The organism is Flavobacterium sp. ASW18X, assembly GCF_005144745.1.
Taxonomy (GTDB): Bacteria; Bacteroidota; Bacteroidia; order Flavobacteriales; family Flavobacteriaceae; genus Croceivirga.
Genome location: NZ_SWKK01000014.1, coordinates 1 through 57,671 on the forward strand (window position 1 = coordinate 1; position 57,671 = coordinate 57,671).

Annotated in this window: 50 protein-coding genes, 1 other RNA gene and 1 pseudogene (1 of these 52 running past the window's edge); 22 read left to right on the top strand and 30 right to left on the bottom strand. The window is 36.9% G+C overall.

Annotation, left to right across the window (positions count from 1 at the left end; genetic code table 11):
- Window positions 1-61: 61 nt before the first annotated feature.
- On the bottom strand, window positions 62-1,537 hold the full coding sequence (proS, locus tag FBT53_RS10365; RefSeq protein WP_136951119.1) for a proline--tRNA ligase: 1,476 nt from the start codon (window positions 1,535-1,537) through the stop codon (window positions 62-64).
- A gap of 98 nt (window positions 1,538-1,635) precedes the next feature.
- Here proS and FBT53_RS10370 point away from each other — a divergent pair, with 98 nt between their 5' ends.
- Both FBT53_RS10370 and FBT53_RS10375 read left to right on the top strand, forming a co-directional pair.
- Window positions 1,636-2,931, top strand: a complete 1,296-nt coding sequence (locus tag FBT53_RS10370; protein WP_136951120.1) for a hypothetical protein — start codon at window positions 1,636-1,638, stop codon at window positions 2,929-2,931.
- Between the two features lie 34 nt (window positions 2,932-2,965).
- The gene (locus tag FBT53_RS10375; protein WP_136951121.1) at window positions 2,966-4,474 is read left to right on the top strand and encodes an OmpP1/FadL family transporter; all 1,509 of its coding nucleotides are present in this window, start codon (window positions 2,966-2,968) and stop codon (window positions 4,472-4,474) included.
- Between the two features lie 58 nt (window positions 4,475-4,532).
- On the opposite strand, the gene FBT53_RS10380 is transcribed toward FBT53_RS10375, so the two are convergent.
- The gene (locus tag FBT53_RS10380; protein WP_136951122.1) at window positions 4,533-5,984 is read right to left on the bottom strand and encodes a T9SS type B sorting domain-containing protein; all 1,452 of its coding nucleotides are present in this window, start codon (window positions 5,982-5,984) and stop codon (window positions 4,533-4,535) included.
- A 108-nt stretch (window positions 5,985-6,092) separates the two neighbouring features.
- On the bottom strand, window positions 6,093-7,895 hold the full coding sequence (locus FBT53_RS10385; RefSeq protein WP_136951123.1) for a T9SS type B sorting domain-containing protein: 1,803 nt from the start codon (window positions 7,893-7,895) through the stop codon (window positions 6,093-6,095).
- A gap of 134 nt (window positions 7,896-8,029) precedes the next feature.
- Here FBT53_RS10385 and folE point away from each other — a divergent pair, with 134 nt between their 5' ends.
- From folE to FBT53_RS10420, 7 genes are all read left to right on the top strand, one after another.
- The gene (gene folE / locus FBT53_RS10390) at window positions 8,030-8,710 is read left to right on the top strand and encodes a GTP cyclohydrolase I FolE (RefSeq protein ID WP_136951124.1); all 681 of its coding nucleotides are present in this window, start codon (window positions 8,030-8,032) and stop codon (window positions 8,708-8,710) included.
- Complete coding sequence (cysS, locus tag FBT53_RS10395) at window positions 8,710-10,194, top strand: cysteine--tRNA ligase (RefSeq protein WP_136951125.1); 1,485 nt, start codon at window positions 8,710-8,712, stop codon at window positions 10,192-10,194. The genes folE and cysS overlap by 1 nt, the downstream gene beginning before the upstream one ends.
- Window positions 10,169-10,417, top strand: a complete 249-nt coding sequence (gene yidD / locus FBT53_RS10400) for a membrane protein insertion efficiency factor YidD (protein WP_136951126.1) — start codon at window positions 10,169-10,171, stop codon at window positions 10,415-10,417. Before cysS ends, yidD begins: the two co-directional genes overlap by 26 nt.
- Window positions 10,418-10,505: 88 nt before the next feature.
- Window positions 10,506-11,486 (top strand): prolipoprotein diacylglyceryl transferase, encoded by a 981-nt coding sequence (gene lgt / locus FBT53_RS10405; RefSeq protein WP_136951127.1) that lies wholly within the window; start codon window positions 10,506-10,508, stop codon window positions 11,484-11,486.
- A gap of 2 nt (window positions 11,487-11,488) precedes the next feature.
- Window positions 11,489-11,962: a DUF192 domain-containing protein gene (locus FBT53_RS10410; protein ID WP_136951128.1), complete on the top strand. Its 474-nt coding sequence runs from the start codon at window positions 11,489-11,491 to the stop codon at window positions 11,960-11,962.
- A 3-nt stretch (window positions 11,963-11,965) separates the two neighbouring features.
- On the top strand, window positions 11,966-12,493 hold the full coding sequence (locus tag FBT53_RS10415; protein ID WP_136951129.1) for a GNAT family N-acetyltransferase: 528 nt from the start codon (window positions 11,966-11,968) through the stop codon (window positions 12,491-12,493).
- A 9-nt stretch (window positions 12,494-12,502) separates the two neighbouring features.
- Window positions 12,503-13,717 carry an ATP-binding cassette domain-containing protein gene (locus FBT53_RS10420; protein WP_136951130.1) on the top strand — a complete coding sequence of 405 codons (1,215 nt, stop codon included), beginning with the start codon at window positions 12,503-12,505 and terminating at the stop codon, window positions 13,715-13,717.
- Between the two features lie 51 nt (window positions 13,718-13,768).
- Here FBT53_RS10420 and secDF read toward each other — a convergent pair whose 3' ends face one another.
- The 3 genes from secDF to mdh form a co-directional block, all read right to left on the bottom strand.
- The gene (secDF, locus tag FBT53_RS10425) at window positions 13,769-16,750 is read right to left on the bottom strand and encodes a protein translocase subunit SecDF (protein ID WP_136951131.1); all 2,982 of its coding nucleotides are present in this window, start codon (window positions 16,748-16,750) and stop codon (window positions 13,769-13,771) included.
- A gap of 124 nt (window positions 16,751-16,874) precedes the next feature.
- Entirely contained in the window at window positions 16,875-17,474 is a 600-nt protein-coding gene (locus FBT53_RS10430; RefSeq protein WP_136951132.1) for a hypothetical protein, read from the bottom strand.
- Window positions 17,475-17,612: 138 nt separating this feature from the next.
- Window positions 17,613-18,539, bottom strand: a complete 927-nt coding sequence (gene mdh, locus FBT53_RS10435) for a malate dehydrogenase (RefSeq protein ID WP_136951133.1) — start codon at window positions 18,537-18,539, stop codon at window positions 17,613-17,615.
- A 222-nt stretch (window positions 18,540-18,761) separates the two neighbouring features.
- On the opposite strand from mdh, the gene FBT53_RS10440 reads away from it, so the two are divergent.
- On the top strand, window positions 18,762-19,124 hold the full coding sequence (locus tag FBT53_RS10440) for a lipocalin family protein (protein WP_136951134.1): 363 nt from the start codon (window positions 18,762-18,764) through the stop codon (window positions 19,122-19,124).
- Between the two features lie 74 nt (window positions 19,125-19,198).
- On the opposite strand, the gene FBT53_RS10445 is transcribed toward FBT53_RS10440, so the two are convergent.
- The 3 genes from FBT53_RS10445 to asnB all read right to left on the bottom strand — a co-directional run bounded on the left by FBT53_RS10445 (window position 19,199) and on the right by asnB (window position 24,162).
- Window positions 19,199-20,206 (bottom strand): DUF6588 family protein, encoded by a 1,008-nt coding sequence (locus FBT53_RS10445; RefSeq protein WP_136951135.1) that lies wholly within the window; start codon window positions 20,204-20,206, stop codon window positions 19,199-19,201.
- Window positions 20,207-20,289: 83 nt separating this feature from the next.
- Window positions 20,290-22,230, bottom strand: a complete 1,941-nt coding sequence (gene gyrB, locus FBT53_RS10450; RefSeq protein ID WP_136951136.1) for a DNA topoisomerase (ATP-hydrolyzing) subunit B — start codon at window positions 22,228-22,230, stop codon at window positions 20,290-20,292.
- Window positions 22,231-22,491: 261 nt separating this feature from the next.
- Window positions 22,492-24,162: an asparagine synthase B gene (asnB, locus tag FBT53_RS10455; RefSeq protein ID WP_136951137.1), complete on the bottom strand. Its 1,671-nt coding sequence runs from the start codon at window positions 24,160-24,162 to the stop codon at window positions 22,492-22,494.
- Window positions 24,163-24,420: 258 nt separating this feature from the next.
- Here asnB and FBT53_RS10460 point away from each other — a divergent pair, with 258 nt between their 5' ends.
- A complete protein-coding gene (locus tag FBT53_RS10460) occupies window positions 24,421-24,960 on the top strand; it encodes a DUF2911 domain-containing protein (RefSeq protein ID WP_136951138.1) in 540 nt (179 codons plus the stop codon).
- 59 nt (window positions 24,961-25,019) lie between these two features.
- Here the strand turns inward: FBT53_RS10460 and FBT53_RS10465 are convergent, their stop codons facing one another.
- Both FBT53_RS10465 and FBT53_RS10470 read right to left on the bottom strand, forming a co-directional pair.
- Window positions 25,020-26,642, bottom strand: coding sequence for an amidohydrolase (locus tag FBT53_RS10465; RefSeq protein WP_136951139.1), 1,623 nt, complete (start codon window positions 26,640-26,642; stop codon window positions 25,020-25,022).
- Between the two features lie 43 nt (window positions 26,643-26,685).
- Window positions 26,686-27,768: an OmpA family protein gene (locus tag FBT53_RS10470; protein WP_136951140.1), complete on the bottom strand. Its 1,083-nt coding sequence runs from the start codon at window positions 27,766-27,768 to the stop codon at window positions 26,686-26,688.
- 160 nt (window positions 27,769-27,928) lie between these two features.
- Between FBT53_RS10470 and FBT53_RS10475 the strand changes: the two genes are divergently transcribed.
- Complete coding sequence (locus FBT53_RS10475) at window positions 27,929-28,258, top strand: carboxypeptidase-like regulatory domain-containing protein (RefSeq protein ID WP_136951141.1); 330 nt, start codon at window positions 27,929-27,931, stop codon at window positions 28,256-28,258.
- A 14-nt stretch (window positions 28,259-28,272) separates the two neighbouring features.
- On the opposite strand, the gene FBT53_RS10480 is transcribed toward FBT53_RS10475, so the two are convergent.
- From FBT53_RS10480 to FBT53_RS10490, 3 genes are all read right to left on the bottom strand, one after another.
- Window positions 28,273-29,379 (bottom strand): OmpA family protein, encoded by a 1,107-nt coding sequence (locus tag FBT53_RS10480; RefSeq protein WP_136951142.1) that lies wholly within the window; start codon window positions 29,377-29,379, stop codon window positions 28,273-28,275.
- A 135-nt stretch (window positions 29,380-29,514) separates the two neighbouring features.
- A complete protein-coding gene (locus FBT53_RS10485; RefSeq protein ID WP_240729817.1) occupies window positions 29,515-31,266 on the bottom strand; it encodes a TonB-dependent receptor in 1,752 nt (583 codons plus the stop codon).
- Between the two features lie 14 nt (window positions 31,267-31,280).
- Window positions 31,281-34,292 (bottom strand): tetratricopeptide repeat protein, encoded by a 3,012-nt coding sequence (locus FBT53_RS10490; protein ID WP_136951143.1) that lies wholly within the window; start codon window positions 34,290-34,292, stop codon window positions 31,281-31,283.
- Between the two features lie 145 nt (window positions 34,293-34,437).
- Here FBT53_RS10490 and FBT53_RS10495 point away from each other — a divergent pair, with 145 nt between their 5' ends.
- Both FBT53_RS10495 and ppgK read left to right on the top strand, forming a co-directional pair.
- Window positions 34,438-35,121 carry a cell division ATP-binding protein FtsE gene (locus FBT53_RS10495; RefSeq protein ID WP_136951144.1) on the top strand — a complete coding sequence of 228 codons (684 nt, stop codon included), beginning with the start codon at window positions 34,438-34,440 and terminating at the stop codon, window positions 35,119-35,121.
- Between the two features lie 74 nt (window positions 35,122-35,195).
- Entirely contained in the window at window positions 35,196-35,957 is a 762-nt protein-coding gene (ppgK, locus tag FBT53_RS10500; RefSeq protein WP_136951145.1) for a polyphosphate--glucose phosphotransferase, read from the top strand.
- 70 nt (window positions 35,958-36,027) lie between these two features.
- Here ppgK and FBT53_RS10505 read toward each other — a convergent pair whose 3' ends face one another.
- From FBT53_RS10505 to FBT53_RS10520, 4 genes are all read right to left on the bottom strand, one after another.
- Window positions 36,028-36,927, bottom strand: coding sequence for a hypothetical protein (locus FBT53_RS10505; RefSeq protein WP_136951146.1), 900 nt, complete (start codon window positions 36,925-36,927; stop codon window positions 36,028-36,030).
- An 82-nt stretch (window positions 36,928-37,009) separates the two neighbouring features.
- Entirely contained in the window at window positions 37,010-38,806 is a 1,797-nt protein-coding gene (gene typA, locus FBT53_RS10510; RefSeq protein WP_136951147.1) for a translational GTPase TypA, read from the bottom strand.
- A gap of 133 nt (window positions 38,807-38,939) precedes the next feature.
- Window positions 38,940-39,530: a hypothetical protein gene (locus FBT53_RS10515; RefSeq protein WP_136951148.1), complete on the bottom strand. Its 591-nt coding sequence runs from the start codon at window positions 39,528-39,530 to the stop codon at window positions 38,940-38,942.
- Window positions 39,531-39,613: 83 nt separating this feature from the next.
- Complete coding sequence (locus FBT53_RS10520; RefSeq protein WP_136951149.1) at window positions 39,614-40,156, bottom strand: hypothetical protein; 543 nt, start codon at window positions 40,154-40,156, stop codon at window positions 39,614-39,616.
- A gap of 70 nt (window positions 40,157-40,226) precedes the next feature.
- Here FBT53_RS10520 and kdsA point away from each other — a divergent pair, with 70 nt between their 5' ends.
- Window positions 40,227-41,045, top strand: coding sequence for a 3-deoxy-8-phosphooctulonate synthase (gene kdsA, locus FBT53_RS10525; RefSeq protein WP_136951150.1), 819 nt, complete (start codon window positions 40,227-40,229; stop codon window positions 41,043-41,045).
- A gap of 25 nt (window positions 41,046-41,070) precedes the next feature.
- On the opposite strand, the gene FBT53_RS10530 is transcribed toward kdsA, so the two are convergent.
- The 4 genes from FBT53_RS10530 to FBT53_RS10545 form a co-directional block, all read right to left on the bottom strand.
- Window positions 41,071-41,439, bottom strand: coding sequence for a DUF1801 domain-containing protein (locus FBT53_RS10530; protein ID WP_136951151.1), 369 nt, complete (start codon window positions 41,437-41,439; stop codon window positions 41,071-41,073).
- Window positions 41,440-41,464: 25 nt separating this feature from the next.
- Complete coding sequence (locus tag FBT53_RS10535) at window positions 41,465-41,746, bottom strand: hypothetical protein (RefSeq protein WP_136951152.1); 282 nt, start codon at window positions 41,744-41,746, stop codon at window positions 41,465-41,467.
- Window positions 41,747-41,859: 113 nt separating this feature from the next.
- Window positions 41,860-42,129 carry a hypothetical protein gene (locus FBT53_RS10540; protein ID WP_136951153.1) on the bottom strand — a complete coding sequence of 90 codons (270 nt, stop codon included), beginning with the start codon at window positions 42,127-42,129 and terminating at the stop codon, window positions 41,860-41,862.
- Window positions 42,130-42,203: 74 nt separating this feature from the next.
- Window positions 42,204-43,403 carry an NAD(P)-dependent oxidoreductase gene (locus FBT53_RS10545; RefSeq protein WP_136951154.1) on the bottom strand — a complete coding sequence of 400 codons (1,200 nt, stop codon included), beginning with the start codon at window positions 43,401-43,403 and terminating at the stop codon, window positions 42,204-42,206.
- Window positions 43,404-43,673: 270 nt separating this feature from the next.
- Between FBT53_RS10545 and ssrA the strand changes: the two genes are divergently transcribed.
- Window positions 43,674-44,074, top strand: a transfer-messenger RNA (tmRNA) gene (ssrA, locus tag FBT53_RS10550).
- A 233-nt stretch (window positions 44,075-44,307) separates the two neighbouring features.
- On the opposite strand, the gene FBT53_RS10555 is transcribed toward ssrA, so the two are convergent.
- Window positions 44,308-44,958, bottom strand: coding sequence for a bifunctional 4-hydroxy-2-oxoglutarate aldolase/2-dehydro-3-deoxy-phosphogluconate aldolase (locus tag FBT53_RS10555; RefSeq protein WP_136951155.1), 651 nt, complete (start codon window positions 44,956-44,958; stop codon window positions 44,308-44,310).
- Window positions 44,959-45,205: 247 nt separating this feature from the next.
- A complete protein-coding gene (locus FBT53_RS10560; RefSeq protein WP_136951156.1) occupies window positions 45,206-45,391 on the bottom strand; it encodes a DUF3137 domain-containing protein in 186 nt (61 codons plus the stop codon).
- Window positions 45,392-45,399: 8 nt separating this feature from the next.
- Between FBT53_RS10560 and FBT53_RS16295 the strand changes: the two are divergent.
- Window positions 45,400-45,594, top strand: a pseudogene (locus FBT53_RS16295) (IS110 family transposase); the annotation flags it as partial.
- A gap of 39 nt (window positions 45,595-45,633) precedes the next feature.
- Here FBT53_RS16295 and FBT53_RS10570 read toward each other — a convergent pair.
- The 3 genes from FBT53_RS10570 to FBT53_RS10580 all read right to left on the bottom strand — a co-directional run bounded on the left by FBT53_RS10570 (window position 45,634) and on the right by FBT53_RS10580 (window position 48,445).
- Window positions 45,634-46,185: a DUF4276 family protein gene (locus FBT53_RS10570; RefSeq protein ID WP_136951157.1), complete on the bottom strand. Its 552-nt coding sequence runs from the start codon at window positions 46,183-46,185 to the stop codon at window positions 45,634-45,636.
- The gene (locus FBT53_RS10575; RefSeq protein WP_136951158.1) at window positions 46,178-47,530 is read right to left on the bottom strand and encodes an AAA family ATPase; all 1,353 of its coding nucleotides are present in this window, start codon (window positions 47,528-47,530) and stop codon (window positions 46,178-46,180) included. The genes FBT53_RS10570 and FBT53_RS10575 overlap by 8 nt, the downstream gene beginning before the upstream one ends.
- 153 nt (window positions 47,531-47,683) lie before the next feature.
- The gene (locus tag FBT53_RS10580) at window positions 47,684-48,445 is read right to left on the bottom strand and encodes a hypothetical protein (protein ID WP_136951159.1); all 762 of its coding nucleotides are present in this window, start codon (window positions 48,443-48,445) and stop codon (window positions 47,684-47,686) included.
- Between the two features lie 296 nt (window positions 48,446-48,741).
- Between FBT53_RS10580 and FBT53_RS10585 the strand changes: the two genes are divergently transcribed.
- The 4 genes from FBT53_RS10585 to FBT53_RS10600 all read left to right on the top strand — a co-directional run bounded on the left by FBT53_RS10585 (window position 48,742) and on the right by FBT53_RS10600 (window position 53,620).
- Window positions 48,742-50,091: an IPT/TIG domain-containing protein gene (locus FBT53_RS10585; RefSeq protein WP_136951160.1), complete on the top strand. Its 1,350-nt coding sequence runs from the start codon at window positions 48,742-48,744 to the stop codon at window positions 50,089-50,091.
- A gap of 155 nt (window positions 50,092-50,246) precedes the next feature.
- A complete protein-coding gene (locus FBT53_RS10590; protein WP_136951161.1) occupies window positions 50,247-51,620 on the top strand; it encodes an exonuclease domain-containing protein in 1,374 nt (457 codons plus the stop codon).
- Window positions 51,621-51,645: 25 nt separating this feature from the next.
- Entirely contained in the window at window positions 51,646-52,710 is a 1,065-nt protein-coding gene (locus tag FBT53_RS10595; protein ID WP_136951162.1) for a sensor histidine kinase, read from the top strand.
- Window positions 52,711-52,843: 133 nt separating this feature from the next.
- Window positions 52,844-53,620: a LytTR family DNA-binding domain-containing protein gene (locus FBT53_RS10600; RefSeq protein ID WP_136951163.1), complete on the top strand. Its 777-nt coding sequence runs from the start codon at window positions 52,844-52,846 to the stop codon at window positions 53,618-53,620.
- Between the two features lie 98 nt (window positions 53,621-53,718).
- Here the strand turns inward: FBT53_RS10600 and FBT53_RS10605 are convergent, their stop codons facing one another.
- From FBT53_RS10605 to aceB, 3 genes are all read right to left on the bottom strand, one after another.
- Window positions 53,719-53,901, bottom strand: coding sequence for a hypothetical protein (locus FBT53_RS10605; RefSeq protein ID WP_136951164.1), 183 nt, complete (start codon window positions 53,899-53,901; stop codon window positions 53,719-53,721).
- Window positions 53,902-54,043: 142 nt separating this feature from the next.
- A complete protein-coding gene (gene aceA / locus FBT53_RS10610; protein ID WP_205729042.1) occupies window positions 54,044-55,324 on the bottom strand; it encodes an isocitrate lyase in 1,281 nt (426 codons plus the stop codon).
- Window positions 55,325-55,391: 67 nt separating this feature from the next.
- On the bottom strand, window positions 55,392-56,993 hold the full coding sequence (gene aceB / locus FBT53_RS10615) for a malate synthase A (RefSeq protein ID WP_136951166.1): 1,602 nt from the start codon (window positions 56,991-56,993) through the stop codon (window positions 55,392-55,394).
- A gap of 128 nt (window positions 56,994-57,121) precedes the next feature.
- On the opposite strand from aceB, the gene FBT53_RS10620 reads away from it, so the two are divergent.
- Window positions 57,122-57,671 carry the 5' end (the start) of a helix-turn-helix domain-containing protein gene (locus FBT53_RS10620; protein WP_136951167.1) on the top strand. 926 nt of this gene lie beyond the right edge of the window, so only the first 550 of its 1,476 coding nucleotides appear in the window; it begins with the start codon at window positions 57,122-57,124; its stop codon lies beyond the right edge, outside the window.

Sequence of the window (57,671 nt, forward strand, 5' to 3'; positions counted from 1 at the left end):
CGGACGCAAAAATACAACTATTTTTAAGTATTGCAATACCTAAACCATTTTTTTTTAATTCTTAGTATGCTTTTGCAAAAAGCACCCTATAATTTGCTGGTTTTCCTGTTACCATACAAGCCCCATTTTCTTGTTTAACCCCAATAGGAATGCAGCGTATGGTTGCTTTGGTATCTTGCTTTACTTTTTCTTCTGTTTCTTTGGTACCATCCCAAAAAGCAGAGATAAATCCGCCTTTTTCTTCTAAAACTTGTTTAAATTCATCGTAAGAGTTTACTTCTGTGATGTTTTCTTGCTGAAACGATTTAGCTTTATTGTAAATGTTTTCTTGTATTTCTGTCAGCAAACCTTCTACTTTTTCAACAACCTCTTCTAATGCTACAGAAGTTTTTTCCAAGGTATCTCTCCTAGCCAATTCTACGGTACCGTTTTCTAAATCGCGTTTCCCCATTGCTAAACGCACAGGCACACCTTTTAATTCGTATTCATTGAATTTAAATCCAGGTTTATGCGTATCACGGTCATCAAACTTAACAGAGATATTCTTTTCTCGCAACGCGGTTACTAATGGATTGATTTTTTCTCTAAGCGCGTCTAATTGTTCTTCGCCTTTGTAAATAGGTACAATAACTACCTGTATTGGCGCCAAATTAGGAGGCAAAACAAGTCCATTATCATCGCTATGCGTCATAATTAAAGCCCCCATTAAACGCGTAGACACGCCCCAAGATGTAGCCCAAACATGTTCTTGCCCGCCTTCTTTAGTAGCATATTTTACGTCAAACGCCTTTGCAAAATTCTGACCTAGAAAGTGAGAAGTTCCTGCCTGCAAAGCTTTACCATCTTGCATTAGTGCCTCTATACAATACGTTTCTACAGCACCTGCAAAACGCTCACTTTCTGTTTTAACGCCTTTTATCACTGGCACCCCCATAAATTGCTCTACAAAATCAGCATACACTTTTAAGATAAGCTCTGCTTCTTCTATAGCTTCTTTTTCGGTAGCATGAGCCGTATGCCCTTCTTGCCATAAAAATTCTGCCGTACGTAAAAACAAGCGCGTACGCATTTCCCAACGTACTACATTTGCCCATTGATTTAACTTTAAGGGTAAATCTCTGTAGGACTGTATCCATTTTCTATAAGTATCCCAAATGATGGTTTCAGAAGTAGGCCTTACAATTAACTCTTCTTCCAATTTTGCATCTTCATCCACTACAATACCGCTACCGTCTTCAGCATTTTTTAATCGGTAATGTGTAACTACAGCACATTCTTTGGCAAAGCCTTCTACGTGACTAGCCTCTTTACTTAAATAAGATTTTGGGATAAAAAGTGGAAAGTAGGCGTTCTCATGACCCGTTTCTTTAAACATTTTATCTAATGCAGCCTGCATTTTTTCCCATATGGCAAAACCGTAAGGCTTTATAACCATACATCCACGTACTCCTGAATTTTCTGCCAAATCTGCTTTGACTACCAATTCGTTATACCATTTAGAATAATCCTCTGCCCTGCTCGTTAAGTTTTTTCCCATCCAATTTAGTTTGGCACAAATCTTGTGACTAGGTTTAACAAAAATAGAACGGTAAAACTAACTATTTTTTAGTATGTTCAATAATAAAAAGATTTGTTATGTACCATAATTTACCCCTCTCCAAGATATCTACAGTGATTTTATGTTCGCTAGGATTGGTTTTAGCATCTTGCGGCTCTTACCAGCAAGCCTCCTATTATGACAACGACGGTATTTATAGCAGCGGCAACGAAGTTGTTTCTGTAGAAAAAAGAAATGCAGAAGGCGTAAGAAACCAGCAGACAGCCACTAATACCTATGGGTCTTACTTTGGTGAAAAAGCGAATCAGTATGGAGAAATTCTAGATTCTGAGGTTTTTACGGATGTAGATGAGTACTATGGACAGCAATACAATGATAGCATTGGGGTAAACATCCCCGAAGAGTATTATGCACAAAATGACTACCAAGGTTATGGAGGTTGGGGTGACAACGCTTCTAGGGTACAAATAAATGTTTATGATAATTCTTGGGGATGGAATGACCCTTGGCTTTGGAATGTAGGCTGGAATGGCTGGGGTTGGAATACTTGGAATACTGGCTGGGGCTGGGGCAACAGATGGTACAACCCATACCGATGGGGACATGCCGGGTGGGGTTACGGCTGGGGATGGAACGACCCTTGGCTCTTTAATAGTTGGAGTTATGCTGGATGGGGTTATGGCTGGGGTTGGAACAACTGGGGCTACGGAGGTTATTACGGTAGAAACTGGGGTAGACCTTACTACAATAACTACAACAATAGGTATTATGCGTACAACAGAACCCGCAGAGGATATAATGCTATAAATTCCAATTACAATAGAGGTAGATCTAGCGCTTACAGCAGCTCTAGAAGAGCCACAAGCGCCAGAAGTACAACTGGGCGTTCTAGTCAATATTCTAGCGGTCGTAGTACAGGCACAGTAAACCGCTCAGCAATCAACAGAAATCAACAATACCGTACTAGTAGAAGTTCACGATCTGTACCTAGATACAGTGGCGCCACGAGGGGCTACCAATATTCTAGATCTTCTGCAAGTACTAGTAGGTCTGGTTACAATAGAGGTTCAAATTCAGCATATAATAGAGGAAATTCCACAGGGACATATAGCCGCAGATCTAGCAATACAGGTGTAAGCAGAAGCTCTTCTGGCACCAATAGGTCTTACGGACGTACCTCTTCTGGCTCATCTAGCAGAAGCAGGTCTTATAATAGCGGTAGTCGCTCTAGCAGCAGAAGTAGCGGTAGTTACAGAAGCTCTGGAAGTTCTAGTAGAAGTAGTGGTAGTTATAGCAGGTCTAGCTCTTCTGGTAGCAGATCTTCTAGTTCTGGACGTTCAAGTTCTGGCAGAAGCAGTGGTAGAAGACAATAATTTTCTAAAAAAACACAGTATTTAAAACAACGCTATGAGAAGAATATTAACACTCATATTGGGATTGGCATGCCTAAGTGCAAATGCCCAGAATATAAATGATGTTTTGAGATTAGGGTTAGAAGAATCCCAAGGCACAGCTCGGTACCAAGCAATGGGCGGCGCGTTTGGTGCATTAGGTGGTGATTTATCATCATTAAATAGCAACCCCGCAGGATCTGCCATTTTCAATTACGGACAGTTTGCCATTTCTGGCTCCAATTACAATAGGTCTAACGACCAAGGCTACGGCAGCTCTTTTAATAATACCACCCTGAATTCCGTTGAATTAAACCAAGTTGGTGGTGTTTTTGTATTTAACTCTCAAAATCCAAATAGCAATTGGAAAAAAATGGCATTAGCTGTTAACTATGATTTAGTTGACAGTTTTGATAATGAATACCGAATTAACGGAAACAGTACAACTGGGGTTGACCAGTACTTTCTAGGGTTTGCCAAGGGAGTCCCATTTGGCAGTATTAATTACGACCCTAACAGCGAATTTGTAGACGATGTTTACTTAGAGATTGGAGAATTACAAAACTTTGGCAACCAACAAGCCTTTTTAGGTTATGCAGGTGGATTAATCTCCCCAGCTGACCCAGATAATCCGGATGGTGAAAGTTACTTATCTAACACAGAATACAGTCAAGTAAATCAGCGTTATTTGCAATCAACAGTTGGATACAATAGTAAGTTTACCCTAAATTTTTCTGGTCAATACCAAGAAAATTTATACTTAGGTGCCTCCTTAAATTTTCATTCGGTATTATTTGAAAGATTTACCCAATTAGATGAAGATGGTTACAATACTGATTCTCCCGTTAGTTTTTCTTCCTTTGATAATTTATTGCAAACTGAAGGAAATGGCTTTTCTTTTAGTCTGGGTGCTATAGCCAAACTAAATGACAATATTAGGGTTGGTGGTAGTTACCAATCGCCTACCTGGTACTATTTAAACGATAATTTATCACAACAAATTAATTCTAACCTGGCGGATAGTGAAATTCGTTTTATCAATTTTAATCTTATTAATTTTTACGAAGATTACACGATACAAACCCCAAGCAAAGTAACTGGTAGTGCCGCTATAGTTTTTGGTAAAGATGGATTACTAAGTTTTGATTACAGCCATCAGGATTTTAGCAAAGCGGAATTAAGGCCAAACAACGACCCTGTATTTGAAGAAGAAAACACCTTTATAGCAAGTGAATTAGGCGCAGTAAATAGTTATAAATTAGGAGGTGAATACAGAATAGAAAGATTGAGTCTTAGAGGTGGATACCAAATAATAGAGAGCCCCTATGCAGACAAGCAAATCATGGATGATTTAAGCGGATATTCTGCAGGATTGGGGTATGATTTTGGCGGCAGCAAACTAGATTTATCCTTTGTACGCACAGAACAAGACATGGATTTTGCATTACTAGATGCAGCTTCGAATACTGCAGCGAGCACCTTTACCAACACCAATGTGGCTCTAACGTATACATTAAAGTTTTAATAGATAAACTCTTATTGAATTAGCTAAATAGCCGAGTGAAATCCACTCGGCTATTTTTTTATCGTAATAAAGAAAAATGATTACGGACTGTTTTAGCCACTAAAACACTTTCTTCATTTTGATTGTATTCTAGCTTAAACCAATAGTCTGAAGAAGGTAAAGGGCGCCCATTAAAAGTACCGTCCCATCCTGCATCAGCTGGGCCTAGTTGTTTTAATAATTTTCCATACCTATCAAAGATATAAAGCACCGCACTATCTAACTGAGACATACCTAACACCATCCAAGTATCATGAGCAAAATCGCCATTGGGAGTGAAAAATTTTGGGTAACCAATGACTAAGAATGGTAAAGGTTCTGTAGTACCACAACCATTTTTATCGTTTATAATGATTGTATTTTCTCCGGGAGGCACATCTAAAAACACGGGAGAATCCTGAAACTCTCCACCATTAATGGCATATTTGTAATCTCCTGTACCATCTACCACAATCTCCACTGCATATTTATCAGGGTCATTGGCATTAGACAAGTCCTCTATTATGAGTACCTCTTGCAACGCAGGTGTTGGATAAAATGTAATTAAAATATCATCAGAATATGTCTGGTTTGAGCTATTCGTAATAGTAGCAAAATAGCGTCCAGAATCTGGACTAGAGACTACCAGCTCTCCGCCAAAATCTCCTGTACCTACCAACGTCGTATCTATAGTACCATCATCATCGTAATCTACAGACCAATCAACGCTTACAATACCACTCCCTGCAGGAGAATTAAGTGCTGATAGTGTAATATCTGGGTCGCCTTCACAAGCAATGATATCAAACCCTAAAAATTCATCTCTCAATGTACAATCTAGTGACGTATCCTGATTTTCGTCTACGGATTCTCCAGTGAATGTTAAAACGTAAGACTCTGGCTCATTATCAAAATTAGTATTGTAATTGTTTATAAAAAGATAGTAGATTTCCCCCGCAACAACATCTAACCATTCATCATAGGTATTATTGTTAGATGCTAAGGCTGGAGCTCCAGCTTGCCCGTTTTCTGGATTTACTCCAACACCAGTAAATTGTGTATCGTTTACCTCGTAGTTACAACGTATGGGTTGCATAGAACCATCACCAATTACACCACAATAATTTATGTTGTCTTCTTCATCAAAAGGACCATAGAGGGCAAAATCCCACTCTGCCGTTATTGCTGTATTTCCATTTGCCGGCAAAGCTTCTATATCAAACCCAATTCTGCCGTCTGTACCTGCTCTAAAAACAAACCAAGAAGTATTGTTTTCAATGTTCGCAGAACTGTTACTGCCTTTTTCTAAACAGCCGGTTTCTCTAATAACATCAGGATCAAATTCGTCTATATCTCCGCTGCCTTCTGCAATGCCAATAATAGGTGCATCTGCACAAACAGGAATGGCGGTACGGCAATCTGCAGAGTTCTGCGCTCGTACCAAAAAGGTAGTACCTAACAGAAAGGTAAAAACAATAAGTAGTGTTCGCATGGGTTGGGGCGCTCTAGTTTTCAATAGAGTTTAACTGCAAAACACCCAAATTTATTATATAAAACCTAGGAAAATATCGATAAATCGATGTATGACAAGTGAATAGAATTAACGCCTTAGCGCAAAATGGTTCTGAATATATTTAGCCTCTACACGAGCTCCATCTGAATTTAGATACGATAAACTAAACCAGTAGTCTGATGAAGGCACGGCCAATCCTTTAAATGTACCATCCCAGCCACTATCTTGAGCGGTTAGTTCCTTTAGCAATTTTCCATATCTGTTGTAAATCCGCACTACGGCTTCATCCAACTCTTCAATGCCCTTAATATGCCAAGTTTCATTTGCACCATCGCCGTTAGGACTAAAAAAAGGAACGAATCCCAATACCACAATCTCTTCTTTTACTACTCCACAACCATATATATCCCTCATATGAATCACGTGATTTCCTGGCAAAACGTCTATAAACGTATTACTAGACTGAAAATCATCACTATCCAATCGGTATTCAAATTCACCCCCATCTACAGGAACAATAGTAACTGTGTTACTCACATTAAAATCTTCTATTATCACTTCTGCAATAGCCGGCATAACAGAAGCTACCACATTATATGTTTTTGTACGAACACAAAACGTATTTCCACTATTATTTTGAGCTGTTAAAACATATTCTCCGGGAGTAGTAATTTGTATCAAAGGAGTGATTTCTCCAGTGTTCCAAGAATAAGTGATATCCGGGTCCGGCGCTGTAATTCCAATAGTTAACTCTCCGTTTTCTGCACAAATGAGTAATTCTTCATCTGGACCCAAATCTGGAGAAGCTAAAGTGGTTAATATAAACTGTTGTGTGCTATCAAAACACATACTATTTTGACGATTAGCAACCCTAATATAAATAGTTTCTTCCCCAACCGAACCAAAATAGGGAATAGGCAAAGGATTGCTACCCAAATCTGCATCTAGTTGACTGCCATGATAACTGACTAAGTAATCGTTTGGACTTTGAGCTCCTAAAACCTCGTTATCCTTAGTGTTTAGATTGAACCCTATTTCATTTTGACACGTTATCTCATCTGCAACGCTGTTGGCAGTAGGTATTGCCATAAAAACCACTTGCACGTCACTAATTATTGTTTCTGACCCCATTAAAACCTGCACACGGTAGAAAGCATCATTTATAACGGTTAAGGTTTCTAAATTTTCGCCATTTATTTGCTCAAAACCATTACCCGTATCTCTAAACCAATTGTACCCCAAAGCTCCTTCTGTAGTTGCATCTAAAGTAATTTGATCCCCTTGACAAGCTACTTGCGGACCGCCCAATAAATTATCTATGATAGCACAATCCAAGGCATCATAAGGATTCGTAACAAATATTTCCCCTGTAAACTGAATAGAAAAACCATTATTATTGTTCGTATAGTTATTTACCAACAAATAATATTGTTCACCCGGCTCCACCGTAAGCCAATCTTCAAAATGTAAAGATGCCGTATCGCCAGAAGGGTGCTCCCCTACTCCCGTGTAAGCGCTGTTGGTTCTGTTATCTGCAAAATTGCAACGAATAGGTTCTCCTAAAGCATTACAATCCTCTGCTCTGTAAAGTGCAAAATCCCAATCCTCTGCGGAATCATGGCCAATATTAAATCCCAACTGTCCACTAGCTCCGGTTCTAAAAAAATACCATGCACTATTAGATTCTATTGTACCAACCCCTGACTGCTGTAAACATCCCGTGTCTGCAGCTCCATTAAAATCATCTACGCCATACCCGTTGGTACCACCATTAATAGGCGTATCATAACAAATGGGTATAGCTGTACTACAATCCGGTGCCGTTTGTGCTATTGCTCCTAGCGATAATAACCAACAAAAAATGAAGAAGATCTTGTGAGACCTAAACATAAGTAATTACGTATTTGGAAGTTGTAAATCTATAGCACCGCCCCCCTTAACAATAATTTATGTTGTCAATGGTCGAATACAAGATGTTAAATAAGGCATTAATGTATATCTTTGTGGGTCATATTTTAGGGCTAATGAAATTAGATCAGACTTTGGAAGAACAGTATGAAGAAAGAGGCGACGACCACGTTGGCTCCTCATCGGACACCCCTTTACGCAAAGATGCATTTTTACTTTCCGATGACGAAAAGATAGACAGAATCCAAGATAATGTAAGGGAAATATTGCTCACGCTAGGCATGGACCTGGACGACGATAGCTTAAAAGGAACTCCAAAACGTGTAGCCAAAATGTTTGTAAAAGAAATATTTGGCGGCTTACATCCAGACAAAAAACCAAGCGCATCTACTTTTGACAATAAGTACAAGTACGGTGAAATGCTGGTAGAGAAGAACATTGTACTTTACTCTACTTGTGAACACCATTTACTCCCTATAGTGGGGCGCGCACATGTGGCTTACATCTCTAATGGTACTGTGGTAGGCCTTTCTAAAATGAACCGTATTGTGGATTATTACGCAAAAAGACCACAGGTACAGGAAAGGCTCAACATACAAATAGTAAAAGAACTACAAAAAGTATTAGGCACAGAAGATGTAGCTTGCGTTATAGATGCGAAGCACCTTTGTGTAAATTCAAGAGGTATTCGTGATATAGAAAGTAGCACGGTTACAGCAGAATACGGCGGTAAATTTAAGGATGAAGCCGTGAGAAGCGAATTCTTGGATTACATTAACCTAGATACCGAATTTTAATGCAACTGTACAATCAGCAAACCTTAAAAGTCAGCAATTCCTTAACCGGAAAAAAAGAAGTTTTTAAATCCATAAAAGATGGCTATGTAGGCATGTATGTTTGCGGACCTACGGTATATAGCAATGTACACTTAGGCAATTGCCGTACGTTTATGTCTTTTGATATGATTTTTAGATACCTTAAACACTTAGGGTATAAGGTGCGCTATGTACGTAATATAACAGATGCCGGGCATTTAGAAAATGATGCAGACGAAGGAGAGGATAAAATTGCCAAAAAAGCGAAGTTAGAACAGCTAGAGCCTATGGAGGTGGTGCAACGCTATACGGTAGACTTTCATGAAACCTTGCAGCATTTTAACCTATTACCTCCAAGCATTGAACCCACAGCAACAGGGCACATAATTGAACAAATAGAAATCATCAAAAACATTTTAGATAATGGATTTGCCTATGAGGTAAACGGTTCTGTATATTTTGATGTAGTTAAGTTTAATGAAAGCAATGACTATGGTAAACTTAGCGGCAGGAATTTAGAAGATATGGTTGCCAATACCAGAGTGCTTACGGCGCAAGATGACAAACGCAATCCGCAAGATTTTGCCCTCTGGAAAAAAGCAGAATCCCAACACATTATGCGCTGGCCATCTCCTTGGGGCGATGGTTTTCCTGGATGGCATTTAGAATGTACCGCAATGAGTACCAAGTACTTGGGCGAAACATTTGATATTCATGGCGGCGGAATGGATTTAAAATTTCCACATCATGAGTGCGAAATAGCTCAGGCAGAAGCCTGTAATAGCCAATCCCCGGTTAACTATTGGTTACACGCCAACATGTTGACTCTTAATGGTAAGAAAATGTCTAAATCTACCAATAACAATATTTATCCATCAGAGATATTTAGTGGTAATAACGACATTCTTAGTAAAGCATTTACCCCTGCCGTAGTTCGGTTTTTTATGATGCAAGCGCACTACACCAGTATCTTAGACCTGAGTGATGATGCCCTATTAGCTTCAGAAAAAGGCTATTACAAGTTAATGGAAGCTATGAAATCTTTAAGTAAGTTAGAAACAGCTACCACCACTACTAATTTTGATGTAGATGCATTTAAACAGCAGTGTTATGATGCCATGAACGATGATTTTAATACACCCATACTTATAGCTAAACTTTTTGATGCAGTAAAACGCATCAATCTTATCAAAGAGGGTAAAGAAACCATTAGCGAGGCCGATGCTAAAAAATTAAGTGCCACTATGGAAGTTTTTGTAAGTCAAGTATTAGGCCTTAAAGACCAAGCCACTACAGATAACAATAGTGAAACCTTAGAAGGTGTAGTAAATCTTCTAATCAATTTAAGAAACCAAGCAAGAGCTAATAAAGATTTTGCAACTTCTGATAAAATTAGAGACGAGCTAATAGCTATGGGCATACAGTTAAAGGACGGAAAAGATGGCACCACCTTTAGCATCAACTAGCCTTAAAAAAATACTGATAGCGCCGTTCATTTTTCTAGTTCGGATATACCAAAGATTTATTTCGCCTTTAACCCCACCAACGTGCCGTTATTCTCCTACCTGTTCTCAATACACGGTAGAGGCCTTACAAAAACACGGCCTATTTGTAGGCGGTTGGTTAGCCATAAAACGTATTTTAAGTTGCAACCCTTGGGGTGGTAGTGGTCACGACCCTGTACCCTAAGGCTAGTTTTTAAATTAACAAAAATCTATACGCCAAAACAAAAGCTAGCTTATTCCTAAATAATTATCTTAGCCCAAAACAAATGCACATGTACTTTCTTGGTTTTACCTGGAATCCAGACGAAACCCTATTTACAATAGGTTTTATACAGATTAAATATTACAATTTACTTTGGATTGCAGCCTTTGTATTAGGCCTTTACATCATGAAGCGAATTTTTAAGCACGAGAATAAGTCTATGGAAAAACTAGACTCTCTGTTTATGTACTGCGTAATCTCCATTATGTTAGGAGCAAGGTTAGGCCATGTTTTTTTCTATGATTGGGACCACTATAAAGACCACCTTTTAGAAATTTTACTACCCATAAGAGAAAGTGCCAATAGCAGCCTTTTTGGTTTTATTAATGGATATGAATTTACGGGTTTTACAGGATTGGCTAGCCACGGAGCTGCTATTGCTGGGATATTAGGGCTATACTTGTTTTCTAGAAAGTATAAAGACATGAGCGTACTTTGGCTCCTAGACCGTGTTGCAATTACTTGTGCTATCGGTGGTGCTTTTGTACGTATTGGTAACTTTTTTAATTCTGAAATCAATGGCAAGGTAACCGAAGAGTCTTTTCCGTTGGCTGTGCGTTTTATACGTGACTCTGATGATATGTCTGGCTACCAAGCAATGATGTTAACTAAAGAAAGAACAGCAAGCGCAGCTTACAAAGCTATAGAAAACAACCCTGACTTTGCTGCTGTATTAGAAAGCATCCCTTTTAGGCACCCTGTACAATTGTACGAAGCTTTTGGGTATTTAATTGTATTCCTAGTCATGTATTTTTGGATGTATTGGAAAACCAATCTTCCAAAGAAAGAAGGTTTTCTTTTTGGGTTTTGGCTAGCCACCATGTGGGGTCCAATTCGTTTTTTCTTAGAATTTTTTAAGAAAAGTCAGGGTGGATTTGAATCTAATTTAGGTGAAACGTTAAGCACAGGACAATGGCTTAGCATTCCTTTTGTCCTTATAGGCTTGTATTTAATGTTTAGACCTACCAAAGAAAAAACAGCAATCTCTTAAGTATGAAATATTCTTTTGCAGTATTATTCTTAGCACTTGTAAGCTTTACCGCCTGTAAAGAAACCGAAAGCAAAACTATAACTACAGAAAAAATTACATTTACCAAAGAGGGTGAATTACGTATACATAAAAACGACTCGCTCTTGGTGCAGTTAGACATAGAATTTGCAGAGACGGAATACGAAGTGCAAACTGGCTTAATGTACAGAGACCATATGGAAGAAAAGCAGGGTATGCTCTTTATATTCCCAGATGTAAGCGTGCATTCCTTTTATATGAAGAATACAGAGATTCCGTTAGACATCATTTATATTGATGAAAATTTGAATATTGCTAGTTTCCAAGAAAACGCAAAACCTTTTGATGAAACCGGACTTTCTTCTTTAGTACCTATCCAGTACGTATTAGAGGTCAATGCGGGCTTAGCAGAAAAATGGAATCTAGAGGTTGGCGATAAAATTACTTATAATAGATAGGAGATGTCATCTTCTTACTTATTAGAAGGAGAAGAAACGGAGCGTTTGTACTTTAGAAAGGTTTTACCGTCTGACTTTGACGCATGGTTACCCTTCCATCAAGACAAAAGAAGTTCTCAATATTGGTACGGCCTGCCACAAGACCCAAAAACTGCCTGTACACAGCAATTTGAAGGTATTTTTGAACGATACCAAAAAAATACTGGTGGCATGAATGCCTTAATCAGCAAACAAACCAATGAACTGGTAGGTCTTTGCGGCTTGCTACTGCAGAAAGTAGACGATGAGATGCTATGGGAAATTGGCTATTCTATCTTACCACAATATTGGCAGCAAGGTTACGCCACAGAAGCAGCCACCGCTTGTAAAATTTATGCAACTCAAAAGCAGCTAGCCCAAGAATTAATTTCTATTATAGCAATCAAAAACATACCCTCCATAAAAGTAGCAGAAAAGAATGGCATGAAACTGCGCAAAACTACCCTATACAAAGGTAATCTTGTTGGTATTTATAGCATACATTTAATTTAAAACAACTTTATGCAACAATCCGTAGCCCTACTAATACCTAACGATACTAATACCGCTACGCTTTCTACCGATATTTTAGCAAATAAATACAAAGAAATACCTATCACTAACTCTAAAAGTGTTGGACTTTTTTCTAACACTACAATAGCCCATTACATAGATTTAGAAGACCGGTTAGCGCAGAAGATTTTAACCAAAAATACCGACCAAGCCTTAAAAACCATGAGTAGCGGTGAACGCAAAAAATTACTACTGCACTATTTACTAGCACAAAATTATGAAACTTTATTACTGATTAATCCTTATGATAATTTAGATGTAGCAACACAAGAGCATTTAAAAAAAGATTTTGATGCTTTGTCTAAGACACATCAGATAATACAAGTAGTAACAAGACCTTCAGATATACTTCCCAGTATATCTCAATGGTATTATTTAACTCAAGATGGTATCACCAGCCACGCAACTAAACCTAAAGAACCAACTTTTACGTTTACCGAAGACATTCCCCAGCCACTAACCACCACAAAGGTTTACAGAAACATTGCTAAGTTCACGGCTGTTTCCGTATCCTTTGGTGCTAAAAAAGTTCTAAAAAACATCAACTGGACTATTAAACCAGGGGAATTCTGGCAGTTAATTGGGCCCAACGGTAGTGGAAAAAGCACCCTTTTAAACATGATTACCGGTGATAGCCCTATGGGATACGGTCAAAATCTAGAGTTGTTTGGCCATAAAAAAGGTAGTGGAGAAAGTGTATGGGACATCAAAAAAATGATTGGTTATTTTTCTCCTGCAATGGTAGATAAATTTAAAGGCTATCACACTGTTGAAAATATGCTTATTGCAGGTTTACATGATTCCGTAGGTTTATACACCATTCCAAATGCTATAGAAAAAAACTTGGCTAAAAAATGGCTTAACGTTTTGGGTTTTACATCAAAGGCAAACAGCTATTTCAAGGACTTGAGTACAGGAGATAAACGATTACTTATGGTTGCAAGAGCCATGATAAAGCACCCACCATTACTCATCTTAGACGAACCTACTGTAGGTTTAGATGACGAAAAAGCGGCACTCTTTGTAGCCTTAGTAAACACTTACAGCAAACAGAGCAAAGCAGCCATTTTATATGTATCGCACAGACAAGAAGCAAATTTAAAACCCTCAAAACAATTTGTAATAACTCCTACAGAAGAAGGTAGTATAGGACGCCAAGCATAAAAAAAGCCATCTGGAAACAGATGGCTTTTTTTTAAAATTAAATTATAACGTTTACGCTTCCTCTGTAGCAGTTACCGCACCAGAAGAAATTTTCTTCTTCAAAGAATCGTACATAATTGGCGTTGCAATGAATACCGATGAGTACGTACCTACTAATACACCCACAATCATAGCAAACATAAACCCTCTTAAGCTTTCACCTCCAAAAATAAAGATGGCCAATAACACTATTAATGTAGTTAAAGAGGTATTTAACGTACGGCTTAAGGTACTGTTCAAAGCTTCATTTACATGCGCACCAGCGCTCCAACCTTTAAGGCCTACAATTTCCCTAATTCTATCAAATACAACCACGGTATCATTCAAGGAATAACCAATTACCGTAAGTATTGCCGCAATAAATGCTTGGTCTATCTCCATGTTAAAAGGCATTATAGCACTTGTTAAAGAGAAAATACCCAATACAATCATAACATCATGGAATACCGCTAGCACAGCCCCTAAAGAGAACTGCCATTTTTGGAAACGGAACAAAATGTACAAGAATACTACCGCCAAGGAACCAAGAATAGCCAAATAAGCATTCTTTTTAATATCATCTGCAATCGTTGGTCCTACTTTAGTAGATTGTAGAATACCAATAGATTTTTCTGAGGCACCTACTGTAAAATCTTCAAAAGACGTACCATCTGGCAAATACTTTTGTAAAGAAGTATAAAGCTTGTTCTGTATTTCATTATCCACCTCTATGCCTTCTTCCTCTACTTTATAAGGCGTAGTTACTTTTATCTGGTTAGCATCACCAAATGTTTTAACATTGGTACCACTACCAAATTCATCGTTTAATTCGGAAGCAATTTCTGATGGATTCACCTCTTTCTCAAAACGAATTTGGTATGAACGTCCACCAATAAAATCTACACCTTGTTGTAACCCATTTCTAACCAAAGAAAATACCCCAACAGCTACTAGTATACCCGATAAGATATAGGCAATTTTACGCTTACCTAAGAAATCTACACTTAAGTTAGAGAACAAGTTCTTAGTCATAGGTGTAGAGAATGCAAGTTCTCTTCCTTTACCAGAGATGTACCAGTCTACTAATAACCTAGTTATAAATATGGCAGTAAATAAAGAAGTTACAATACCGATTAATAAGGTAGTTGCAAAACCTTTAATTGGTCCAGAGCCAAAGATAAACAGTATAATTGCAGTTAAACCTGTAGTAATATTGGCATCTAAAATAGAAGACAATGCATTACCAAAACCATCTGCAATGGCTTGCGATTTTCCTTTTCCTTTCGCTAACTCTTCTTTAATACGCTCAAAGATTAACACGTTAGCATCTACAGACATACCAATAGTTAATACAATACCTGCAATACCTGGCAAGGTCAATACCGCACCAAGGCTAGTTAAAACCCCAAATATTAAAACAATGTTGAATAGTAAAGCAATATCTGCAAACAAACCAGCTCTACCATAGTAGAACACCATCCATACCAAGACAAATGCCATTGCAATTAAGAAAGACATAAAACCACTATCAATTGCTTCTTGTCCTAAAGATGGACCAACAACCTCTGACTGAATAATATCTGCAGAGGCAGGTAATTTACCTGCACGTAGCACGTTTGCGATATCTTTAGTTTCATTGATTGTAAATGTACCTGTAATCTCTGAACGTCCTCCAGATATAGGTCCTGTAGATACTCCCGGAGCTGTATACACTTTGTTATCTAAAACAATAGCAATACCGGTTTGGTTATTAAAAGCATCTCCTGTAAGTTTTTCCCATTCTCTAGCTCCTTTGGTATTCATTGTCATGCTTACCGCTGGCTTATTAAATTGATCAAAAACATCTTGCGCATCAGAAACAACATCACCACTAATTCTAGGCTTACCATCTCTATTAGATTTTAAAGCATATAAATCTGCAACTTCAGAATCCTTTGGTGGCTTTTCAAAAGCAAACTTTGTAAACTGAATATCCGCAGGCAATAACCTTTTAACCTCTGGCATCCTTAAGTAACCACCTATCTCTGCAGTATCCGCAACCAATACTCTTGCAATAGCGTGGCTACCTGGCACTGGCGGTAATAATTTACTTATTAATGGATTAGACGCTGAAGAAACATCTAATGTATCTTCTGCAACATCTGACAATAAAGAATCTAATTCTGATTCTGGCTTAACGGCTTCTTCTTCCTTTGCCTCTGGCTCTAGAATTGCTCTAAGCTTTTCATTGGCATTTACAAAGAATAAACCTAAGCTTTGGTTGTTTTGAGAATAGGTTTCCCAAAACTCTAGTTGTGCCGTACTAGATAATAACTCTTGCGCTCTTTTTACATCTTTAGCACCTGGTAGTTCTACTAAAATACGACCAGAATTACCTTCTCTTTGAATATTTGGTTGGGTAACTCCAAAACCATCAATACGCTTACGTAATACTTCAAACGCAGAAACAACAGATTCATCTATTTTTCTTCTGATGATAGGCTTAACCTCGCTATCTGTCATTTGAAAATTGATTTCATCGCTTAGACCTTTGTTCGCAAAAATCTCTGGAGAAGCTAATTTTGTCTCGCCTTTAATTGCATCAAAAGCATTAAAGAAAAGTTCTAAATAAGTCTCATCACTATTTTTAGATGCTTCATCAGCATCTGCTAAGGCCTTATTAAATACCGCATTTTTGGTATTGTTAGCTAATCCTTTTAAAATGTCTTTTACAGAAATCTGTAGGGTAACATTAATACCCCCTTTAAGGTCTAAACCTTTATTTAACTCTTTTGTCTTTGCCTCGTCATAAGTTGTATATCCAAAAACTGGGTTACTCCCTATGGAATCTAAATAAGAAGTTTCTAGCGCTTCTCTTTTAGCCAAGTAATTATCCTCTGCCTCAGAAATTTGATTCACTGCAAAGGTTTCTGCATCATTTTCAATCTTATTGGTTATAAAAGTGTAAGAGAGTTGATATATACTCACTAAACCAAAAAGAAGCGCAAAAAGCTTTATTAATCCTTTATTTTGCATGCTACTAAATAATTTAATTTAAGTTGATTACTAATTGTTGTAGTTGTGGCAACTACGGTAGTTTGCTAGCACTTTTAGCTACTACATTTTTTATTTTTGTATTGAAGTGAAACTTTTCTGTTTCTTAGGCAATAGGGCCAGCCCTTACCTCTGGGATATTATACGAAGTATTTTTCTTAACACTAAAACTATCGCCAAAGATTGCTTGCAAAACACGGACATCTATTCTTTTTATGCTATGTTCTGCCGCAATTAAATTAGCAATTGTAGGGTATGTAAGTTTATAAAGCTTTTGGTCTTGACTAGTAACCAAGGTTGCTTGTAACATTAAATTGCTATCTAACTGCATGTGCAAGTCAGATACCACAATACGGTATTTTTCCGGAATATTCTCTTTAGGTAATTCTACAGGAAATTCTTCTCCATCAGTTGTTATCGGAGTTCCAGTAAGAAAGTCTTCTACCAGATTGGCATCCATTGCGCTGTAATAGCGGATACTAACCTGCTGGGTATCATTAGTTACAACCTCAATAGCATCTGCACCAAGGATCTGCAGTTTTTGGGTAATAAGTGCCAACACCTCCTCATGAACAGTATCAGAAGACAACGCTACATCTACAAATTGTAAAGAAACTTGTTGATTAGAGGTCTTTTTTTGCTCTTGACTTAGCCCAAGTAAGGCCAGAATAATAAATAGTATACTAGCGTACCATTTTGCATTCATGCGGCAAATATAAAAAGATTTAAATGCTAGGTAGTATATTTTTTACAATATATGCCCTTGTTTGCTGTCTTCTAATAAATAACAAGCCCTTTGCAGTCTTGCTACAAAGGGCTTACTCTTTTTACATGCAGTAAAGTACTACAGCTCTAAAAGACCGTTAGTTTTAGAAACACCTTCTGCAGATTCTTGCATTTTGGCCTTTTCTGCATCTGAAAGTTCTATCTCTACAACTTTTTCTATCCCGTTTTTGCCAAGAATTACTGGCACACCTATACAGATATCATTTAAACCGTATTCTCCTTCTAAAAAGGTAGAACATGGAAACATTTTCTTTTGGTCGCAAGCAATAGCTTGTACCAATCCAGAAACCGCTGCACCAGGAGCATACCAAGCGCTAGTACCTAATAAACCAGTAAGCGTAGCACCACCAACCTTAGTTTCCTGTACTACGTAATCCATTTTTTCTTGGTCTAAAAATTCAGAAACTTTTACACTATTTCTAGTAGCATGCCCAATTAATGGAACCATACCTTTATCACTATGGCCACCAATTACCATCCCATCTACATCCGAAATTGGCGCTTCTAAAGCTTCTGCTAAACGGTATTTAAATCTTGCGCTATCTAAAGCACCACCCATACCTATAATTCTACTTTTTGGCAAACCTGTGGTTTTATGCACCAAGTAGGTCATAGTATCCATAGGATTGCTTACTACAATAATGATAGTGTTAGGAGAATGTTCTAATAAATTTTGAGATACCGTTTTAACAATACCAGCGTTAATACCGATTAGCTCCTCTCTTGTCATTCCAGGTTTACGTGGAATACCAGAAGTAATTACTGCAATGTCACTATTGGCGGTCTTAGAATAATCATTAGTACTACCAGTGATTTTAGTATCAAAACCGTTTAAAGAAGCAGTTTGCATTAAATCCATGGCTTTACCTTCTGCATAGCCTTCTTTAATATCTAATAATACTACTTCTGAAGCAAAGTTCTTAATTGCTATGTATTCTGCGCAGCTTGCACCTACGGCGCCTGCACCAACTACAGTGACTTTCATTTATATTGATTTTTTAAGTTCTAAACAGCCCAAAAATAGCGAATTTTAAAGCATTCTATAAGGATTTTTATCATTGTTTAAAAAGAATAAGAATTTGTTATAAATTCTATAATATCATCTCTAAACATCGATAAACGACCATTTCACTACCGTTTATCGAAAAATTACAACATTACCTTTTCTTACAGCGTTCTAATAATCCCAAATCTTATTGTTATGCTTATGAAGAGGCTCTTATACATTATGGGCATTTTTGCCGTTGTATTGGTGAGTAATTGTTCTGAAATTCCGGAAAACAACGACCCTATTTTAGGTGTCTGGGTCAAGACCGAATTACAACAAGACGCATCCAAAAATACAAATTCTAACGTGAAAGAAGAATGGACATTTAACGATGTTTACTTAGGTAGGTATGAGCGTTTTAAAAATGGCTCTTTGGAATATTCTACGGACTTTAGCTGGGAAGTAGACAACGGGGTTTATTCCCTAAAGTACGAAGTAGACCAACTAAATCCTTTACAACTTACCATGGATTTGCCTGAGCTATTATTGCAAAACGGTGAAACTTTCGCAACCAAACAATAATGTATATTAAAAAGTTGAAAAAGGCGTTTGATAAGTATATCAAGCGCCTTTTTTTATACTCTTAACTCGGATGTTTATCTAAAGCCAAAATGCATCCCCGCTGTTAGTGTACTAAACTCAGCTATATTATAATCTACGTTAAGTCTAAAAAATCCTAATTTTATCTTGGTTCCTAAAGTAGCGGCAATTCCGCTAGCATCATTTTCTAATGTAAATGGGTCAGTAACTGTAGAAGTAAAGAATGGCCCATTAGCTTCATAAGTCCCTAAAAATGCCGTTTCTGATGTACCAGTAATATATCCTAATCCGCCGTAAAAATTAATTACAGGAATTTTTCTTGTAGAAACTACAGCACTAAAATTCCAAGTTTTAAAATTGGCATCTATACGCTGATTATCCCCTGCAATTAAATTAGCATCTGTAAAATTATACTCGCCGTTTAAATTGGTATATCCAATCACTGCAGAAATAGCTACAGGCAGTATTTTATCTGCAGGTAAAAGTTTGGTAAAATCATACTGCAAACCCGCACCAAATAAGCCTATTTTCACATCATCCGTGGCTATTTTAGGTAAAAATCTAGCCTTAACTTCCATTCCCTTAATAAGGCCGACACTTGCTTGCACAAAACCTGTAGGCACAAAATTAATATTCTCCCCTGCCAAACCCGAAGGCAACTCAAATTCCTCACTAAATAAACCACTTTCATCTTCAATTAAAATACGTACACCCTCTATGTCTCCTAAAGCTGTAGAAACTAGTTTTGAGGTACTACCATCTGCAAATTGAATATTTTCATAATCTGCGGTATCTAGGTTAAAAGCCTGTTTGTCATCTTTATTCTTAAAACCAGTGATATTCCCAACAAAAGAAATTTCAAAACCACCCAAAGGTTTTGCATCCGCAGTATTATACCACCCGTTAGACATACTATATATGGTTGCTTCTGTTGCCGGCATAAAGTAAGCATCGGCAAAACGCTCTGCATCTTCTACCCCTGCTGCAAACAAATTACCAATACTAGTTTGAGCAGAAATTATAGAAAATGAGGCAAATGCGAAGACAAGAGCTATGTATTTCATCTGTTTATTTTTCTTAAAACTAAAAAACCTGGTCTTTAAACCAGGTTTTTTTGTTGTGAAATTACCGTTATATGTACACCTAACTATGCGTCAATGTTGGCATAAACCGCATTTTTCTCTATAAATTCCCTTCTTGGAGGTACTTCGTCTCCCATAAGCATGGAGAAAATTCTATCAGATTCTGTAGCATTATCTATAGTTACTCTCCTCAAAGTTCTGAACTCAGGATTCATGGTTGTATCCCACAATTGCTCTGCGTTCATTTCACCAAGACCCTTATAACGTTGTATGCCTGCTTGACCTCCCATGGATTCTACAATCTCATCACGCTCTTTGTCATTCCAAGCATAACGTTTTTTAGCACCCTTCTTAACCAAGTATAATGGTGGTGTTGCAATGTAAACATGTCCGCTTTCTATCAACTCCCTCATGTATCTAAAGAAGAAGGTAAGAATCAAGGTTTCAATATGGCTACCATCTACATCCGCATCACACATTATCACTACTTTATGGTAACGTAACTTTTCTAAGTTCAATGCCTTACTGTCTTCTTCCGTACCAATTGTAACACCTAATGCCGTGTAGATATTTTTAATCTCTTCGTTCTCAAAAACCTTGTGCTGCATGGCTTTCTCCACATTAAGAATTTTACCTCTTAATGGTAAAATAGCTTGGAAGTTCCTATCTCTACCCATTTTAGCTGTACCCCCTGCAGAATCTCCCTCTACTAGGAATATTTCGCATTTTTCTGGGTCTTGGTCAGAGCAATCTGATAATTTACCTGGTAATCCGCCGCCCCCCATAGGGTTCTTACGTTGTACCATTTCTCTTGCCTTAGCAGCTGCATGCCTTGCTTGAGCGGCTAATTTTACTTTTTCTACAATTTGCTTAGCATCATCTGGATTCTCTTCCAAATAGTCTGTAAGCATCTCAGAAACTGCTTGGCTTACCGCACTGGTTACTTCGCGGTTACCCAATTTTGTTTTGGTCTGGCCCTCAAACTGTGGTTCTGCAACTTTTACAGAAACAATAGCCGTTAATCCTTCACGGAAATCATCGCCAGAAATTTCGAACTTAACTTTATCTAATAAACCCGAACTATCTGCATATTTTTTTAAGGTTGATGTTAAACCTCTTCTGAAACCAGATAAATGAGTACCACCCTCATGCGTGTTAATATTATTTACGTAGGAGTGCAGGTTCTCTGAAAAACCTGTGTTGTACACCATGGCCACTTCTACAGGAATACCATTCTTTTCTCCTTCCATGCTAATAACATAGTTTATCAATGGTTCTCTTGTGGCATCTAAGAACTTGATAAATTCTTTTAAACCTTCTTCTGAATGAAAAGTTTCTCCAACATATTCACCTTTCTCGTCCTTCTCTCTTTTATCTGTAATGGTAATTGTGATTCCCTTATTTAGATAAGCCAACTCCCGCATACGGTTAGCAAGGGTCTCATAATTGTATTCTGTAGTTTGTGTAAAAATAGTATCGTCTGGGTAAAAGGTAACAACAGTACCTGTAACATTGGTTTCACCAATACTTTTTACAGGATATAGCGCCTTACCTCTTTCGTACTCTTGTTCCCAAACTTTACCTTCTCTATGTACAGTAGCTTTTAAGTGATTGGATAATGCGTTAACACAAGAAACACCAACACCATGTAAACCACCAGATACTTTGTAGGAATCTTTATCAAATTTACCACCTGCACCAATCTTTGTCATTACTACCTCTAGGGCAGACACACCTTCTTTTTTATGCAAGCCAACTGGGATACCCCTACCGTTATCTTCTACAGTAATTGAGTTATCTTCATTAATGGTGACTTTAATGTTATCACAGTACCCACCCATTGCCTCATCAATAGAGTTGTCTACCACCTCGTAAACCAAGTGGTGCAATCCTCTAACGCCTACGTCTCCAATATACATGGACGGACGCATACGCACGTGCTCCATACCTTCTAGGGCCTGTATACTGTCTGCTGAATATTGTTTCTTATTTAGTTCTTCGCTCATAGTTTAAAGCTGCGTTTATTGCATTTTTCAAATCTTACAAATATAACCAAAAGCTATACAAAACGTGGTATTTAGCACATTTTACCCCACCAAGTTATCAACAAACTACTGTGAAAAAATAAGCTGAAGTAGGCTTATTATCCACGATACTTATCTGCTAGTAATAACTTACTCATAACAAAACAGAAAGCGCCTTGCGGCGCTTTCAATCGACTAATTAAAATGAATAAAACTACTCCTCTTCTAAAATGAAAACAAGCTTTATTTTACGTAGGCATCTGTATGCACTTTGGCTACAGCCCTACCAGACGGATCGTTCATGTTTTTAAATGCCTCATCCCATTCCAAGGCAATTTTAGTGCTACAAGCTACAGAAGGCTCTTGTGGAACACTTTTAGCTGCTGCATCTGATGGAAAATGCCCTTCAAAAATACTTCTGTAATAGTACTCTTCTTTTGTAGTTGGAGTTTGTATAGGAAACTTAAAGTGTGCATTCTGCATTTGCTCATCTGTAATTTCCTCTTCCACTAAGGCTTTAAGCGTATCTATCCAGCTGTAGCCAACACCATCAGAAAATTGTTCTTTTTGTCTCCAAGCTACGCTTTCTGGCAAGTAATCTTCAAATGCTTTTCTGATTACCCATTTCTCCATACGCTCGCCATTGATCATTTTATCCTTTGGATTGATACGCATGGCTACATCCATAAATTCTTTATCTAAGAATGGCACTCTACCTTCTATACCCCATGCTGCTAAAGACTTGTTTGCACGCAAACAATCGTACATATGTAGTTTGTCTAACTTACGTACAGTTTCTTCATGAAAATCTTTAGGACTAGGTGCCTTATGAAAGTATAAATACCCCCCAAACAACTCGTCCGCACCTTCACCAGACAACACCATTTTAATACCCATAGATTTAATTACTCTCGCCATTAAATACATTGGCGTAGAGGCTCTAATGGTAGTAATATCATATGTTTCTAAGTTGTAGATTACATCTTTTATAGCATCTAAACCTTCTTGAATTGTAAACTTAATTTCATGATGAATAGTTCCTATATGGTCTGCTACTTTTTGCGCTGCCGCTAAATCTGGACTCCCGTCTAAACCTACACTAAAAGAGTGTAATTGTGGCCACCATGCATCTGCCGTATCTCCTGATTCTATTCTTTTCTGAGAGTATTTTTTAGCAATAGCAGAAGTAACTGAACTATCTAAACCACCAGAAAGCAATACCCCATAAGGAACATCTGACATTAATTGACGGTGTACAGCAGCTTCTAAAGCATCTTTTAATGCTTGGATGCTAGTTTCATTTTCCTTTACAGCATCGTACTCCATCCAGTCTCTTTTGTACCATCTTACAAACTCGCCAGAACTGCTGTGCATGTAATGTCCTGGAGGGAACAGCTCTATTTTTGTACAAGTACCTTCTAAAGCTTTTAATTCTGAGGCCACGTAGAACGTTCCGTTTTTATCCCATCCAATATACAATGGAATAATCCCCATATGGTCTCTAGCAATGAAATACTCATCTTTATCTGTGTCATAAATTGCAAAACCGAAGATACCGTTTAACTCATCAATAAAATCTGTTCCTTTTTCTTGGTATAAAGCCAAGATTACTTCACAATCAGATTGTGTTTTAAATTGATATTTTCCGTCAAATTGCTTTCTTAGTTCACTATGATTATAAATTTCGCCATTAGCAGCTAAAACCAGTTTATTATCTTCACTAAATAAAGGTTGTTTTCCAGAAGCAGGGTCTACAATTGCTAATCTTTCGTGTGCTAAAATAGCTTTCTCATCAGCATAGATACCACTCCAATCCGGCCCACGATGTCTAACTTTCTTGGACATCTCCAACAACTGTGGTCTTAAAACCTCAGCAGTTTGCTTTAAATCAAATGCGCAAACAATTCCACACATATCCGTCTATTTAATTTTAAATTACAATACAAATGTGGGCATTGACTAACAGAGATGAAACTATAATCAACATTTTAATTACATATTAAAACTAAAAAACACTAAATAGAGTTTAATCATAATAAAACCAACAGTATCCTTTAAAAATTGTTTTAAAGTGAATTCTAAAAATTTAACGCCAGTTTAAGGTTTGTCTGTTAAGTACATTATAGTTTTAACGACTCAAGAAACGAGATTCAAAAAAAAATTAAAAACATCATGAAGAATTTATTAGGATTAGGCCTTTTACTTACCGTATTCTTAGCAACTAGTAATTTAACTGCACAAAAATTTAGCGGTTTAGACAAAAGTCCTGCAGATATTGCTTCTTTCCCAACGAGCTACAAAGAAAGTGACAAAGCAGTACGTGTTATTTACGGAAGACCACAATTAAAAGGAAGAGATTTAGAAACATTGGCTCCTACTGGTAAAGTTTGGAGAACGGGTGCTAACGAAGCTGCAGAAATTACTTTTTATAAAGATGTAAATTTTGGAGGAGAATCTGTAAAAGCAGGTACTTATGCTTTATTTACTATTCCAGGCGCAGATGAGTGGACTATTATTTTAAATAAAAACCTTAATCAATGGGGAGCTTATTCCTATGACAATGCAGCAGACGTAGTGCGTGTTAGCGGAAAAGTAAGTAAAGGTTCTGAATCTTTAGAAGCTTTTTCTATAGCCTTTAAAGAAGTAGATGGTGGTGCACATTTAATAATGGGCTGGGATACTACAAGAGTAGCCGTACCTGTTACTATGTAATTAAATAATACCCTTTAAAACTTAGAATCCCCGATACTAACAAAGCATCGGGGATTTTTTTATTTTACTTTTTTGCCAGATAAATAAACCTGTTCTGCCTTAAGCAGTGGAATGCTGTCTACGGGCACCTTCATAATATCAGAACTTAGGATGGTAAAATCTGCAAACTTACCAGGTTCCAAACTTCCTTTTTCATCCTCTTCAAAATTGGAATAGGCTGCCCAGATAGTCATACCTTTTAAAGCCTCTTCTCTAGTTAAAGCTTCTTGCATTTGAAAACCGCCTTCTGGATACTTATCCGTATCCTGGCGTGCTACTGCTGCATAAAAAGTTAAGAATGGGCTAACCTGCTCTACTGGAAAATCCGTCCCTAAGGCAACTTTACCTGCCTTCTTTAATAATGTTTGATATGCGTAAGCTCCTTTAATACGTTCTTCTCCTAAACGGTCTTCTGCCCAATACATATCACTGGTAGCATGCGTAGGCTGTACTGAAGGGATAATTCCTTTTTCAAAATAATCAAAATCTGCCTGCGAAACCACTTGAGCATGCTCCACCTTCCATCTTCTATCCGTTTTTCCCTTAAGCGCTTTATCGTATGCTCGTAAGACCACGATATTGGCAGAATCTCCAATGGCATGTGTATTCATTTGATACTCTGTGGCAGCAATGCGTTGCGCTAGTGCATCAATTTGGTCTGCAGGCGTAACTAAAGCACCAAAATGATGTGGCTTATCAGAATATTCTTCTCGTAAAGCAGCTCCTCTAGAACCTAATGCACCATCACCATATACTTTTACGGAACGAACGTTTAGTTTATCGGTCTTTAAAATTCCTTTTTCTAAAAAGTGGTCTAAATTCTCTGGTGTATTACTAACCATTGCATAAACACGCATATCTAGTTCCCCTGCCTTTTGCAAACTATCTATTAGGTAAATGGTAGCTTTATCTAAGCCAGCATCGTTCACAGTAGTAAGCCCATAATCAAAACAAATTTCTTGAGCCGCCTTTAGTGCTTCAATTTGTGATGCAACGTTTGGTTTTGGCATAACTTGATCTACCAATGCCATGGGGTTATCTACCAAGACACCACTAAGCTCTCCATTTATCAAAACTATTTCTCCACCTTCTATTTTAGTCTCTTTAGTAATACCTGCCAACTGTAGAGCAGCATTATTTACAAAATAAGCATGACCATCTACACGCTCAAGAACCACTGGCTTATCTGGGAATAACTGATTCAATTTTTCATTGACAGGAAATTCCTTAACCTCCCAATCATTTTGGTCCCACCCGCGACCACGAATTACGTTCGCCGGATTGTCTTTGGCAAAAGCCGAAACACGCTCCAGCACCTCTTCATAACTATTTGTACCTACTAAGTCTACAATTTGCTGATTTAATCCTAAGCCATAAAAATGGCAATGGGCATCTATTAGACCAGGAACAATGGTTTTACCTCCTGCATCCAACATTTCTTTAGAAGTGTATTTTTGATAAATATCTGCTGTTTTTGCAACAGCTACTATTTTACCATCTTGGATAGCCATACAGCAGGCCTCTGAAAACTCTGAGTCTACCGTATAAATCTTAGCATTATTGACAATTAAGTCCACCTCCTGCTTTTGAACGCAAGAAACCCCTAGTACTAAAAATACTAAGGGTAGCATATATTTTTTCATGTGCGCTTTTGGTTTTTACCAAAAATAAGCAAATGGTATTACATTAATCTTGGTAGTGTGTCATTACAAATTCTACACGGCGCTCTCCAAGACCTTGTTTTTTTAGCCCATCTTTTTGTAGCGGCTTAGAACTACCTACACCTTCCCACACTATTCGCTTGTCTTCTATACCTAATTCTTTTAGATATAAAGCAACCGCCCTTGCACGCAAAGAAGAAACAAACTTGTTATACTCTGGACTACCGGTGTTGTCTGAGTGGCCCGTAATTTTTAACTGCAGTTCTGCATTATCTTTTAAAAATTTAAATATTTTTTGAATGTTGGCCATAGCCGTATCGTCTAATTCGTAACCTTTTGGTTGGTACGGATTACGCTCTAACACATAAATCTTGTCCTGCTCGTAATTAATTCTTGGCAACTCTTGTAAATCAAAATCGTCTATAAAATAATACGCATAATCGCTAGTAGTAGATTTAGAGGTTAATACCTGCGTTTTAGTACCGGTATTTGTTTCAAAATTTCCTATAAGGACGTGTTTTTCAAACCCCTTTGCTTCAAATTCTGCAGTTAAGGTTACCCATCCGTCTTTGCTTGCTAAAGTACTATTCTGCTGAAGCCTCACTTTGGTAAATTCTAGCCCATCTTGTAAATGCAACCTATTTTCCGTCAATAAAGTATTGTTAGGTAATGTTAAAGGCTTATTCACCAAGACTATATACATTTCTTGTAATGCTAAGGCAGAACTTTCTGCTAAACTCACTTTAAATTGTAATCTGTAAGGATATTTTTCTCGCAATGTTTTGGTTAACCCTAATTGCAAATATTCTCTGTAGTCTTTTAACGCATGAAAGTAAAGCCCCGTATACCCAGCACCTTCTGCTGCTTTCTCCGTACCTCTAAAATTAGATGGTACTGAAAAATCTCCTGTACTACACGCATTAAAATAATCTCCTGAGCTACCCGTAGGTATGGAAACATTTTTAAGTAATACGTTAAGGTTTGATACGGAAGAAGGACAATTGTTCTTCTCTTCAAAACTAGGATTAAGAATAAGGTTTTGCGCACTTAAGCCAAAACTACCTAAAAGGCAAAAAAACAGAACTAAACGAGTGTACAAATTGGTCATAGTTGGTCAATTTTTATAGGCTCTCGTTTTCAGGAATAAAAACGCCACTCCATTGGCATTATTGCATTTTGATGCTTTTAATCGAAAAAAAGGTGTAATTAAACTCTTGCGACACTAAATATTAGCGCGTTACCGTTATCACTATCCAAATCTTACTGTAATGCGCAAATTGACCACAGCGTTATTTATGTCTGCGGCCTTTACTTTTGCCTATAGCCAACATACCGTAAAAGGTAAGGTTGTAGATGAATTAGGCCTACCTGTTTATATGGCTCAAATACAAATTTTGGGCGCAGATACAACAACATTCACAGATGTGGATGGTTATTTTAAATTAGAAAGCGAAAAGGGTTTTCACTGGAAATTAGATATCGGCTCCGCAGGCTTTAAACCAGAGACCTTTTTTGTGTTAAGTGCTGGCCGCACTGAAGATATTGTATTAAAATACGATACGGCCATCAAAAGTTTGATTGGCCGTACCGAGAACTAATCTAAAATCGAATTTTATTCTTGGAAGTCTTCAAACTCTGTAATTACAAATTCTACTCTTCTATTTTTTCTCAAAGAAGTCATATCTAATCCATTATACAAAGGATGTTTTTCTCCGTATGCTTCAATTTTAATATTATCGGCAGGCATACCTAAAGAGGCTAAATATGCTTTTACAGAGGCAACCCTTTTCTCTGACAACATTAAATTATATTCTTGACTCCCTATGTTATCTGTATGCCCTTTTAAAACAACTTTGTCTTTATCTGGATTAGCTAAGGACGCATACAATTCTTCTAAATATACTTTTGACGCCTGATCAAGTGTAGCACTATTTTCATCAAAATTAACCTTATCTAATACAAAAGATTCGTTATAATCTATGTCTAAATCTATGTTGCTTTGCTTGGTTAGTTTAACATCGTCAATATAGAAATAAGCCATCTGTGCACTACCTGGGGCAGGATTTGGCACCTTCATTAAATAATCTTTGGGCACCTTACCAAAACTACCGATGGTTACGAATTTTTCAAAGCCGTCTGCGGTATATTCTAATTCTACAGGTATCCACATTTTTGTATTGGTAAGTTTGGCTTGAGCTTTCATATTTTTTAAAGAATAACTGCCATACTGCTCCCCTACGTCTCTTAAATTAATAGTGGAAGTGTTTCTAAATTCCATCTTTTTACCAGTAAACAAGGCATTTACTTCTTTCACTGAGAATTGTGAATCTTCCGCTAAACTTACATAAAACTTTAGGGTGTATTTTTCTCCGGCAACCAATTGTTGTTTTAATTGCAATTGAATGTATTCTTTGTAACCACCACCAGCAAACAAATACATTCCCATGTACGTTTTGCCGCTTTTTGGTTTTTGATAACCTCTAAAATTTCTGGGCACACTATTTTTTCCACGAGCACATTTACTAAATACATCTGTGGTCCCTTTAGAAGGGGTTGTAATAAAATCTACATATCCGTTAACCTTACTAAGACCATCCGGACATTGAGTCATATTCTCAAAATCACCATTATGCACTAAGTTCTGTGCCTGTATACCAGTTAAGATAGAAAATAATAAAACGAATATACTTTTTGCCTTCCAAGTAGTTATCTGTTTCATATGGTGTACGTATTACTAGTTAGTGTTTAATTAGCTTAATTACACCACAAACCTAAGAAACGACATATTTTTCTTACAAAATAGAAAGTTTGAACGTACAACAGTGTCGACGGATGGTAAACATCCGTCGATGAATTAAAAATCAAATTTATAAGAAATCCCTGCTAAAACCTGAAAACCTTGCACATAGTAGGTACTCCAACGCTCATAATTCTTATTACTTAAATTAGAAAACTTAGCAAAGACAGCCAACTGGTCATTAAAACGATATCCTAAATGCGCATTGGCATCAAAATAACTATCTAAGGTTACCCGTGTAGCTTCAAATTCATTTGCAGGAATACCTGCTGCGGCTATAGATTGTAAATCTTCTCTTTCCCCTACAAAGAATAAATTAGCACCGGCATACCAATGGTCTGTAATCTGATAATCAATGAAAACAGTGCTTTTTAGTTTTGGTAAGTTCCAAGCCGGGTTATCTGTTTCTGTGCTGTAAACATTATACTCTCCATTAATACCAAGGGTAAAATTACGATTGATATCGAAATTCAACTCTGCAAAAGCGCCTACAGTTTTTACATCGTCATAAAACACTTGAAACGAATTACCGTAAGCGTAACCTTCTTCTGAACGAGCAGAATTTAATGGATTAAGCAAATACAATGGTTTTCTATTTTCTGCCTTATAAAAAGCCCTTACATTATACCCAATATTATTTACTAATTGTCCTTTAATACCTGCATATGCATTGTATTGCATATCTGTGGGCTGTATACCCAAAGTTGGTGATACATAAGGATTATTTGCCACCAAACTTTTATAGGTATTTTGCTCCAAGTTACCCTCAATACCACCATAAGCAATGACTTGGTCTTCCATAACACGGTAAGATGCCGTTACAGCAGGATAAATGTAAAAACTACCCTCACTACGCTCCATATCTAAACCGTACACAAAATTAGCGCCTAATTTTAGCGTAAGTTCGTCCCTATAAACCATAAAAGAAGGACTTACTCCTGTGATAAGCTGGCCGTAGTCTATGCCCATCTCGTTTGTAGTACTATTAAGGCTGGCGTTCTCAAAGCTGCCTGTAACGTAATCTGCCTTGGCTGTAATGGATACCATTTCTGAAGTAATAGGTAGCTCCACAGTTACTGCACCATTTGCCCTTATTTCTGCAGATTCTTGACTATCCCAAAAACGATTTACTGCTAGTTCCGCATGCTTAAAAAACGAATCTTCTACATTAATAAAACCATTCACCCCTGCATTAAAATAATTTTGACGCTCATCTATACTATCTACTTGGTCTTGAGTAAAAACACCACTTTGTAAGCCATACCAATTATACAGTTGATGTCCAAGTTCCAAGCCTGTACCCCAATCATAATCCCTGTCTTTTTTAGACAAAGAGATAACTGCGTCCGTATTGTAAAAATCGGTTTCTAAAGGCGTGCTGTTAATATCTCCTCTAGAAGATTGATGCGTTAACCCTACATCTAATAGTTTTTCATCTCTTCCCAACTCTCTACTCGTATAAAAATCTACTAAGGCATTATTATAATTACCAAGCCCTACGGCGGCATAGCTATTATACAGAGTAGGTGCTGGAGTACGTTCTACTTTGGCTGCTTTTGCCTTTGCAGGTGTAAAAGTAGACGCTACTGGTACGGAAAAAATATGGTAGGTTATAGGTTTCTTTTTAAGCGCTATAGAATCTGTAATTTTAGGAGCTGTTTTTACCTTAAAAGCATCAGAAACAGATGGTGCGTATGGTTTTACTACGGTAACTGTTTCTGTACCTATATTATCTTCTTTTTCTTGCGCGTTACTCCAAAACACAAATAATAATGCACTTAGAGTTGCTATATATTTAATCATCTTCATAGTGTGTCTCTAGATTATTTACCGTTAGGATTTACGGATGAATTGCGTTGTGCTTCTTGGGATTTTATCAAGGCCAATTCTCCTTTAGCTTCTGCCACCAATTCTGGAAACTCACTAAAGTTCTCTTGCACACTTTCTAAAATATACGTGGCTTGGAAAGCATCTTCTAAAGCGTAAAAATTCTTAGCCATAAGTAATAGCCCCTTGCCGCCCCATTCTTTGTAAGAACTAAAATCTTTTACCAATTTTTGTACAGAGGCATTAGAGTCCTCGTAATTGTTATCTTGGCGTTTAAAATAAGCATCGTAGTACCAAGCTTCTGCCCCAGCCCTGCCAGTTGCTATCTCCTTTACCTCTGAAAACGCCTGCTCTGCTAATTGCATATCTCCAGTTTCTATAGCGGACCTTGCAATCATTATTTTAGCATCGCTACGTATTCTATCATCTAAATTGGGGGCTTGCAATACTTTCTCTGCATACACCAAAGTTTGCTGATATTCTTTTTTATCGTAATACCCTTTCATTAAATTACTTTGAGCAAAAACTCGGTTTTGACTAATCTCCGCCACCGTTTCTAGTTGCTTTAAATAAGGCATTGCGCTTGCATAATCACCTTTACCCACGTATATCTCACAAACACGTGTTAAAGCCTGCTCCATATATTCACTACTACCTCTATCTGCAACATTCTTATAGTTAACTAAAGCTTTCTCCTTTCTATTTGAACTAAAGTATAATTGCGCCAATGTAAAGTTTGCTTGTACCGCATGAACTCCATTTGGAAATTCTTTTAGGTAATTTTCAAAAGCCTTTACTGCTGCATCTGTTTTACCTTCTACGTATTTACGGTCAGCCGCCTCAAAACTAGCTTCTTCTAACTCACTATCCGTAACTTCTACAAAATCTAGATTACGTGCCCAAGCAGCATACTCATTTACCTTACCCATATCTACATACACTTGCTTTGCAGTGCTTACTGCCTGTACCGCTTCTTGGGATTTGGGATATTCTGATACTACATGTTTAAACTTATTTATGGCTTGTTCATTTCTGCTTGCGTTGTAATGTACTAGTCCTTGTCTTAATAATGCCTGCGGTGCAAATTTGCTATTAGGAAATTGAGATACCAATTTATCATAAGCAGCAAGGCCTTCTGTTTCTTTATTGGTTTTAATGTACGTATTCGCCAATTCAAACAAAGCATCATCTCTTAATGAAGATTTTGGATGATACGTATTAAAAGAAGCTAATTGCGAAATTTTTTTTGAATTCTTACCTAAAAAGCCATTACTCATCGCTACTTGATACGCAGCATAATCTCTTTCCGGTCCATTGTAAGATGATGCCTTGTCATACGCCTTAATAGCTCCATTATAATTACTGCTTACAAAATAAGTGTCTCCTAAACGGATTAGAGCATCCGTTTTTATCACCTCTTCTAAATTAGTATTGGTAGCGGCGCTATTAAAATGGCTAATTGCTTTATTGTACTCCTTTAATTTAAAATAACAGTAGCCTAAATTATAATCTAACTGTTCTATTTCTTCTATTTCTGAGCCGTTCACTGCTTTAAAACTACCTAAAGCTTGTGCAAACTGATTAAGGCGATATTCTGATTCTGCCTTCCAAAATTGCGCTTTAGCCGCCAACTGCACGTTTTCTTTCTTCTTTAAGGATTTATCAAAAGCCGCTAAAGAACCTGTATAGTCCGCATCTGCAAATAATTCTACTCCCCTATAAAATGCAACTTTCTGGTAGGTAGCATCACTAGCAAAGGAGGGATTTTTTTCTAGCAACTCCATCGCACCAGCAAAATTTTTAGACGTTATGTAAGAGTCTACGAGTAAACTTTGTATTTCTTCTTCATTCTCATCTTTAGGATACTTTTCTAGATAGGACATCATTACCTGCGGCACGGGTTCATAAGCATTACCAATCTCGTAACTTAATCGTGCATAATTTAACAAGGCATCTTTGCTAATCGCATCATTAAAATCCATACTTGCTGCATTCCTAAAAGCATTTAATGCTTCGGACTTTTTATCTAACTTTAAATAACACTCAGCTAAATGGTAATATGCATTTTGTGCTACGCTGTTAGTACCATTTATAATTTTATTAAACTGCCCAATAGCACTTTCAAAATCGCCCTGTTTATAAAAACTATAACCTAATAAATAGTAATCTGTATTGCTCCATTTACCCCTTTTGCCTTTGTATTCTTGCAAATAAGGAACGGCTTGATCATACTTTTCTAAGTTAAAATAACTTTCTCCTATGATTTTATTTAGTTCAGAAACCTCTCTTCTATCAGACTTTGGTAATTGTTTTTTAGCCATGGCAATAGCTTCTTCAAACTTGCCTAGTTTAAAATTTAAATCGGCTTGGTAATAGGATAGCTTTTCCTCCAAAATTTCTGGGTCATTAATCTGGTCAAAGCGTTGGTTAGCTTCATCATAATCGTCTTGTTCGTAAGAAATATACCCTAAATAATATTTAGCTTGGCTACCAAACTTGTTAGAATTGGTCACCTTAGAAAGGTATTTTTCTGCCTCGTCTGGTCTGTTACTGGCATAATAACTGTATCCTGTATTAAAATTAAAGCGTTCCTTGTCTTTTTTAGACATGCTATTTTGCTCTACTTTTTTATACCATTTTAAAGCATTTGGGTACTTGCCCGTTTCAAAATAGTAATCTGCCACATCCATAAATGCAGAATTTCGTTTGGTAGAAGTTGGGTAACGCTCCACAAAATCTTCCATCAATTTATCTGCACCACGTTGGTTTAAACGTATAGCGGCATTAGCCACATAGTAAACGCTATTTGCTTCTGTTTCTTGGTCTGTTGTAGATTCTTTAACCTTATAAAACAGAGCCTGCGCGGCTTGGTATTGCTGTTCATTATACAATGCTAATGCATCTTGGTATAACTTATTATCATGTGTATAAATCTTGGTTTCTTGGGCATAGGCAATTGTAGTAAGCCCCATCCCCAGAAGGAGTAAGGTATATATGTTTTTCTTCATAAGTGTTCTGTGCTCTCTAAGCTTATTTCCATTAACGTCAAATTCCACGCCAAAGTATGTTACTATCCTTGGTTAAGATAAAATTAGCAGTAAAAATCTAGATATACATAGAACTTGTTACCTTTAGCCTAAGAATCTTGAACACATGTCCACACCCATTTTAAAATTACAAGACGTTTCAATTTTTCAAAATGAAAATCTTGTATTAAGCAACGTTACCCTACAAGTAAAGAAAGGTGAGTTTGTCTATGTTATTGGTAAAACCGGAAGCGGAAAGAGTAGTTTTATGAAAACTCTTTATGGTGATTTACCTCTTAGACAAGGTACTGGTAGCGTTGTTGATTTTGATTTAAAAACTTTAAAGGAAAATGACATTCCTTTTTTAAGAAGAAAACTAGGAATTGTTTTTCAGGATTTTAAGTTATTACCAGACCGAAATATTAATAACAACCTTTTATTTGTTCTAAAAGCCACAGGTTGGACAGACACCAACAAGATGAATGCTAAGATTGAAGAAGTCTTGGATAAAGTAGGCATGAAAACAAAGGGCTTTAAATACCCGCACGAACTTTCTGGAGGCGAACAACAACGCATAGCTATTGCTAGGGCATTGCTGAACGACCCTGAATTGATTCTTGCCGATGAACCCACTGGAAATTTAGACCCACAAACCAGTGTAGAGGTGATGAAAGTACTACAAGAAATAAATGATAACGGACGTACCATTTTAATGGCCACCCATGATTATGCCCTAATTTTAAAGTACCCGCATAAAACTATTAAGTGCGATGGCGGCAAAATGTTTGAAGTAATACAAAAGGCAGTGTAAGCAGTTGGTCTACTATTCTTTTAAAATTACTATACGTTTTGTTTCTTTGTTAAAATTATTTTAAAATTTCCTATATGGAGCTTCTAGGGATAGATATTGGCGGTACTGGAATGAAAGGTGCCATTGTGAATGCGGAAACCGGAGAAATGATAACGGAGCGATTTAGGGTACCCACCCCAAAATCTAAAAAGCCAGATGACATGGCTAAAGTGATTAAGGAAATTACAGACCATTTTGATTATGAAGGCCCTGTGGGTTGTGGCTTCCCTTCTATAGTAAAAAATGGGGTGTGTAAATCTAACGGAAACTTACACAAAAGCTGGGTTGGTGTTAACATAGATGAGCTTTTTACGGCAGCTACGGGGCACGAATTTACCGTACTTAACGATGCTGATGCAGCTGGTTATGCCTCAATGAATTACGGTGTTGGCAAAGGCAAAGATGGCTTAGTAATAATGCTTACGGTAGGCACAGGATTGGGAAGCGGTGCATTTTTTAATGGACAACTATTACCAAATTTTGAGCTGGGGCAGATTCCCTACAAAAAATATAAAAAGATAGAACTCTATGCCTCTAACTTTGCTAAAGAACGTGACGATTTGTCTATGGAAAAATGGGCAAAACGTTTTAATAAATTTCTGAACTACGTAGAATTGTTGGTGAATCCAGACTTGTTAATTGTAGGGGGTGGTATTTCTAAAAAATGGAACGATTTTGGTCATCTACTAGATACTGAAACCCATATTGTAAAAGCTGAATTAATGAACCATGCAGGAATTATTGGCGCTGCAATTGCTTGCCTAAAAGAGCATCATCATGGTCATCTAGTCAAATAAAAAAATACACTTGTATACAAAAAAACCGGGCTGATGCTCGGTTTTTTTTTAATTATGATGCTACTTATACTTAGAGTTTCTTTGCTCCTTCTGGCATTTCAAAGAAATCTTTAGGCAATTCGGTTACAAACTCCATATCGCTAATTTCGATTTTGGTAATGTATTCTCCCGGCATATTATCTACCGTCCAATGGGTTTTTAATAGACTAGGCAATAGAACTCCGTCTACATCAACTAATTCACCAACCTCCATAAATTTTTCTGGATTGTGGCCACCATCTTTAAAGTATTCAGGATAAGAAACAATATATCTAGTTGCCATTAGCAAATACGTCTCTGCATCAAAATGTAAAATATAGTAATCGTCTGGAGCATCTCCTGTACCCGCATCATATGTCACTTTAACAACCTTGGTGTTCTTATCTTTATAAGTAGCATCTGGCAATAATTCTAAATTAACGCCCTCCCCATCTTCTACAAACGGGTGTCCCATTAAATAAAGTGGTGTTAAAGCCCAAAATTTGGTATCATAAGCAAAAGCGGTTGAATCTGCTTTTATCCATGCTATTTCTCCAGTATAACCAAACGTGGCCTCTTTATCTGTAGTACTGGTATGCACTACCCTATTGTTCCATGGGTCTACAATTTCATAACTGTCGCGCTGTGTTTTATCTTTTTCTAAAGGCTGGTAATTAAAACGCATACCCAAGGGCCCATTTTCAAACCAAGTAGCTAAACCACCGTGCGCTTCCATGGACTTCCAAATTACAGTACCAGCCGAAGAAGCTGTTAGGCGTTCCTTTGCTTTTTTAACCCTATTTGTAATCCATGTATCTGGTATGGCTACACTATTTTCTACCACTGTTGGATCTGGTAGAACATTTTCTTCGTTTTCTTTTTTTTGCTCTTTACAAGCTATTGTACTGATTAATAGGGCGGTCACCCCTATCTGTTTAATTAAGTGTTTCATTTTGTCCATTTTAAGCTTTGGTAGTCGGCGTATATTTAAAAACCTTTCAAAAAAAAGCCCCGATTAAAATCGGGGCTTAAACTTATACTTTGTTACGTTTTCTGTCTACCTCTTTAAGATATACCTTTCTTAACCTTAAGTGGTTTGGCGTAACCTCTACATATTCATCTTTCTGTATGTATTCCAAGGCTTCTTCTAAAGAAAATTTAATTGCTGGTACAATCTTAGCCTTATCATCTGCTCCTGAAGAACGTACGTTAGACAGCTTTTTGGTTTTGGTAACGTTTACCGTCATATCATCTTGACGTGAATTTTCACCTATTACCTGGCCCTCATAAATATCCTCTCCTGGATCTACAAAGAATTTACCTCTATCTTGTAATTTATCAATAGAATAAGGAATTGCAGTACCGGTTTCCATAGAAACAAGAGAACCGTTGATTCTACCTGCAATGTCTCCTTTAAGTGGTTGGTATTCCACAAAACGGTGTGCCATTATAGCTTCACCAGCTGTTGCAGTTAATAACTGGTTTCTTAAACCAATAATACCTCTAGACGGAATCATAAATTCGCACAACATACGCGAACCTTTGGCTTCCATACTCACCATTTCACCTTTACGTACAGATACCATTTCTACAGCTTTACCAGATACTTCTTCTGGTAAATCTATTGTCAATTGCTCTATTGGCTCGCATTTAACGCCATCAACCTCTTTAATGATTACCTGTGGCTGACCAATTTGTAACTCGTACCCTTCTCTACGCATGGTTTCTATAAGTACAGATAAGTGTAATACACCACGCCCAAATACTAAAAATTTATCTGCGCTATCTGTTTCTTGCACTCTTAGCGCCAAGTTCTTCTCTAATTCTTTTTCTAGACGTTCTTTAATGTGTCTAGAAGTCACGAACTTACCGTCTTTACCAAAGAATGGACTGTCATTAATAGTAAATAACATACTCATGGTAGGCTCGTCTATAGCAATAGTCTTAAGCGCTTCTGGATTTTCTATATCTGCAACGGTATCACCAATTTCAAAACCTTCCATACCTACAATAGCACAGATATCTCCGGTTTGAATTTGCTCTACCTTTACGCGTCCTAAACCTTCAAAAACGTATAGTTCTTTTATTTTAGACTTTACAACTTTACCATCTCGCTTAACCAATGATACTTGTTGTCCTTCTTTTAAAGTGCCACGTTGTAATCTACCAATTGCAATTCTCCCTGTAAAAGAAGAGAAATCTAAAGAGGTGATTAACATCTGTGTAGTACCCTGTTCTGGTTTAAATTCTGGAACGTGGTCTAGCACCATATCTAATAATGGCTCAATATTTTCGGTTGGTTTTTTCCAATCCTCACCCATCCAGTTGTTCTTTGCAGAACCATATACCGTAGGGAAATCTAATTGCCATTCTTCTGCACCCAACTCAAACATTAGGTCAAACACCTTTTCGTGTACACCTTCTGGGTCACAGTTTTCTTTATCTACCTTGTTTACAACAACACAAGGTTTTAACCCTAATTCAATGGCCTTTTGCAACACAAAACGTGTTTGTGGCATAGGACCTTCAAAAGCATCTACCAACAAAAGAACACCATCTGCCATGTTTAAAACACGCTCTACCTCACCACCAAAATCGGCGTGACCAGGAGTATCAATGATATTAATTTTGGTATCCTTATAGATAACGGAAACGTTCTTAGAAACAATTGTAATTCCTCTTTCTCGTTCCAAATCGTTGTTGTCCAAGATTAAATCTCCTTTGTTTTCGTTCTCACGAAACAACTGACAGTGAAACATAATTTTGTCTACCAAGGTAGTTTTACCGTGGTCTACGTGCGCTATGATAGCGATGTTCTTGATTTTCTGCATCTTCTGATAATAAGGGCGCAAAATTACATTGTTTTTTTTGCATTCTTATTTTACCTAACAAAAAAATAATCTGATTTTGGGATTTTAAGTCTATTTATGTCTATTATTCCCTTTAATTGAAAAAATAGAACCCTTAGTAACTTACTCCAAAATCTGCCTGTTGCTTTCTGCGTTTGGTGGCCACCCAACCAAAAGTGAAGTTTAGCATTGGCCCATGACCATTTAAAACACCATCGCCACGGTAATAACCATAACCCGCTTCTATACTGTAATTAAATCCTTTTTTAATGGTACGTTGTATGCCGTAAACCCCACCATAAAATGCCACTGCAAAGTCTTTATCCGGTGCCATATTTTGAGACAATTGTAGTTTTCCCCAGAAGATAGACCGGGCGGGAGCCAAATAGTTGGCCGAATTGCCTATTACATTTTTATTGGCATCCAAACGTTTTTGAATGTTATGGTAATACCTAATACGAGTATGCCATGCGTAACCAAAAGTGTATCCTTCTTGATATGTTGCCAGGCCAGGTGAAAAACTGGTAGATGCGGTTACATTACGTAGTAAACCAATTTCATATCTAAATCCAGGTCCTAAAAGGTTAAAGGTTACTTGGTGTTTTTCTAAATGTAATAACCCAGTACCTCTTTCACTTAAGCGATACTGCGCTTGTATGGTTGGTAATGCTGTAAGGCAAAATACTAGCCAAAGAATACGTTTCATGATGGTTGTTTAGGGCATAAGATAATTTTCTTATACCCTATGACAGTCGGCTTTAGCTAATTTTTAGGATTTTAACTGATAAGTTATCGTCTTGACTTCCCCAACACAAAGCCCAGTTTTAGTGCTGTAGCTATGGCAAAACCACCATCGTATTCTGAAAAGAGATATGCAGGCCCCACTTCAAACCGAAACTGCAAACCTTTCTTACCCGTACGCTGCAATCCGTAAACTGCACCTGCCAATGCAAAATAGTCCTCGTAATAATCCAAGTCGCCAATAAATGCCTTTCCGCCTTGTACCGCCAACAATGGCGCTATATAGTTCCCAGAATTGCCAGCAATATTTTTGCCTTTAGACAATCTTCTATCAAAATTTAAGTAGTTGCGGTACTGCAAACGACCAATCGGGTAAATACCAAAACCACTTTCTGAAAATGAAGATTCCACATACTGAAAGCCAATCGTTCCCTCCAGAGCCATGGTAGATTTGTCTCCTACCGCTGCCTCATAAATTACCCCGGGCAACAGCAGATTAAGTGTTATTTGCGATTCTTCTACCTGTCTATTCTGTGCCATAACAGGCATAATTAGCCCTATGGCCAATAGTGTGGTGTAAATGATTTTCATGATGGATTGTTTAAGCATTTAGGCTATCAAATAATGAGCCAAAAAAGTATCTTTGTCAAAATACTACATTATGAATCTTTCTTTAATACCGCAACTAAAACATGCCCAAAGCGATAACTTTTTTTTACTATCTGGCCCCTGTGCCATCGAGGGCGAAGACATGGCCATGCGTATTGCGGAGCATATTGTTACGGTAACGGACAAGCTTAAGATACCTTACGTATTTAAAGGAAGTTTTAAAAAAGCCAACCGCAGCAGAGTAGATTCTTTTACTGGAATTGGCGATGAAAAAGCACTTAAAATCCTTAGAAAAGTTTCCGAAACATTTGAAGTACCTACTATAACGGATATACATGAAATCTCGGATGCAGCCATGGCTGCAGCATATGTAGATGTATTACAGATTCCCGCTTTTTTGGTAAGACAAACAGATTTAGTAGTTGCTGCCGCTGAAACTGGAAAAGTTGTAAACTTAAAAAAGGGACAGTTTATGAGCCCAGAAAGCATGCAACACGCCGTAAATAAAGTTAAGGAAAGTAATAATGACCAAGTTTGGATTACGGACCGTGGTACCATGTTCGGTTATCAAGATATGATTGTAGATTTTAGAGGCGTACCCACTATGAAGCAATATGCTCCAGTGGTCTTAGATGTAACCCACTCTTTACAGCAACCCAACCAAGCTTCTGGCGTTACTGGTGGTAGGCCGGCATTAATTGGCACTATGGCAAGAGCAGGTATTGCTGCAGGCGTAGATGGCATCTTTATGGAAACACACTTTGACCCAAAAAACGCAAAAAGTGATGGCGCAAATATGCTGGACTTAAGTCTTTTAGAGAAAGTTCTTACCGATTTAACCGCTATAAAAAGAACCATCAATTCTTTATAAGTTACCTAATTCGCAACCAGCATTACTAAGTTTTATAGAAACCGCAACCCCTAAGCTGGTATGCCTCTTCTAACACCTCATGCAAAACTTGGTCATCTATTGCTTCTAGAGAAGAATACCGGAGTGATTTTACCACTTTACGATTTTCGGAATTCATTTTGTCTAAATGCTTGGTTAAATGTGCGGAATTCCAAAAAGCGATGTCAACATATTTGTTTTTGTGCGAAGCATTTAAATAACAAATTGGGCTTTTACCCACATAAAAACAGGGGATATTCCATTTGTATTTGAGTTCCACATCTGGTACTAAGCTTTGTATGGTCATTTGTAAGTGAAGTAGTATGCTACGGTACGGTTCTGGTTGATTAAGTATGTAGGCCTCGGCTGGATTCATTTTATTCTCACAGGCATTAAAATTATTAATTTACCAAATCTAACTTACTACGCTCCCCATTCATAAAAGCCTCAAAGTTCTTGAAGTTATTTTCTCTGTACTTAAGAGGTGTTTCCTTTGCCACTTCTATTTTACCAGATTCTATGTGTACATTAAAACTGAAAGAAGAAAAATCTCCACTACAATCTTGGTCAAAATGCTCTAATAGGTAACGAAATAGTTTAGGGCGTATAAGATACTCCAACTCTATACGCTTCTTTTCTTGAGCCTCTCTGGTGGTTGGATTATATATCCAATTAATTTTCACTTTTTAATTGTGTTTATCTTGGAACAAAGTACAAAAAATACCCTTATTATCAATTGGTTATAAATCCTAATCGGTAAAGGGATTAATTTTCCCCTTAAAACAACGATGTCTAATTAAAAAGCTACAGGCACTTTACCAAACTCCGCTTTAAAGGCCTTCTTAATTTTTTTCTTGTATTCCTTTGGGGTATCCTTTGCAATACGCACAATTCTCTGGTCCAAGTCTACATCAAAATAGAAACAAGAAAAATCTGTGCAACATTCATCTTCAAAAGTTGCTAGTAATATACGCACGATTTTTGGTCGTATTGCGTACTCCATTTCCCTCTTCGCTTCATAAAAGTCAGCGGAAGCCTCTGGAGATTGAATCCAATTAAAATACATTTGATTAACGTAAAAGAAAGGTCAAATTTACATTTATTTAACATAAATGCAAATTTTTTTATAACTCTTTAAATTTAACCCAACACATAATCAGCAAGATATTGGTATCGCTGCGTTAATTGCCCACCCTTCGTCATCCTTGCTCTTTCTAAGATACCGTCTTTATCATTATTAAAAAAGGCAGGAATTACGTGTGTCATAAATGCTTCTCCAAAGCCCCCACTAGCGTCTCTAGGTAATTCTGCAGGCAAATTATCTACAGCCATTACTGCAATAGCGTCTTTGTGTAAGAAATCTACTTCTTTCTCCGTATGGGCATCATAACCGTAAATGGGTTCTGCAATGGTAGATGGTTTAATGGTACTTGCCACTGGCCCATCTATATCACAACTTATATCTGCTACAACCTTTATCTTAAAATCTGGGTGCTTTGCATCTTCTCTAGTAAATAAGTACGGTGCTCCATCTCCATAAAAATGCCCTGCAATGAACATGTTTGACACTTTTGCAAAACGGAAGAAATTAGATTCGTATCCAGATGGATCATTAAAAAACGCTTGCTTATCCCCATCTGAACCGTCTTTAGGTTTATTATAATCCAATACATCTATCTGGCAATACACGGCCTCTTGATATTCTTTAGTTAAATAGTCTGCAACGCTAACCTCTTTAATACCCATACCATCTAGCATTTCTTTAGCACCATTACCTACTCTGCCCATACCAGTAAGCACAATTTTAATGGCTGGCAATGTTATTTTATTGAGTTCTGTGATTAATGCAGCTTGGTCCTTAAGGTTTTCTGCTTTGGGTAAGTTAAAAGATTGTTCTTTGAGACCAAATGCTCTTATCCCATTATAAGCACCTACAATACCTGCATACCTACCAAAGGCTACTAAACGTTGGCCTTGGGTATTGGTAATTACTTCATGATCATACAATTCTATATTCTTATCTAATATAGCCCTAAGCAAATCTCTATTGTAAGGTTGCTTTTTTATGGTATGCGAAAAGAAAAAGTATTTTTTATTGGGTAGCAATGCATTTATCGGCACTTCTTTTACACCTAAAAGTACATCACAACTTTCCATAGCATCTTGTACCGGCACTCCTGCATCTAAATATTCTTGGTCTGTAAACACCCGAATAGATGACGGCTCTACAACGAGTTGTGCCGCTGGATAGGTTTCCATGACGGTTTGGCATAATTCTGGCGGCAACACTACGCGCTTATCTGGTGGATTTTTACGTTCTTGTATGATTCCGAATTTCATTACAGTTGTGGTATAATTTTTGTCTAAATTACCTAGATTGCTAAGGTTGCACAAACTTTTTAGTTGTTTGGTGAAATACTGTTACCTTTGCGGTCCGTTTTCCCGAAAGGGAAAATGTGCGTTAGGGATTGCGGCTTTGTTGGAGCTCTTCTTTTTACTCTTGAAAAGGATAAATAGAAAGCGACTGCCAAAAGCCCGACCTGCCAAGGCAGGGAACGCCCTACCGTTCTTTGAAAAAAGTGGGCAGTATTTTTTTACTGACTTACTAATGGGGCCGACTGGTTTTGACAGCGAGACCAATGGCGGTGTAAGCATGCCGAGCTATGGGAATGATGCTCGTAAATACAATGTCTCAACTTTTTTAAATGGCGAGTCTAACTACGCTTTAGCTGCTTAATTGACTGAATTATAGTAAGTCCAAGCCTAGTCGCGCAAGGCGCGAAAGCTGAATGTTCCATGGTAGCCCTTGTTGATGGCGACCAGTTTAGGAGCACCATAAAAGTCAACACCGAATTGTTTGTGCTTCGGTAACAATTCTAAACAAAAGAAGCTAAGCTTAAGATAGGCGGTTTTGGGTCGGTCTTAAGTCGAAAAATGAACCAAGACTAAGCATGTAGAAAGCTCAGTTATTTCTTGTTTGGACGAGGGTTCGAATCCCTCCGGCTCCACTTTAAACCCTCGTAAGCCTAATGTTTACGGGGGTTTATTTTTTGCGTTTTTACCTACGGTATTCGAAGGCCTGGGCGGCAGGCTCGCTCCTGCACTAAAAAGGTCTACAAGACCTTTTCTTAACGTTTGGCCGTCCCCGGCTCCACTTTAAAAACCACCTTATGGGTGGCTTTTTTGTTTATTTCTACATTTTAGCACAACTAATTGTACCCGTTGAGGGTTAACAACTGCAATATCATTTTATAGAATTGAAAGTCTGCTCTAGCTTTTCCTTAAAGAGAACTAAATGCGCTTTTAGCCCTAGCCAATCTTCCGCAGCAATTAAATCTGGTTTAAAAAGATTACCCCCCATACCAAATGCCTTTGCCCCTGCTTGGGCAAATGGACTTAGATTATCTATTGTGACACCTGCGGTGGGCATAAGTTCTATTTGGTCTAGTGGAGCCAATACATCTGCTATATATTTTGGCCCAAGCTGGGTTGCAGGAAAAACCTTGACCATTCTAGCCCCTGCTTTTGAAGCAGTATAAATTTCTGTGGGCGAATAAGCTCCAGGAAAGATAGGCACTGCTTTAGCAACACAATGCGCTATAACTGCCATATCTACCACTGGCGATACAATAAATTGTCCTCCTACTGCTACAACTGCATCTACTTGCTTGGCATCTAAAACAGTACCTGCCCCTATATTTAATTGCGTTTTAAAGGTTCTTGCTAATTCTTCAATGATTTGAAGCGCATTCGGCGTATTCATGGTAATTTCTAAATTAGTAAACCCAGCATCAGCATATACTTCTGCAATCTGCATTACTTGTTTTACTGTATACCCCCTAAGAATACCAACCACAGGTGTTTTTTTAAAAAGGGATTCTGAAAAAGAACTCATTTGGTATATTTTATATTTAAACGTACATGGCTTGCTCTAGCTCCAAACAATTAACAGGTTCTAACCCGTGCTTTATAAGAAACCGAAGAGAACTAATGTAAACAAGTCCTAAAAGAACAACAACCAGAGTCTTTCTATACAAATTTTAAAACATTGCAAACCCAATAAGTAAAGGGTTCAAAGTAAACAGTGTACAGTTTTTATCTAGTAGTTGTGGATTATAAGGTGAAGTATTTCTAAGGAATTACTATGCTTTTGTCCAAATACGATTGCTAATATTAAGCTCTGTAATTAAATTCTGAACTACATTTAAGTCCTCCTTAATAGCTTCTAGAGAATTTACTTTAACTACTTTCTCTTCTACCGTAATGTTCTCAAAAAAGTCTTTGTTCATTGGTACCGCTAAATATAACTTACCATTTTTTAACGTCATAGATAAATCTTTTGTTTTTATGCGCTTTTTCAGCTTGTAAGTACAACAAACAATGCAAAGCAATCTATGAACGCATAGTAGCTAAGGGAAAAAGCAAAAAACTTGCTTTGATAGCGGTATGCAACAAGCTTTTGAAACAGGCTTTTGCTATTGCAAAATCCGGAATACCTTACGATGAGAAATATGTGTCGAAATTGAACTAAAAGAACTTGTTTTTTAACTCAGTTCTTTGTTGGGCACAGTTATTTTTCAAATTCCAAGTAATTACATTCAACTCCATTCAAGCTATCGACAAAACTTTTAAAACTTGGTGAAGCATTATAAACAGTTGGTTTGTCTATCTTACCCAATAATTCAACTCCGTCAATAACTTTATTATATGAGCCTTTTATTTTTTTAATGACAGAAGCGCCACTTAAACCATCAGTAGATTCGGGTTTATTTTCAATATCGTCAATTAACTTATAATCGGCTAAAATCCAATTTTCAATCATTTTATCAGCAAATCCTATTCGTAAATCTTGGTCAGTTATTCCTTCATTTTCTAACGCATTTTGTAATAGACCACATAATTCGTTAGCAGATTCATTTCTGTTTTCTCGGTCAACTAATATTATTATCGGATAATGTCTATTTCCAAATAGTCTAATTAAAGAGGCAACTTTTTTAGCAATTGCTTCTATAGTAACTCCATTCCCATTCAAATTTGTTCTTTGAACAGGTTTACCTGGGCAAATTTTTCCAATAAATGATTGTTCGGTATGACCGTCTACTATAAAGGCTGGATTAGGCATTTTGAATTGAATTTGAGAAGTAAAAATGACCTAAACCAAAACCAGAATTTGATATTTCGTCTTTTACTAGCTTTAAGTTTTTAATTCTTCTTGCAGTTGTTCTCCCATCTACTAAATCAACTATTATAACCTCCTCTGGTTTTGATGAGTTCAACAATGATTCACTATGTGTTGTCATTAAAACGAAAGAATTAGAGTTTTTTTCTGATAAGTGGTCTCTCATTATTTGAGCAATTTCTGCTTGCATCCAAGGGTGTAAGAAATTTTCAGGCTCTTCTATTGAAAAGATGGTTTTTGAAGTTAGAATTGCCGTAATTAAAGAAAGCCATTTAATTGTGCCATCCGACATGGCAGAAAGAGGTAAGATTGCACTATAATCTCCAGTTTCGATTGAAATTTTAACAATTAACTTATTGTCAAAAGGGTCGTTTTCAATATCTAAATCGGTTATAGTATTATTTGCAAGTTTTAAATAGGATTTAACTTTTTGTAATGTTTCAGGTTTAAAACTCCTTTCAGGCCTATCATACCCAAAAAATATTCTGCGCATATTTTCAGTTTTAGGCTTACTCTTTTTCATTGCATAAAGAGTGGTCGCAAGACCAGAACCATCTCTCTTAATTTCTGCTGGGGTTGCTGCATCTTCACTTTCTTTGACTTTACTTGGCACAACGTTAAATGTTTCTCCACCTACCAAATCACTAATCAAGACCTCTGAAAATTCTATAAATGGAAAAAGACAATATATTATTGGCTTTACGTTTGGATTTTGTTCTAGAGCAAATTCTTCAAGTCTATTAATAAAGTCTGATTTACTTTTATTTTCATTAATCAAAAATCGAGGTTTGAATTTTCTTCTATCGAGATTTAGAATTTTTACAGAGCTGGATTTTGAATCTTCATTTTCAAAAACAATATCTAAATCCCATTTTGACTTGTAAAACTTTGCATCGGGATTTGCCCAAAATTTTGAGGCAGTTCTAATTTTTATTCGTTGGTTAGAATAGAAAATGGTATCCTTTTCGAATGACGTTTTGATTCTTGCTTCATATTCATAAACAATGTACTGTTTTGAAGAGTGCTTTTTTGAACCAAAAATCTTGAACGAAATATTATCCTGATAATTTTCTTCTCCGATTTTTTTGAAAATCGAACCAGCACCACCAACGGTACTTACCGCCTTTGCTACAGGGTTTTTTACTAGTTGGGATAAAAATTCAAAAAATAATATAATATTCGTTTTTCCAGCACCATTTGGTCCTACGAGAATATTAAGTCCACTATTGAGATTTAATGAAAAATCCGATAGTGATTTGAATCCATCAACTTTTATTTTTGTTATCATATTCTTTTAATTGTGCCCAACGGTTCGTGTATGATTAGTTGCGGACTTTTCCAACGGAAAATGTTCGCCCGTAATAAAGATAATTGATTGCAGGAAATTCACTTTTTGAATTTCCGACCGCAATTAATTATACACCGTGTTGTAGTGCGTTTTTTAATACGTCCCGTTCATCTCGAATCCCATGTCCGATATTTTATAAATTCCTTTAGTAATCGGTGATTTTGTGTTTTCATATTCATCGATTACGATATGTCCAAGTCTTGCTGCAAAGAATTCATAGTCTGTTTCAGCAAACATGTAGATGAAATCTCGAACTGGGAAAACACAGTAAATGGGCCAACCTATTATATCTTCAACTTTTTTCTTTAATTCAGTCGATAAAAGCAATTCCGATTTAAGATAAAAGTCCGTGTCGAAAAAAATTAATGTGTGACCATGAATATCTTGAATTTCTATATCCGCTTGGTCCAATTCATTGTTTAAATTTATTTTAGATTGATTGATTATCTCGGTTGCATTAAATTTTAATTTGTCCACATGCCATTTCGTTATCCAATGCACTAATTCTGTCTTATAGTAAACGAATATTTTACTGAGGTTTTGGTCAAATCCCTGATGGAATATATCAGCCTTTTTAAAGCAATCATTTGGAACAAGGGACTGATAAATATGATTCTTTGCTTTGTCCCAAGTAGGTATTTCTTCCTGCCCATTTATCAAACCATTTATTATTGTGTCCACAGTATAGAAGTCCCCATTCGATTCATAATCTCGAATAGAGTTTTCTAAATGGATTTTATATTCAGAAGAGTCCTTCGGTATATAGATAAATCCATCATCATCGATTCGGGCAATTTCCAATCCATATTTTTCGATTTCTTCTTGGAATCTTTTGAATACTATGTGTTCTTTCAATTCGGATGATTTTTACAAAATGCACTACAACAATTCAATATCCGTCATAGCTAACGCATATCTCTTTTGCATAAAACTAGCTATTTAATTAAAACCAAAACATTCTTTTTATCAACATATTAAAAAACTTGCGCTTAAATTAAGCCATAGCATTACGGTATACCTTCTGTTTTCTAAACCTTCAAGCTACCTACTGTAATCATCCAAATAAGAAGAAAACAACCACTCACAACTAAAGCCACAACAAAACAATAATGTTAACGTTAAAAATTTTTAATTAATTATAACTAACTAAAATGACGATTAAAAATTACTTTTCTATTTTTTTATTTGTTGCGGTTTTAATTTCTTGTTCTTCTGATGAAGACAATGACACCGAAACCGTAAACCAACCAGTACCGCCAACCGAAGTCACGCTACAAGCCTTTGAACAACCTTATGCCTATGTCAATGATCAGGTAACTCTTGTAGGTACCAATTTTACCACCAATGCAAGTGAAATTAAAGTCTTGCTAGATGATATTGAGGCCACACTTATTTCTGCTACTACTACCAAACTTACTTTCACCATACCTGCAGGAACTAGCGCCAGCCCTTTTGTTGCTATTGAAATGCCAAACACAAACGTTTCTTACGCAGACACCTACCAACCTATTGCCGTTGTTGATAATACCAAAGGTGAATGGATTACCTATCCATTCTATTTAGAAGCTATTAACGCAGTAAGAAACATACAAGCCACTGGCAAAGAGGAAATATATTTTTCTACCGAAGCCAAAAGAGAAGAAGGTGGTGGAACTGGTATAATGAAAGTGCACAATACCTTAAATGGCGGTGTTTCTATTGCATTTTTTAATCAGGCTTATGCTTTTACCGAGGAAAATGGCGACTTTTTGGTTGGTCCGCAAGGGGGTGAATTCCTTCTAGGCTCAAATTATCTATCTTATCTAAAAGCTGATGGCACACAAACCATTTTTGAGGATTTTCCCAGTAATGTAAATTCTTGGACAAGAGGTTTGTTTGTTGATGAAAACGAACAAACTATAATTATAGGTTCTGCAGAAGGTAGAATCTACAAGTCTACAAACGGTGCACAATCTTTTGACATGATACATTCCAGAGAAAGCAATACTTATGAATTTTTGAGCTTTTACGCCCATTCTGAGAATCAAATATGGCTAGCAGGTTACACCTTTCCTTTTCCAGAAAACCTAGATTACTATCCCGCCAAACAATTAAGACTTAAAGATGGAGTATGGCTAGATAGCGCCGTTGAAATAGACCCCGGAAATAGAACAAGGGAAAGGATAGAGCGTATTAAGTTTATAGATGGCGTTACGGGCTATGCTTCTGCTTACATTGTAGATTTGGATACTGGAGCAGAGAAATATGTTTTAATAAAATCTATTGATGGCGGCGATAGTTATGAGATTGTACTAGAAGAAGATACCCGCATAGACGATTTCACCTTTAAAAACACCAACGAAGGTTGGTATGCTTCTGAGAACGAAATATTTGCTACCACAGATGGAGGCAGCTCTTGGCAACTAATGCATACCTCTTCCACTTCTTGTAAAGGTATTTTATATAATGATGGTATTTTATGGGTAATTACCGATGGTAAATTATTGAAATACTATTTCTAAAATTCTAGCAAACACTTTTAAACTCCTTGTAAATCCTTACAAGGAGTTTTTTATGCGCTTTTGGGAACTGACTTAGATAAGCATCCGTTTTTAGTTTTTAACATGGGCGAACACTAATTCTTTTTAATTTTAAGAACTAAAAGGAAAGGGTAGCTTTGTACACGGTAATAGATGTTGAAACAACAGGTAATGGATTAAGAGGTAATAAAATTACTGAAATTGCCATCTTTAAAACCGATGGCACCGTAATTTTAGAAGAATTCACCTCTTTAGTGAATCCAGAACAGCCCATTCCCTACCACATTACAGCGCTTACCGGTATAGATGATGCTATGGTGGCTAATGCACCAACGTTTGCAGAAATTGCTCCACAAATTCTAGAAATTACCAAAGACACTATTTTTGTTGCGCACGCTGTAAACTTTGACTACGGGGTTATTAAAGAGGAGTTTAAACAAATGAATCAGGATTTTGTGCGTAAAAAGTTATGCACAGTTAGGTTAAGTAGAAGGTTGACCCCTGGATTTAATTCGTATAGCCTAGGAAAATTATGTTCTAGTCTTTCTATTCCTTTAACAGACCGCCACCGAGCTAGAGGGGACGCCCATGCAACGGTATTACTATTTCATTTGTTGTTAGAAAAATCAGAAGCACCAGGAGTGGTAACATCATTTCTAAATTCTAAAAGCCAAGAAGCCACCTTACCACCACATTTAAATCATGCAGAAGTAGAAAGAATTCCTGCAAAACCAGGGATCTATATTTTTTACAATCAGAAAAGAGAAATTATATACGTAGGCAAAGCTAAAAACCTAAAAAAAAGAGTTCTTGGACATTTTTATGATAAAAGTGAACACGAGATTATGCTTTGTAGAGCAGTTGCCCATATTGATTTTGAGCTTTCTGGGAGCGAATTTTTAGCCTTGTTAATGGAGAGTCATCGCATTAAAAAACACTTTCCAAAATTCAATAGAGCACAAAAAAGAAAAGACCAGCAATTTGCTATTTTCTACTATGAAAATAGAGCTGGCATTTTACAATTGGGCTACAACAATCTAAAATTGGTAGCTGCGCCTTTAGTAGTTATGAACAATCCTACGGCTTGCAGAGATTTACTGTATCAGCTAGCAGAAGATTTTAAACTGTGTCCTAAATATTGTCAGCTACGGCAAGGAGCAGCAATCTGCAAAGACATTCCCATCAGTAATTGCGAAGGTATTTGCGCAAAACAAGAAGCAATTAGCGCGTATAACGCCAAAGTAAAAAAGGCTATTGCTCATCTTAAAGCCACCGCAGAAGAAGCTGTAATTCCGCTACCTGGCAGACATGAAGAAGAACAAGGTTTTGTTTTTATAGAACAAGGACAATATCGTGGTTATGGTTTTATACCTAAAGACCAAAATATTAGCAATACTGCTGATTTAGAAGCTTTTTTAATTCCGCAACAAAACACCATTGAGGCGAGACAAATTATTAATGCTTTTAGAAATAAAGTAGAATTTATACCAATTGCACAACTTTATGTTTAACTTACCGTAGGTAATGTCCTAAAATATGTTGTTCAAAAATTCTAAGCCCTATACTGGTTTTGATGATAAATATTTTGTCTTAGCCGCTATTTTCTTGAACACCCAAATACTTCTTTCCTTATTTTACCAAGGCGCTCTATATGCTTTACCCTTTAGCACTTATTTAAAAAAATGGGTAGAATATGGTGGCATTACCCTTTTATTGATAGGGGTTTTACGTGTGGCATATTTTATTCAATTAAAAAAATATCCTGGGTATCAAAACCGCAACAAGAGATGGCTAACTTTACCCCTATTGCTTATTCCTTATAGCATTATCTTAGGGGGCTACCTTATTTTTATAGAACCTTACATAGGTAATGAGCTGCCTGGTTACCAACAACCTACCATGCAAACGCTTTTAATAAATGGTATAGTGCTACTCATCTGCAATGTAAGTCTATATACAGTACTTATCTATATTTACCAGTTAAACAAAAGTAAAATTGATGCAGAAGTATTGAAACGAGAAAATGCAATCGCCCAATTGAAAGCATTACAGCAACAAATGGACCCACATTTTTTGTTTAACAGCCTTAATACAATGGTTTATTTAACAGAGAATGACCATGCAAAGAGCATAGAGTTTTTACACAAACTTGCTTTTCTTTACAAGAGAATGGTTTCACAAAACAATAAAAACCTCATCTTTTTAAAAGAAGAACTAACCTATATAGAGGCTTACGCTAGTTTGTTACAAATTAGGCATGGAACTAATTTAGATTTTGTACAAAAAATAGATAATGACTTACACGCCACCTACGTGGTACCAATGGCCTTACAAATAGGGATAGAGAATGCGGTAAAACACAATGCTGTTTCTAAAAAGGAAAAATTGGTAATTACCATATACAATACCGATAAACACCTAATCATCAGAAATAATATTCAACAAACGAACAAAGCGGCAGAAAGTACGGGACAAGGTTTAGAAAATATAGCAAAGCGGTATCAGCTAGTCTGCAAAAAGAATATAGAATGGCATAGAGATAATAGGTATTTTGAATTAAAAATTCCTATTGTAAAAAGCTTAACAGAGCTTGTTGTATAATGTTAAATCGTAATAGTGCTTAGCATACCTCCTTAGGCTTATGTATTTTGCACTTGGTTACAATAAGTAGTTAATTTACATATTATAACAGCAGACGATTTTAATTTAGAATGATTGATTATTTTAGCAGTTGATGGTAGATTCTCTAAAAATTGTAATTGTAGAAGATGAGCCTATTTCCACGGCTTATCTAAAAAAGTTAATAAGAGATACAAGAAAACCACATAGTATTGTGGCAGAAATAGATTCTGTAAATGACGCTTTACAGTTCTTTGGAGTGGCAGAAAATTTTGATTTGGTGTTCATGGACATACATTTGGGAGATGGCACTTGTTTTGAAATTTTGAATGCGGTACAAATTAAAAAACCCATTATCTTTTGCACTACTTTTGATACCTATGCCATTGATGCCTTTAACTACAATAGCTTGGATTATATTCTAAAACCACCAAAATTAGAAGACATACAAGATGCCTTGAACAAATACTGGTCTTTAAAGGCTATTGAACGCCAAAGTTATGTACAACGTACAGACCAAATGGTAAGTTCTTTTACACCTCCCAGTTACAAAAAGCGTTTTTTAATTAGAAATGAAAATAGAATAACACTAATAGAAACTAAGAATATTTTCTGTTTTTATTCTGATAATAGCAGTACCTATTTGGTAGAAAAGTGTGGTGCGAAACATTTGGTAGAATATACGCTGGATAAACTAGAAGGACTATTACACCCAGAGTACTTTTTTAGAATTAATAGAAAAGTGACCATCTCTATTGATGTAATACAATCTGTTAAAGACTATCCCAACCATAGGCTATTGATAGAACTAGAAAACGATTTTGATTTGGATTTAGTAGTGAGCAGAAACAGGGTAAAGGATTTTAAAAATTGGCTAAAGGGGATTCCTTAAGAACTATTTTTTCATCTTTTTATACATTCTTGCTACAAATATGAGCCAAACGACAAATACTATAGCTACGATAATGGAATACACTAGAATAAAATCCATTATTCATTGAGTTTAAAATAAATCATAAATCCTAATATTGTAGGTGCCCAAAAAGCAATAAATATTGCTTCTAATTTTTCTCCTCTTAAAAAAAGAATTTCTGACACTACAATAATTGAGAGCACTACTACTAGCATAATGCAGTTCATTACGCCTAGTTTTTCAATAAATTCTTTGAACATAACAGTTACCCGTCTATTTTCATATTTGAATATACACATTACCTTGCATAAAATGTTAAATTTTTTTAGTTTTATTTAACATATTAAGGATTAAGCAAAAAAAGCCCCAAAACTTGGGGCTTTTCGCAATAAATACAACAACCTACATAAACTGAGCCGTCTCCGTGCTCCCCTCCATGGCTACCGTAGAAGCCTTACCGGAGGTTACCGTATTCTGCACCGCATCAAAATAAGTGGTGCCAACAAAAGCTTGGTGTTTTACAGCTCTAAAGCCATGCTTTTGTAATGAGAATTCTCTTTCTTGGAGTTCTGAGTACCCTGCCATACCTCTTTCTTTGTACGCCTTGGACAACTCAAACATACTGGTATTTAAGGCATGGAAACCAGCAAGGGTAATAAATTGAAATCTATACCCCAAAGCAGCTAATTCCTCTCTAAAAGTTTCCATTTCTGGAACACTCAATTTAGAGGCCCAGTTAAATGATGGAGAACAGTTGTATGCCAACATTTTTCCAGGAAACTTAGCATGGATGGCTTCTGCAAATTTTCTAGCCTCCTCTAAGTTTGGGGTAGAAGTTTCTAACCAAATTAAATCTGCATAAGGTGCATAACTCAATCCTCTATCTATGCCTTGCTCCAAACCATTTTTTACGTAAAAGAAACCTTCTGGAGAACGTTCTCCTGTTACAAACTTCTTATCTCTGTCATCAATATCACTCGTTAGTAAATTTGCGGCATCAGCATCTGTACGAGCAATTATAATAGTGGGTACATTCATAACATCTGCTGCCAATCTTGCTGCAATAAGCTTATTCACCGCCTCTTGAGTAGGCACCAATACCTTACCCCCTAAGTGTCCGCATTTTTTAGCAGAACTTAATTGGTCTTCAAAGTGTACACCAGAAGCTCCATTTTCAATCATCCCCTTCATCAACTCAAACGCATTTAAATTCCCTCCGAATCCTGCTTCTGCATCTGCAACTATAGGTACTAGATAATCTTTTTTATCTTCTACCCCATTTACCGTCTGTATTTGGTCTGCACGTAATAGTGCATTATTTATACGTTTAACCACCATCGGCACACTATTAGCGGGGTAAAGAGATTGGTCTGGGTACATTTCTCCCGCAAGGTTAGCATCTGCTGCTACTTGCCATCCACTTAAATAAATAGCTTCTAAACCTGCTTCTACCTCTTGTATTGCTTGGTTCCCCGTTAACGCACCTAAACCAGCTACCCAATCTTGGCTATTTAATTTTGTCCACAATTTCTCTGCACCCAACCTTGCCACAGAATAATCAATATCATAAGAACCTCTTAGATTAATTACCTCCTCTGCGGTATATGGTCTTTCTACTCCTTTCCATCTTGGATTAACCGTCCAATCTGTTACCAATTGTTGGATCTTTTCTTTTTTTTCCATAATTTTAATTTTTCGAAATTGATATCTATCCCAAGATGTGTTCGCCCACGCTTGGGATTTTTTTTGTTTAAATGATTTCTGTATACGCTTTTAATGTTAAGAATTCTTGAAATTCTCTATTGGTCACCAATTCATCAAACAGCTCAAAGGCTTTATTAAATTGTGTGCTATGCATATTGGCTTCGCCCACCAAATGCTTAATCTTTTCTTTTTCCTCCTTAAAAATGGTCTCGTATAATTCCTTTTTAAAGCTACGACCATCATCTAGCCTAACATTATACTTTAACCACTGCCAAATCTGAGTTCTAGAAATTTCTGCAGTAGCTGCATCTTCCATTAAATTGTATAATGCTACACAGCCCTGCCCACACAACCAGGATTCTATATAAAGTATGCCAACATTGATATTTTTTCTAATACCTTCTTCTGTAATGCTACCTTTAGGAATGGCAATTAAATCTTGTTCTGTGATTTGCTCACCCGCTCTCATTACATGCATTTGGTTATTACTAGGCATGTGTTTATTGAATACCTCTAGTGCTATTGGCACTAAAGCTGGGTGAGCCACCCAAGTACCATCATGACCATTCTTAACCTCTCTTTCTTTATCTGCACGCACCTTTTCCATTGCTTTTTCATTAGCAGACGGATTATTTTTAATTGGAATTTGTGCCGCCATACCACCGATAGCTAAAATTCCTCTTTTATGACAACGTTGAATTACACGTTTAGAATAGGCATCCATAAAGGGCGCCGTCATGGTTACCTGGTCTCTATTGGGCAAAATAAATTGAGGGTGATTTCTAAATTTTTTAATGTATGAAAATATGTAATCCCAACGGCCACAGTTTAGTCCTACAATATGGTTTTTAAGCTCATAAATAATTTCATCTAATTGAAAACTAGCTGTAATTGTTTCTATTAAAACAGTTGCTTTGAAGGTACCTCTAGGCACTTTTAAATAGTTTTCTGCATAGGTAAAAACCTCATCCCACCATCTTGCTTCTAAATAATGCTCCAATTTTGGCAGGTAAAAATAGGGTGCACTGCCTTTTTCTAACAGCACACGTGTGTTATGAAAAACATACAAGCCAAAATCTATTAAACTAGCAGAAGCTTCCTCACCATTAACTAACAAATGACTTTCATCTAAGTGCAATCCTCTTGGTCTAACCAATAAGGTCGCCGGATTTTCATTAAGCTCATACTGCTTACCTTTCTTGCTATCATAAAACTTAATAGTGCCTAAGTTAGCTTCTAATAAATTCTGCTGTCCTAACATGCAGTTGTACCAAGTTGGCGCATTGCTGTCTTCAAAATCTGCCATGAATGTGGTTGCCCCAGAATTGAGAGCATTAATGACCATCTTTCTATCTACAGGACCAGTAATTTCTACTCGCCTATCTTGCAAATCTTTTGGTATGTGCGGCACTTGCCACTCCATATTTCTTGTTTGCTCTGTCTCTACCGGAAACGTAGGAAACTCGCCCGCATCTAATTTTGCCTGCGCCTTGACGCGCTCTTGCAACAATTGCAATCTGGCCTTGTTGAATTTGCTATTTAACGCAATCAAAAAATCCAAGGCACCATCTGTCAATAATTCTGGATAATAGTTTTTAACGTTATCCGCGAACTGAATTTCCGAAGTGGTCATCATACTTTCTTCCATGACTTCTTTGTTTTTGTTGCAACAAGAATAGATCAAACTTTGAAACAAAACAAGCGAACGTTCGCCATTTTTATATTTTTCGCTATTTTTAAATAATTCGCAAAAAATTGTACTTTTGATTAAGAATAATGGAAGAAGAGTATATAAAACTGATTTTTGGACTTAAGTTGAAGCAGCTTCGACTTAAGAAAGACTTGTCTTTGTTTGGCTTAGCAAAGCTTACAGGACTTTCTAAATCCTACTTAAACGAGATTGAAAAGGGAAAAAAATATCCGAAAACGGATAAAATCATTCTACTAGCAGAGAAATTAGAAATCCCTTATGACAGTCTAGTTTCCCTTAAATTAGATAAGAATCTAGCACCGGTTGGTCAGCTATTTCAATCTAAAATATTAAAAGAAATTCCGCTCGACTTATTTGGTGTAAAGGAGCGCGACTTAATAGAAATAGTTGCTAATGCCCCTACAAAGGTCAATGCTTTTATCAGCACCATCATAGAAATTGCTAAACAATACAACTTTGGCAAAGAGAGCTTTTACTTAGCCTCTTTACGCTCTTTTCAAGAAGCGAATAATAATTACTTTCCAGAATTGGAACAGGCTGTTGTAGATTTTGCCAAAGCGTACCATGTAGATTTAGGTAAGAGCGTTTCTTCTAATGAACTAGAAGAAATATTGG

What these genes read in the sequence shown, in the direction of transcription:
- proS (WP_136951119.1), bottom strand. Translation starts at nt 1,537, where the DNA reads ATGGGAAAAAACTTAACGAGCAGGGCAGAGGATTATTCTAAATGGTAT.
- FBT53_RS10370 (WP_136951120.1), top strand. Translation starts at nt 1,636, where the DNA reads ATGTACCATAATTTACCCCTCTCCAAGATATCTACAGTGATTTTATGT.
- FBT53_RS10375 (WP_136951121.1), top strand. Translation starts at nt 2,966, where the DNA reads ATGAGAAGAATATTAACACTCATATTGGGATTGGCATGCCTAAGTGCA.
- FBT53_RS10380 (WP_136951122.1), bottom strand. Translation starts at nt 5,984, where the DNA reads ATGCGAACACTACTTATTGTTTTTACCTTTCTGTTAGGTACTACCTTT.
- FBT53_RS10385 (WP_136951123.1), bottom strand. Translation starts at nt 7,895, where the DNA reads ATGTTTAGGTCTCACAAGATCTTCTTCATTTTTTGTTGGTTATTATCG.
- folE (WP_136951124.1), top strand. Translation starts at nt 8,030, where the DNA reads ATGAAATTAGATCAGACTTTGGAAGAACAGTATGAAGAAAGAGGCGAC.
- cysS (WP_136951125.1), top strand. Translation starts at nt 8,710, where the DNA reads ATGCAACTGTACAATCAGCAAACCTTAAAAGTCAGCAATTCCTTAACC.
- yidD (WP_136951126.1), top strand. Translation starts at nt 10,169, where the DNA reads ATGGCACCACCTTTAGCATCAACTAGCCTTAAAAAAATACTGATAGCG.
- lgt (WP_136951127.1), top strand. Translation starts at nt 10,506, where the DNA reads ATGTACTTTCTTGGTTTTACCTGGAATCCAGACGAAACCCTATTTACA.
- FBT53_RS10410 (WP_136951128.1), top strand. Translation starts at nt 11,489, where the DNA reads ATGAAATATTCTTTTGCAGTATTATTCTTAGCACTTGTAAGCTTTACC.
- FBT53_RS10415 (WP_136951129.1), top strand. Translation starts at nt 11,966, where the DNA reads ATGTCATCTTCTTACTTATTAGAAGGAGAAGAAACGGAGCGTTTGTAC.
- FBT53_RS10420 (WP_136951130.1), top strand. Translation starts at nt 12,503, where the DNA reads ATGCAACAATCCGTAGCCCTACTAATACCTAACGATACTAATACCGCT.
- secDF (WP_136951131.1), bottom strand. Translation starts at nt 16,750, where the DNA reads ATGCAAAATAAAGGATTAATAAAGCTTTTTGCGCTTCTTTTTGGTTTA.
- FBT53_RS10430 (WP_136951132.1), bottom strand. Translation starts at nt 17,474, where the DNA reads ATGAATGCAAAATGGTACGCTAGTATACTATTTATTATTCTGGCCTTA.
- mdh (WP_136951133.1), bottom strand. Translation starts at nt 18,539, where the DNA reads ATGAAAGTCACTGTAGTTGGTGCAGGCGCCGTAGGTGCAAGCTGCGCA.
- FBT53_RS10440 (WP_136951134.1), top strand. Translation starts at nt 18,762, where the DNA reads ATGAAGAGGCTCTTATACATTATGGGCATTTTTGCCGTTGTATTGGTG.
- FBT53_RS10445 (WP_136951135.1), bottom strand. Translation starts at nt 20,206, where the DNA reads ATGAAATACATAGCTCTTGTCTTCGCATTTGCCTCATTTTCTATAATT.
- gyrB (WP_136951136.1), bottom strand. Translation starts at nt 22,230, where the DNA reads ATGAGCGAAGAACTAAATAAGAAACAATATTCAGCAGACAGTATACAG.
- asnB (WP_136951137.1), bottom strand. Translation starts at nt 24,162, where the DNA reads ATGTGTGGAATTGTTTGCGCATTTGATTTAAAGCAAACTGCTGAGGTT.
- FBT53_RS10460 (WP_136951138.1), top strand. Translation starts at nt 24,421, where the DNA reads ATGAAGAATTTATTAGGATTAGGCCTTTTACTTACCGTATTCTTAGCA.
- FBT53_RS10465 (WP_136951139.1), bottom strand. Translation starts at nt 26,642, where the DNA reads ATGAAAAAATATATGCTACCCTTAGTATTTTTAGTACTAGGGGTTTCT.
- FBT53_RS10470 (WP_136951140.1), bottom strand. Translation starts at nt 27,768, where the DNA reads ATGACCAATTTGTACACTCGTTTAGTTCTGTTTTTTTGCCTTTTAGGT.
- FBT53_RS10475 (WP_136951141.1), top strand. Translation starts at nt 27,929, where the DNA reads ATGCGCAAATTGACCACAGCGTTATTTATGTCTGCGGCCTTTACTTTT.
- FBT53_RS10480 (WP_136951142.1), bottom strand. Translation starts at nt 29,379, where the DNA reads ATGAAACAGATAACTACTTGGAAGGCAAAAAGTATATTCGTTTTATTA.
- FBT53_RS10485 (WP_240729817.1), bottom strand. Translation starts at nt 31,266, where the DNA reads ATGAAGATGATTAAATATATAGCAACTCTAAGTGCATTATTATTTGTG.
- FBT53_RS10490 (WP_136951143.1), bottom strand. Translation starts at nt 34,292, where the DNA reads ATGAAGAAAAACATATATACCTTACTCCTTCTGGGGATGGGGCTTACT.
- FBT53_RS10495 (WP_136951144.1), top strand. Translation starts at nt 34,438, where the DNA reads ATGTCCACACCCATTTTAAAATTACAAGACGTTTCAATTTTTCAAAAT.
- ppgK (WP_136951145.1), top strand. Translation starts at nt 35,196, where the DNA reads ATGGAGCTTCTAGGGATAGATATTGGCGGTACTGGAATGAAAGGTGCC.
- FBT53_RS10505 (WP_136951146.1), bottom strand. Translation starts at nt 36,927, where the DNA reads ATGAAACACTTAATTAAACAGATAGGGGTGACCGCCCTATTAATCAGT.
- typA (WP_136951147.1), bottom strand. Translation starts at nt 38,806, where the DNA reads ATGCAGAAAATCAAGAACATCGCTATCATAGCGCACGTAGACCACGGT.
- FBT53_RS10515 (WP_136951148.1), bottom strand. Translation starts at nt 39,530, where the DNA reads ATGAAACGTATTCTTTGGCTAGTATTTTGCCTTACAGCATTACCAACC.
- FBT53_RS10520 (WP_136951149.1), bottom strand. Translation starts at nt 40,156, where the DNA reads ATGAAAATCATTTACACCACACTATTGGCCATAGGGCTAATTATGCCT.
- kdsA (WP_136951150.1), top strand. Translation starts at nt 40,227, where the DNA reads ATGAATCTTTCTTTAATACCGCAACTAAAACATGCCCAAAGCGATAAC.
- FBT53_RS10530 (WP_136951151.1), bottom strand. Translation starts at nt 41,439, where the DNA reads ATGAATCCAGCCGAGGCCTACATACTTAATCAACCAGAACCGTACCGT.
- FBT53_RS10540 (WP_136951153.1), bottom strand. Translation starts at nt 42,129, where the DNA reads ATGTATTTTAATTGGATTCAATCTCCAGAGGCTTCCGCTGACTTTTAT.
- FBT53_RS10545 (WP_136951154.1), bottom strand. Translation starts at nt 43,403, where the DNA reads ATGAAATTCGGAATCATACAAGAACGTAAAAATCCACCAGATAAGCGC.
- FBT53_RS10555 (WP_136951155.1), bottom strand. Translation starts at nt 44,958, where the DNA reads ATGAGTTCTTTTTCAGAATCCCTTTTTAAAAAAACACCTGTGGTTGGT.
- FBT53_RS10560 (WP_136951156.1), bottom strand. Translation starts at nt 45,391, where the DNA reads ATGACGTTAAAAAATGGTAAGTTATATTTAGCGGTACCAATGAACAAA.
- FBT53_RS10570 (WP_136951157.1), bottom strand. Translation starts at nt 46,185, where the DNA reads ATGCCTAATCCAGCCTTTATAGTAGACGGTCATACCGAACAATCATTT.
- FBT53_RS10575 (WP_136951158.1), bottom strand. Translation starts at nt 47,530, where the DNA reads ATGATAACAAAAATAAAAGTTGATGGATTCAAATCACTATCGGATTTT.
- FBT53_RS10585 (WP_136951160.1), top strand. Translation starts at nt 48,742, where the DNA reads ATGACGATTAAAAATTACTTTTCTATTTTTTTATTTGTTGCGGTTTTA.
- FBT53_RS10595 (WP_136951162.1), top strand. Translation starts at nt 51,646, where the DNA reads ATGTTGTTCAAAAATTCTAAGCCCTATACTGGTTTTGATGATAAATAT.
- FBT53_RS10600 (WP_136951163.1), top strand. Translation starts at nt 52,844, where the DNA reads ATGGTAGATTCTCTAAAAATTGTAATTGTAGAAGATGAGCCTATTTCC.
- FBT53_RS10605 (WP_136951164.1), bottom strand. Translation starts at nt 53,901, where the DNA reads ATGTTCAAAGAATTTATTGAAAAACTAGGCGTAATGAACTGCATTATG.
- aceA (WP_205729042.1), bottom strand. Translation starts at nt 55,324, where the DNA reads ATGGAAAAAAAAGAAAAGATCCAACAATTGGTAACAGATTGGACGGTT.
- aceB (WP_136951166.1), bottom strand. Translation starts at nt 56,993, where the DNA reads ATGGAAGAAAGTATGATGACCACTTCGGAAATTCAGTTCGCGGATAAC.